Genomic DNA, 55908 nt, shown 5'->3' with positions numbered 1-55908 from the left:
AAGGTCACAGGCAGCTGGGGCAGCGGGATGTTCGTGATCGGTGCCGCGGCCGCTTGCGGCGCGGTGCTGTGGCTGTTCGTCCATCCCGAGCGCCCGTTGCTCGCCGTGGCAGCGGGCGACGAGCCACCGGCGGCAGGGGGCCGGAACACGCCGCGCCGCGATGCGCATGAAACCCGCGCCGACGCCGGGCGGGTTTCCGAGCCGGCCGACTGAGCCGTATTACGCAACGGGCCGGCAGCGCGCGACGGATTCTGCGACCATCGCCGTTGAAGTCATATCCGCCACTCGATCCGTCGCCATGTCACTCATTTCCGTTGCCTTTGCAAGCATCCGGCGCTCACGTGTGTTGCCGGCCGCCCGGACCCTGGCGTTCGCGATTCCGTTCGCGGCAGCCATCGGCGTCCTGGGTGGCGCGCGTCCGGCCGAAGCCGTCACGCCCACCCAGCGCGAACGTCTGGAAGCGCCGGTGAAGGCAGTCGCCGACCAGCGCCTGACCGTCGACACGCCGCAGGGCAGCGCGATGTTGCCCGTCTACGCCGACCATCCCGTCGACAAGGCGGCACCCGACGTCACGCGTGTGTTCATCGTGATTCACGGCACGCTGCGCAATGCCGACGCTTATTACGCATCGGGGCTCAAGGTCGTCGAGAAGGCCGGTGCGGCGGGCCAGGGCACGATGGTCGTCGCACCGCAATTCCTGACGCGCGCCGATACGCGTGCATTTTCGCTGCTCGCGCCGACGCTCGCATGGACCCAGGAAGGATGGAAGGGCGGCGAACCGGCCCGGCAGCCAGCCCCGATCAGTTCGTTCACCGCACTCGATGCACTGCTCGCGCATTTCGCCGACCGCGGCCTGTATCCCGCGTTGTCGACCGTGGTCGTGATCGGCCATTCCGCCGGCGCGCAGTTGCTGCAGCGTTACGCGGTGGCCGGCCATGAAGGCGATGCGCTGGAGCGGGCTGGCATCGCGGTGCGCTATGTGGTCGCGAACCCGTCGAGCTACCTGTATTTCGACGACGAACGGCCGGACGGCCAGGCGATCGCAGACGGAACCTGCTCGAGCGCGACCCAGTGGAAATACGGGCTGAAGTCGGCCCCGCCTTACGTTGCGTCGCAGGACGTGCGCGATCTTGAAACACGCTATGTCGCACGTCATGTCGTGTACCTGCTCGGCCAGGCCGACACGAACCCTTACACCCACTTCATCGACCGCTCATGCGCGGCCATGGCGCAAGGCCCGTACCGGCTCGCACGCGGGCTCGCGTATTTCGACTATCTGAAGAAGCGGCATCCTGACGATCTCGCGCAGCAGGTCGTCGAAGTGCCGGGCGTCGGGCATGACGGCCTCGGCATGTTCACGTCCGCCTGCGGGCTGGCCGTGCTGTTCGGGCAGGCATTGCCCCAATCGTGTCCGGTCGTTGCCGGCACGGCGTCCGACATGCGCGCGGCTACGTCGTTCGGCTCCCCGCGCCTAACGGCGTGGCGATGGCCGAGGTGAATGCGGCCGGCCGGGCCCGCCTTCAGGCCGCCGGGCGCGTGTAATCGTGCCGGTGCCGTCGGCGCGAGATCGGGGCGCCGCGCGTCATGCCGGGTCTTCCGTGATCGGCGGCCCGCTGGCGTCGAATACCGTCAGGCCTTCCGTCGGGTCCGTCGGTATCTCCCACGGACGCGCCGCGATGGCCCGTCGTGCGGCCTCGTAGCCGGCCTGCCGGCGGGCCGCGATGCCGGCTGGCGTGAAATCGATGTCCTTGAACTGATTGTCGTCGGCGAGTCGCGGCGCCGCGAGCTTGATCAGATGCATCGTGGTTTCGCATCCCCACGCGGCGAGCCGGCGCACGGCCGGCGACGCGCGTTCGGCCTCCGGCACGTACCGGGCCAGCTCGCGGATCACGTGGCGCAGCCGGTGGATCTGCTGTTGCCGCGCGATGTGGCTGTCGGTGCGGCTCGCGTACTGGATGTCCTTCTGCCGCTCCGACACCTGCCAGATGCTCTCGGGCTCGGGGCCGGCCGGGTTCCACATCTGGACCGAGAAGATGATCGAGCTGCGGCGCGGATTGTCGTCGAGCACGACCTCGACCGGCGTGTTCGAATACACGCCGCCGTCCCAGTACGGCTCGCCGTCGATCCTGATCGCCGGGAACGCGGGCGGCAGCGCGCCGGAGCTCATGATGTGCTCGAGCGCCAGTCGCGTATCGCGTGAATCGAAATAGCGCATCGTGCCCGAGCACGCATTGACCGCGCTGACGGTCAGGCGCGGGTGGCCCGCGTTCAGCAGGTCGGGATCGATCAGCGACGCCAGGGTGTCGCGCAGCGGCGCGATCCGGTAATACGACGCGCGATCGACGCCGAGGCGGACCATCGGCCCGAGCCACGAGGCCGGATTGGGCTGGAAGAATCCCGCGATGCCGCCGCCGATGATCATCAGCTCGGCCAGCGTCCGGTTCCAGCCGGGCAGCAGCGGTGCAGTGTCGAAACGGGTCCGTTCGGTCACGCGCCGCCAGAATGCCGACAGCTTCTCGTAACGCTGCGCCGGCGGGTTCCCGGCGATCAGCGCCGCGTTGATCGCGCCGATCGACGTGCCGACCACCCAGTCGGGCCGGATGCCGGCTTCGTCCATCGCCTGAAAGACGCCGAGCTGGAATGCGCCCAGTGCGCCGCCGCCCTGGAGCACGAGCACCACTTGCCCGGGAAGATCCATGGGTGCCGGCTGGCTCGCGGTCATGGCTGGCCTCGCTGCGTGTGAGGGTGGGTCGGGTTCGAACGGTTCGATCCAGTTTAGGCGATCGACGGCGCAGGGCCGCCCGCAGTGCAACGGGCGGCCCCGCTTGATTCGACGCCAGACCCTTCCGACCCTCGAGCGCGTGTCGTGACGCGCCGCGTCATTCGACCGTGATGGTCTCCTTCATGTACGGGTGAATCCCGCAGAACACCTTGTAGACGCCCGGCTTGTCGAAGCGGAACGCGTACGTTTCGTCCTGGTCGAGCGCCTTCGAATGAAAGATGCCGGCGTCGTTGACGACGGTGTGCGGCTCCGCGTCGAGGTTCTTCCACGTGATCGTCGTGCCGGCCTTGATCGTCGTCGACATCGGCGAAAACATGAAGTTGCGGATCGTCACGAGCGTGCCGTCGGGGCCCTGCGCGAACGCGGTGAGCGGGGCGGTGGCGCACAGGAGCAGCGCCGCGATGAGGCTGGATGGCTTGAAGCGGGTCATGTCGGTCTCCCTGGGGTTCGGTGCGTCATGCCAGCGTCGCATCGTGCAGCGACGACGCGACCGGATGGCCCGCGAATTCGACGGTCGTCACGCCGAGCATCGACGGCAGCCGGTCGTGCGGCACGGTGAGCGGCACGGGGCCCGGGCCGTTGCCGGCCGTCGGTTGCGGGAACGCGGTGGAGCGCGCGGTGTGGAACGTCACGTTGCCCTCGACCTTCGACACGATCTGGTGGATGTGCCCGTTCAATACGGTGACCGAGCCGAAGCGGCGCAGCAGCGCCATCGTCTGCGGCGCGTCGCCGGTGCCCCAGCCCCACGGCTCGTAGATGGTCCACATCGGCATGTGCGAGAACACGACGATCGGCGTGCTCGACGAGCGGCCCTTGAGATCCTGCGCGAGCCACGCGAGCTGGTCGTCGCCGAAGCTGCCGAGCCCGTTCGGCTTGAAGTGCATCACGTTGACGAGGCCAATGAAGTGCACGCCTGCGTGATCGAAGCTGTAATAGCCGCGATTGTCCGACGCCTTGCCGAACCGGCCGAAATATTCGGCGCCCGAACCGTCGGTGACGTCGTGCTCGCCGGGTACCGTATGCAGTTCCGGCACGCGCAGCGCGGAGAGCAGTTGCGACGCGTGGTCGAACTCCTCGGGCTTGGACAGGTGCGTGATGTCGCCGGTGTGGATGGCGAGCGCGGGCATCGCCGGCATGGCGTTGACGAGGTCGATCGTCTGCTTCAGCGTGGCCGATACGTCGGGGTTCGCGTCCTTGTTGAAGCCGATGTGCGTGTCGCTGATCTGCACGAACAGCGGGCGGCCCGCGTTGGCCGGGAGCGCGTCGCCGGTCTGCGCGAGCGCGAGGTCGAACGGCGTCAGGATGCCGCCCGACAGCGTAAACAGCGTGCCGAGGCCGCCGAAGGCCATGCATTGCAGCGCCTTGCGGCGCGACGGGTTGGTGGGGGTCGATGAAGACATGTGAGCCTCGCATTCGTATGACGAAACCGGACGGCCGGATCGTCCTGGAATAAACCGGCGCCTTCGTGTGCCATACCGCCGCAGCGGTGGATTTATTCCCGCGAGTTACAAGGTCGAACGCCCGTGTTTGCGGGTCGGCGGGCAGTGCGGGAGTTTTGAGGGATGTCCCGTCAATGTCTTGTAAGTGACACGTCACATTTGCGTCACGACCGATCGATAGCCTGCCACTCCGAGTCACCTCTCCGGAGCCCCTTCATGCCGAATCTCGCGGCAACGGAAACCAGCAGTGCGGTCAGCAGCCGCACGCGCGTCATCAGCCTCGCGCTGTTTTTTCTGATCATTGCCTGCGGCATCGTCTATGTCGGTATCCATCTGAGCGCCGATCTCGGTCCCGTCAAGGAAAGCTCGGTCCTCCCGTTCCTGCTGCTGATCGTCGCGCTGCTGATCGCGCTCGGCTTCGAGTTCGTGAACGGCTTCCACGACACCGCGAATGCGGTCGCGACCGTCATCTATACGCATTCGCTCGACCCGCACCTGGCGGTTGTCTGGTCGGGCCTCTGGAACCTGTTCGGCGTGCTCGTGTCGAGCGGCGCGGTCGCGTTCGGCATCCTGCAGTTGCTGCCGGTCGAGCTGATCCTGCAGGTCGGCAGCGGCTCGGGCTTCGCGATGGTGTTCTCGCTGCTGATCGCGGCCGTCACGTGGAACCTCGCGACCTGGTATTTCGGGTTGCCGTCGTCGAGTTCGCACACGCTCGTGGGTTCGATCATCGGCGTCGGCCTGATGAACCAGATCGTCAGCGGCCCGTCGGGCACGAGCGGTGTCGACTGGAACCAGGCGCTCGGCGTCGGCAAGGCGCTGCTGTTCTCGCCGCTGGTCGGCTTCGTGCTGTCCGCGCTCGTGCTGCTGCTGCTGAAGGCGCTCGTGCGCGTGCCGGCGCTGTACCAGGAGCCGAAGGGCAACAAGCCGCCGCCGTTCTGGATCCGCCTGCTGCTGATCCTCACGTGCACGGGCGTGTCGTTCGCGCACGGCTCGAACGATGGGCAGAAGGGCATGGGGCTGATCATGCTGATCCTGATCGGCGTGATGCCGACCGCGTATGCGTTGAACAAGGCCGTGACGCCCGATCAGACGAGCACGTTCGTCGCGGTGGCGCGCCATGCGTCGACGACGCTCGTCAAGTATGCGGACCCGGCTGCCCTGACAGCCGACCCGCGCGCCGACGTTGAGACATACGTGCGCACGCACAAGCTGACGCCGGCGACGATTCCCGCGCTGGGCAAGCTCACCGATACCATCGCCGACCAGGTCGCGCAGGCCGGCGGCATCTCGAGCGTGCCGCAGAACCTCGTCGACAACGTGCGCAACAACATGTACGTCGCGTCCGAGGCGATCCGGCTGATGGAGAAGGCGAAGGCGCCGGCGTTCTCGGTCGAGGACGCGAGCGCGCTTGAAGCGTTCAAGAAGCAGATGGACCGCGCGACGAAATTCATCCCGACCTGGGTGAAGGTCGCCGTCGCGATCGCGCTCGGCCTCGGCACGATGGTCGGCTGGAAGCGGATCGTCGTGACGGTCGGCGAGAAGATCGGCAAGTCGCACCTGACATACGGGCAGGGCGCATCGGCCGAGGCCGTCGCGATGCTGACGATCGGGATGGCAGACGCCTACGGGCTGCCGGTATCGACGACGCACGTGCTCGCGTCGGGCGTGGCCGGCACGATGACGGCGAGCGGCGCGGGCCTGCGCTGGGATACCGTGCGCAACCTCGTGCTCGCGTGGGTGCTGACGCTGCCCGCGTCGATCGCGCTGTCGGCTGTCCTGTACTGGGCGCTGCACGGGTTGTTCTGATCCGCGCCGGGAGGCGCGACGCCCGGCCGCGCGACACGCGGCCGGACCCATCGATTTTCAATTCAACACAAGACGCTACCGATGGATATCCGTTTCTTCGACCCGAACCGCACCGCGAATGCATCCGCGTGGCGCGTGCTCCCCAATCGCTGGGACGCGGTCGCGTTTCCGTTGATCATCGGCATACTCGCGATGGCGATCGTCGGCTTTCACGAGACGATGGCGCCGATCGGCGTGCTGAAGACGCAGAAGATCTCGCTCGATCCGTCGAACCTGCCCGAATACGCGTTGCGCACCACGTTGCGGATGCTCGCCGCGATGGTCGCATCGCTCACGTTTACGCTCGTCTACGGCACGCTTGCCGCGAAAAGCCGCCGCGCGGGCATGGTGCTGATCCCGATCCTCGACATCCTGCAGTCGGTGCCGGTGCTCGGCTACATTTCGTTTACCGTCACGTTCTTCCTCGCGCTGTTTCCGGGCCGCGTGCTCGGTGCGGAGCTGGCCGCGATCTTCGCGATCTTCACGAGCCAGGCGTGGAACATGACGTTCAGCTTCTACCAGTCGCTGCGCACGGTGCCGCGCGACCTGAGCGAAGTGTCGCGCGGTTTTCACCTGACGCCGTGGCAACGCTTCTGGAAGCTCGAGGTGCCGTTCTCGATGCCGGGCCTGATCTGGAACATGATGATGTCGATGTCGGGCGGCTGGTTCTTCGTCGTCGCATCGGAAGCGATCACCGTCGGCAACCAGACCATCACGCTGCCGGGCATCGGCGCCTATCTCGCGCAGGCGATCTCCGACAAGAATCTCGGCGCGGTGGGCTGGGTGATCGTCGCGATGTCGGTCGTGATCCTCGCCTATGACCAGTTCCTGTTCCGCCCGCTCGTCGCGTGGGCCGACAAGTTCCGGATGGAGAACACCGCGTCGGGCGATGCGCCGCAATCCTGGCTGCTCGACATGATGCGCCGCACGCACCTGATCCATCAGCTGCTCGTGCCGGCCGGCTGGCTGCTGTCGCAGGCCGCGCGGATTCCGCTGCGCTTTCCGTCGCAAAAAGGCACGCGTGCGCGCGGTGCATCGTCGCGCGGCACGTCGCGCATCGGCGACATCGTGTGGGGCGCGTTCGTGATCCTGCTGACGGTGTACGTCGTGTGGCGTGTCGTCACGTTCGTCGCGACCGGCGTGACGATGGGCGAAGTCGGGCACGTGCTCGTGCTCGGTCTCATCACGCTGCTGCGCGTGCTGATCCTGATCGCGATCGCATCGGTGATCTGGGTGCCGCTCGGCGTGCTGATCGGCTTGCGGCCGGCGCTGGCCGAAAAGATCCAGCCGCTCGCGCAGTTCCTCGCCGCGTTCCCGGCGAACCTGCTGTTTCCGGTGTTCGTGATCGTGATCGTCCACTTCCACCTGAACGCGGACATCTGGCTGTCGCCGCTGATCGTGCTCGGCACGCAGTGGTACATCCTCTTCAACGTGATCGCCGGCGCGATGTCCTATCCGAACGACTACAAGGAAGCGACGAAGAATTTCCGCATCCGTGGCTGGCAGTGGTGGCGGCAGGCGATCCTGCCCGGCATCTTCCCGTACTACGTGACGGGTGCCATCACCGCATCGGGCGGCGCGTGGAACGCGAGCATCGTGTCCGAGTTCGTGCAGTGGGGTGACACGAAGGTCGTCGCGCACGGCCTGGGTTCGTATATCGCGCAGACCACCGCCGCCGGCGATTTCCCGAAGATCATCCTGGGCATCGCCGTGATGTCCCTGTTCGTTACCCTGTTCAACCGTCTGCTGTGGCGTCCGATGTACGCCTATGCGGAATCCCGGCTCCGTCTCGATTGAGAGTAAGCGCGATGCAAAATTCGACCGTTGTCAACGCCCCCGCCAAGACGTCCCAGCCGCTGCAGCCGCCGCGCCTCGGCGACGAAATCCTGCGCGTCGAGCACGTGAACCGCGGCTTCAACAAGTCGCAGGGCGAATTGCTCGTGCTCGACGATGCGAACCTGTCGCTGCGCGAAGGCGAGATCGTCGGGCTGCTTGGCCGTTCCGGTTCGGGCAAGTCGACGCTGCTGCGCATCATCGCCGGGCTGATCGAGCCGACCGGCGGCGAGGTGACCTATCTCGGCCAGCCGCTGCGCGGGCCGGCCGAAGGCGTCGCGATGGTGTTCCAGACCTTCGCGCTGTTCCCGTGGCTCACCGTGCTGCAGAACGTGGAAGCGGGCCTCGAGGCGCTCGGCGTCGGCGCGCGCGAGCGGCGCGAACGCGCGCTGGCCGCGATCGACCTGATCGGCCTCGACGGCTTCGAGAACGCGTACCCGCGCGAACTGTCGGGCGGCATGCGCCAGCGCGTGGGCTTTGCGCGCGCGCTCGTCGTCGACCCGACGATCCTGCTGATGGACGAACCGTTCTCCGCACTCGACGTGCTGACGGCCGAGACGCTGCGTACCGACCTGCTCGATCTGTGGACGCAAGGCCGGATGCCGATCAAGTCGGTGCTGATCGTCACGCACAACATCGAGGAAGCGGTGTTCATGTGCGACCGGATCCTCGTGCTGTCGTCGAACCCGGGCCGCGTGATCGCCGAGATCAAGGTGCCGTTCAAGCATCCGCGCAACCGGCTCGACACCGATTTCCGCAAGCTCGTCGACGACATCTACGCGAAGATGACCGCGCGTCAGACCAACGAGGCGACGAAGAAGGGGCTGGAGCTCGGCAGCTGGCTGCCGCAGGTGTCGACCAACCTGATGGCCGGCCTGATCGAAACGCTCGCGATGGCGCCATACCATGGCCGCGCGGACATGCCGGAAATCGCGCGCACGCTGCATCTGGAAGTCGACGATCTGTTCCCGATCGCCGAAGTGCTGCAGCATCTCGGTTTCGCTGACGTGCGGGAAGGGGACGTGTTCCTGACGCCGCCTGCGCGCGTGTTCGCGGAATTCGGCACGCAGGAGCGCAAGCTGATGTTCGCGGATCATTTGCTGAAGCACGTGCCGCTTGCTGCGCGTATTCGGAAGGTGTTGAACGAGCGCCCGGGCCATCGCGCGCCGCGCGTGCGGTTCGAGCAGGAGCTGGAGGATTTCCTGTCGGACGAAGCGGCTGAGGAGACGCTCGACGCGGTGATCGACTGGGGGCGTTACGGGGAAGTGTTCTCGTATAACGACAAGACGGAGGTGTTCAGCCTCGAGGATGTCGAGAGCTGAAGCCGTCGCCCGAATGGCGAGCCATCGTCATTCGGGCAAATCGCGCTGGTTGGTGTCCTGCCCGATGCCGCCGGTGTTGAGATGTTCGATCTTCTCCATCCGCTGCCTTGCCAGCTCCGGCAGTTGATTCGTCACACCGATCACGAGCGCTTCGGCGAGCGCGAGCGCCGGGACGTTCGTCTGAAGCATCGCAAACGGCTGCCCCCGGATCCGCAGCACGATCTCGGCAAATTCGCCGATCGGCGAGTGCCATTCGTCCGTGATCAGCAGCACGCGTGTGCCGAGTTGGTGAGCGGCCTGCGCGAACCGGATGCTGTCCCGCTGATAGCGACGGAAATCGAAAATGACGAGCACGTCGCCGGGCCCCATGTCCGCCAGCGCGACCGACGCGAGGTTCACGTTCGGTTCGACATACTGAACATGGGGCCGCGCATAGGCGAGGGTGAACGAAAACAGCGACGCGAGCGGCGCCGTGTAGCGCCCGCCACCGCAGAAGACACGCACATCCGGATTCGCCAGCAGCGCCACCGCGGCGTCGAACGCCGCCGCATCGAGCCCTTCGATCGTCGTGGCCAGCGACTCGGACAGCCGCTGGAAAATCGCCGAATGACTGTCGCGCATGCCCGCGGACGAATGGAACGCATCCATCCGCGCAAGCGGCGAGTTCATCGCCGTGTCGATCTCGCCGTACAGCGCCTGCTGGAACGACGAGTAATTCGGAAAGCCGATCCGGACGACAAAGCGAAACACGGTCGGATCGCTCACTTCCGCCTGTTTGGCAAAGCTCGCAATCGGCCCGAGCCCGAGGCTCGGGTAGCGGTCCAGCAACGCCTGCGCGACCTTCTGTTCCGACGGCGTGAAGCTATCCATCTGGGATAACAGCAACGCCCTGATGCTCGTCCCCATCGGGCACTCCAACTCTCGTATCTGAATGACAAACGGCAGACGGGTGTCTGCCGGCGACTCCGTGCATGTTAGCCGATCGACGTCAGGCAGGCCGTGCACGCTCCGAAATTAGAGGGACGCATCGCTCGGTGGGCCGGCTCACTCCATGCTGTAATAAAACAAACATTGATAAATGAGCGATTCGGCGAATATTCGTTCCATGTTCAGTGATAACCCTAGGTTTTTGCGCAAAAAAGCGAGTGCTATGATCGCGGCCTCGCTGGAATGTATTGTTTATTACATGTTCGATTGACGCTTCGACACACCTCGATGCGGCGTCGCGTTCCGGCATGCCACGGTTTCATTTGTCTGGAGGATCCCGTCATGAGGCGGCTCGTAGTACTCACCCTGTTGTCGGCCATGAGCGTGTGCGCGTTCGCGGCATCGGACCCCGCGGTCGAAGCGAAGAACGGCATGGTCGTTTCGTCGCAGCATTTCGCGTCGCAAATCGGCGTCGACATCCTGAAGGCAGGCGGCAACGCGGTGGACGCCGCGGTGGCGGTCGGCTACGCGCAAGCGGTGACCAATCCGTGCTGCGGCAACATCGGCGGCGGCGGTTTCATGACCGTGCACCTGGCCGACGGCCGCGACCGCTTCATCAATTTCCGCGAAACCGCGCCGGCTGCGGCTTCCGCGAACATGTATCTCGACGCGAAGGGCAACGTCATTCCGGACGACAGCCTGTACGGCTATCGCGCGGTCGGCGTGCCGGGCACGGTTGCCGGCCTCGATCTCGCGCAGCGCAAGTACGGCAAGCTGACGCGCAAGCAGGTGATGGAGCCGGCGATCCGGCTCGCGCGCGACGGCTTCGTGCTGACGCGTGGCGATACGGACATCCTCGACACGACGATCGACCGCTTCAGGAAGGACCCGGATGCGGCCCGCATCTTCCTGCGGCCGGACGGCACGCCGCTGCAGCCGGGCGACCGCCTGGTGCAGAAGGACCTGGCCCGCACGCTCGAGCGCATCGCGGAGCAGGGGCCCGACGCGTTCTATCACGGCGAGATCCCGAAGATCGTCGAGGCGGCGGCCAAAAAGGGCGGCGGCCTGATCACGGCGGCCGATTTCGCGTCATACCGCGCGCAGGACATGGCGCCCCTGACGTGCACGTATCGCGGCTACGAGCTCGTGTCGGCCCCGCCGCCGAGCTCGGGCGGCGTGACGATGTGCGAAACGCTGAACATCCTCGAAGGGTACGACATGCGCAAGCTTGGCTACCATTCGGCCGCGGCGGTGCACTACATGACCGAAGCGATGCGCCACGCGTATGAAGATCGCAACACGCTGCTCGGCGACCCGAACTTCATCGACAACCCGGTCGCGAAGCTGACGAGCAAGGAATACGCGGCGCAGATCCGCAAGAGCATCCATTCGGATACGGCGACGCCGTCGGTCGACGTGCAGCCGGGTGTCGGCGTGCACGAGAAGCCGGAGACGACCCACTACTCGATCATCGACAAGGACGGCAACGCGGTGTCGACGACCTACACGGTCAACGGCCGCTTCGGCGCCGTGGTCATCGCGCCGGGTACGGGCTTCTTCCTGAACGACGAGATGGACGACTTCACCGTGAAGGTCGGCGCGCAGAACCTGTTCGGCCTCGTGCAGGGCACGCGCAACTCGATCGCGCCGGGCAAGCGTCCGTTGTCGTCGATGGCGCCGACCATCGTGAAGAAGGACGGCAAGGTGTTCATGGTGGTCGGTTCGCCGGGCGGCTCGCGCATCATCACGATCACGCTGCAGACGGTGCTGAACGTGATCGACTACGGGATGACGCCGCAGGACGCGGTCACCGCGCCGCGCATCCACCACCAGTGGCTGCCCGACGAGGTCTATTACGAAACCTACGGCCTGTCGCCCGACACGCTCGCGATCCTGCGCAACATGGGCTACAAGATGGTCGAGCAGACGCCGTGGGGTGCCGCCGAACTGATCATGGTCGGCCTGCCGGGCACCGAAGCGGCGAGCCGCCAGAGCTCCGGGAACGATTCGTCGGTATCCGGGAACGTGCGGGTCGGCTTCATCTACGGCTACAACGACCCGCGCCGTCCGGCCGGCTCCGCAATCGGTTACTGATCTGACCTGATCGCTTCATGCTGAATCGCTGCCCCGCAACGGCGTTCGCTCTCGCGCGAATGCCATTGCGGCGGCAGCACGTCGGTTCGCGGAGATCCGCGAGCCCGACCGGCGCCGGCGCTCGTGCCCGATACACCGGGCACGACCGGCTCGCCACGCGCGCACCCTGGCACGGCATGGGACGCGCGCCTTTCATCCGTCAACTTCTTCCCGTGCGTCGACTTCCGATATGAATAAACGAATGTCCGCGGCAGGCTGGATCCTGCTCGCAATGGCGGCCGGCATCCTGATCGGCTACATGATCTATACGCAGCTGCCGGACAAACAGTCGGCGGCGGAAATCGCCGGCTACATCTCGCTGGTGTCCGACGTGTTCCTGCGGCTGATCAAGATGGTGATCGGCCCGCTGGTGTTCTCGACGCTGGTCGTCGGCATCGCGCACATGGGCGACGCGTCGTCGGTGGGCCGCGTGTTCGTGAAGGCGCTCGGGTGGTTCGTCACCGCGTCGTTGATCTCGCTGCTGCTCGGCCTGCTGATGGCGAACCTGCTGCGTCCGGGCGAGAACCTCGGGCTGCCGCTGCCGGATATCGGCGCGTCCGCGCATCTGGCGACGTCCAAGTTCACGCTGAAGGATTTCGTCGGTCACATGGTGCCGAAGTCGATCGCGGAAGCGATGGCGAACAACGAGATCCTGCAGATCGTCGTGTTCTCGATGTTCTTCGGCGTGGCGCTCGCGTCGCTCGGCGAACGCGGCAAGATTCTCGTCGCGGCGATCGACCAGCTCGCGCACGTGATGCTGAAGATCACCGGCTACGTGATGAAGCTCGCGCCGCTCGCGGTGCTGGCGGCGATGGCGTCGACCGTCGCGATCAACGGCCTGTCGATCCTGCTGAAGTTCGCGGTGTTCATGGGCGACTTCTACCTGAGCCTGTTCCTGCTGTGGGGCACGCTCGTCGCCGCCGGCCTGCTGTTCCTCGGCCGACGCGTGTTCAAGCTGCTGGTGCTGATCAAGGAAGCGTTCATGCTGTCGTTCGCGACCGCGAGCTCGGAAGCCGCGTATCCGAAGATCCTCGATGCGCTCGACCGTTTCGGCGTGCGCCGCAAGATCTCGAGCTTCGTGATGCCGATGGGCTATTCGTTCAACCTCGACGGCTCGATGATGTACTGCACGTTCGCGTCGCTGTTCATCGCGCAGGCCTACGGCATTCACCTGTCGCTCGGCACGCAGGTCACGATGCTGCTGATCCTGATGCTGACGTCGAAAGGCATGGCCGGCGTGCCGCGCGCGTCGCTCGTCGTGATCGCCGCGACGCTGCATCAGTTCAACATCCCGGAAGCGGGGCTTTTGCTGATTCTCGGCGTCGATACGTTCCTCGACATGGGCCGTTCGGCCACGAACGCGGTGGGCAACTCGATCGCCAGCGCGGTGGTCGCGAAATGGGAAGGCGAACTGATGCCGGAAGCGGAAGCCGAAGCGAATGCGGCACGGCTGGATGCGGAAGCCGAAGCACGCATGAACGAGGCGGTTCGCGATACGGATCGCGTCACCTCTGCCTGAAGCAGGGCCCCGGGTCGAATCCCGGGCTTTCAGGCCGCCTCGGCGGGGCGGGCCGCGTCGAGGCACGCGGCCAGCACCATCGCGGCGGCGTTGCCCGGCGTCGAGCCGAGCAATTGCGGCGCATAGACGCTGTCGCCGATCTCGATCGGCTGCCCCGACAGCGCACACACGCCGCGCTTGCGCGTGGTGAACAGCCGCCACTTCTGATAACCGTAATGCCCGGTGCATGCGTCGCGCCAGGAAATCATCACCGTGTCGGCCGTGGGCCGCTCGAGCACGCTGATGGACGGCTTGCTCGTCGCGTCCCACGACGGCAGCCGGTCGCGCGTGACGCTGCGCCGCCGCGGCGCCCCCCACGAGACGGACGGCATGTCGAAGCTGCTGATCGCTGCGACGGTCATGAGCCAGGGTGCCAAACGGTTGTTCATGTCGGTTTTCCTCGAAACGTTGTGCAACACCGCCACGCGCGGCATCACGAGAGCCGGATGCGCGGCTGCACGCAGCCGTTGATCCGTTCGGCGATCCACAGCAGGGTCGCCTTGGAGAAGCCGTGCAGCGCCTGCTGGTGCCGCCGGTAAAGCATCAGGTGGCTGAACTGCGCGAAACGGCCCTGGATGAAGCCGCCGCGAAAGAACCCGAACTGCCCGAGCGTGCCGAACGCGTCGTAGTCGCTGATCGACACGAGCGCGCCGAAATCGTGGAATGCGAACGGCGGAATCGGCTGGCCGTCGAGCCACGCGGGCAGGTGCTTTGCAAGATGCTCGGCCTGCTGCGTCGCGACTTGCGCGGTGGGCGGCAGCGGCCGCTCGTGCCCGTCGGGCAGCAGGCTCGCGCAGTCGCCGATCGCGAACACGTGCTCGTCGCCGGTGGCCTGCAGCGTCGGCCCGACGACGATCTGGTTCGCGCGATTCGTGTCGAGCCCGTCGAGCGCCTGCATGAAATCGGGCGCCTTCACGCCGGCTGCCCAGACCATCAGGTCCGCTTCCGCAAACGAACCGTCGCCGTAGTGAAAGCCGTTCGCGTCGGCCGATGTGACGCGGGTGGACGTCAGCACATGAAAGCCGATCTGTTCGAGCCGCCGCTGCGCCGATGCGGAAATTCGCGGCGGAAACGCGGCGAGGATGCGTGGGCCGCTCTCGAGCAGCGTGAGCTGCAGCCGCTCGCGCACCGTCGCGTCGCCATACGCCTGTGCTACTTCCAGCAAGCGGCTCAGCTCCGCCGCGAGTTCCACGCCGGTCGCGCCGGCGCCGACGATGGCGACGCGGAACGGCTCGTCACGCGCGATGCTGCGAAATACGCGCATCCGCAATGCTTCGTTGAAGGTCTCGGCCTGCTTCTGGCTGTCGATGAAATAGCAGTGCTCGCGCACGCCCGGCACGCCGAAATCGTTGGCCTGGCTGCCGAGCGCGAGGATCAGCACGTCGTATTCGAGTTCGCGTGCCTCGAGCACGAGTTCGCCGTCCTGCGAGCGGATCTCGCCGAGCTGCACGCGGCGGCGCGCGCGATCGAGCCCCGTCAGTTCGCCGGGCTGGTACGCGTAGCCGTGATCACGTGCATGGGCGAGGAAGATCACCTGTTGCTGCTGCACGTCGCGCGTACCGGCCGCTATCGTGTGCAGCATCGGCTTCCAGATGTGGGTCGGGCTGCGGTCGACGATGGTGACCTGGGCGCGCCCGGACCGGCCGAGGCGCTCGCCCAGGCGGGTGGCGAGCTGCAGGCCGGCGATGCCGCCACCGACGATGACGATGCGTGTAGGGGTTGTCATGTATAAATCATCACGTGATGAATAAGGTATGATCCTAGCGCTTCCCGGCTTCGCGTGTCAACGGAGCGGGGCAGGTCACCCGATGTTCGGCGCCGCTCGAGCGGGGCCAGAACAGGGTTATCCGAATCATTCAAGGAGAGCAGGAAGACGTGGCTGAAGTCACTGAACGCGAGCCGGCCAAGCGCCGGATGCGAGGACGGCCGCTGGCCGGGGCGTCCGTGGGGCCGGACGTGATATTGCGGGCGGCGCGCCGAACCTTTGCGAAGCGTGGCTACGACGCGACGAGCGTGCGCGAAGTCGCGCGCGAGCTGGGGGTCGACGCGGCGCTGATCGCGCACCATTTCGGGACGAAGGAAACGCTGTGGCTGGCGGTCGTCGAGCAGATCGTCGAGCTGGCTCAACCGATGTTCGACGCGATGCGCGCGCTGCGCACGTCGTCGCTGCCGCATCGCGAGCGTGTGCGGCGCGCGATCGAGCTGTGCGTCGAGCACGAGTTCGACGAGCCCGACCTGGGCATGTTTTTCTCGACGGCGGCGACCGAGGAGGGCGGGCGGCTCGACCGGTTGCAGGAGCGGCTCGTCCGCCCGTACCGTGACGTGATGTTCCCGCTGCTGGCGGAGGCAGTGGAAGCCGGCGAGATTCGCGCGGCGGATCCCGACGTGCTGTTCTTCATGGTCGCGAGCGCGGTCGGCTCGGCCGTGTCGTACAGCCACATGATTCGCGAGTTCACGTCGCTGCCCACGCGGCAGCAGGAATTCAAGCAGGCCGTGCTCACGGTCGCGCTCAACATCCTCGGCGGCTGAGCGCCGCGCGGGCGGTCACGTCACCAGCGCGAGCCCCTGTTCGCGCACCGCGTGGCGCGTGGTGTCGCGCAGCGCGTCGACGCCCGCTCGTCCTCGAGCTTGCGTATCGCTGCGCTGAGGCGGCTGCGCCATGTGCAGCCGCTCGGCCGCGCGCCGGAAGCTGAACGTGTCGGCGACCGCGATGAACCGCCTGAACTGGCGCAGATCGATCAGCGATACCTTTCGCGTACCGCTGGATCACTGAATTCTTGTTTTACCTATCGCACTGCGCTGCCCAGAATTCCAATGTCATCGATTGTCAACTTTAGGGAGGGCGGATCCAGCGGCCTCGGGTTCGCGATTGCGCGCCGGCCGATCGAAGACGGGAACCGCGTGGCGATCGTCGCGCGCCGCGCCCGGCCCGCCGGTCATTCGATATCCGTGGGCGGCTTGTCGCCGAGCCAGCGCCGCGCGCCGGGCCCGTTGCGGCCCGCGCGGTCTTCCGGGTTCGTCAGCTTGCAGCGCTTCAGCGACAGGCAGCCGCAGCCGATGCATTCGTCGAGGTTGATGTAAAGGCGCTGCAGCTCCTCGATCCGGCTCGCGACGCGCTGCTTCCAGCCGCGCGACAGCCGCTGCCAGTCCTTGTTGCTCGGCGCGGTGTCGGCGGGCAGGCTGACGAGCTGCTCGGCGATCTCGTCGAGCGAATAGCCGATCTTCTGCGCGAACACGATGAACGCGATCAGCCGCAGCACCGCGCGCGAATAGTGACGATGGCTCGAGCCGTTGCGATGCGACTTGATCAGCCCGCGCGTTTCATAGAACCGCAGTGTCGACGCCGGCACGCCGCTGCGCGCGGCCACTTCGCGGATCGACATCAGCGGCCATTGCGGTGTTTCCTGGATACCCATGTTGCCCCTCCGGGAAAACTTGACTTGAAGTTAACTTCAACTTTTATGCTGCGCGTCAGTTTAACCCGTCGCGAGGCATCATGCTCTCCTTATCCCTACGCAGGACGTCGCCTTTGGGCGCGGCCTGTGCACTCCTGCTGGCGTTGTCGGGCTGTCACGACGGCAAAGGCGCATCGTCGGCCCAATCCCTTCCGGAAGTCGGCATCGCCACCATCGTGCCGCGCACGATCCGCCTCGCGGACGAATTCAACGGACGCGTCGAAGCCGTCGACGCGGTCGAACTGCGGCCGCGCGTGAGCGGCTATCTGCAGCGCGTCGCCTACAAGGAAGGCGACCTGGTCGCGCAGGGCGCACTGCTGTTCGAGATCGACCCGCGCCCGTACCGGATCGCGCTCGATCGCGCGAACGCGCAGCTGCAACGGGCCCGTGCGGCTGCGAGCCTCGCGAACGTGCAGCTCAAGCGCGTGCAGACGCTGATCGATGCGCATGCGACGTCGCAGGAAGAACTCGACAATGCGCGCGCCACGGCCGAGCAGGCGCGTGCGGACCTGCAGGCGGCCGACGCGGCCGTCGCCGACGCGAAGCTCAATCTCGGCTTCACCGAAGTGCGCGCGCCGATCGCGGGCCGCGTCGGCCGCGCGGTCGCCACCGTCGGCAACCTGGCGCGCGCGGACGACACGCTGCTGACGACCGTCGTGTCGCAGAACCCTGTCTACGTGTATTTCGACTGCGACGAACAGAGCTACCTGCGCTACAACGCGCGGCGCGCCGATCCGAAATATCGCGCGATCGGCGCCGATCCGGTGCGCGTGGGCCTCGCGAACGAGACGGGTTTCCCGCATGCGGGCACCGTCGATTTCCTCGACAACCGGCTCGATCCGCAGACCGGCACGATCCGCGCGCGCGTGCGGCTGCCGAATGCGGACCATACGTTTACGCCGGGACTGTATGCGCGCGTGCAACTCGTCAGCGGCCGCGACCAGGATGCGCTGCTCGTCGACGACAAGGCCGTGCTCACCGACCAGGACCGCAAGTACGTGTACGTGATCGGGCCCGGCGACAAGGCGCTGCGCCGAGACGTGACGATCGGCCGCGGGGTGGAGGGCGAGCGGATCATCGAGAAGGGGATCCAGGCGGGCGACCGCGTGGTCGTCGACGGCATCCAGCGGATCTACTATCCGGGCGCGCAGGTGAAGCCGAAGGCGCTGCCTGCGCGCGCCGACGCCGGTGCCGGCAATGGCGCGGGCACCGGCCCGGGCAACGGCACGCAGGCCGTCGCCGATGCCGGCGCGCCAGCGGCCGCGCAGTAACGGGAGACAGCCAATGGATTTCTCCCGATTCTTCATCGACCGGCCGATCTTCGCGGTCGTGCTGTCGATCGTCATCTTCGCGATCGGCCTGATCTCGATCCCGATGCTGCCCGCCGGCGAATACCCGGAAGTCGTGCCGCCGAGTGTCGTCGTGCGTGCGACGTACCCGGGCGCGAACCCGAAGGAAATCGCCGAATCGGTCGCCGAACCGCTGGAAGAGGCGATCAACGGCGTCGAAGGGATCATGTACATGAAGTCGGTCGCCGGTTCGGACGGCAGCCTGCAGGTCGTCGTCACGTTCCTGCAGGGCGTCGATCCCGACACGGCCGCCGTGCGCGTGCAGAACCGCGTGAGCCAGGCGTTGTCGCGCCTGCCCGACGAGGTGCGCCAGTACGGCGTGACCACGCAGAAGCAGTCGCCCACGCCGCTGATGTACGTGAGCCTCTATTCGCCGGACAACAGCCGCGATTCGCTGTATCTGCGCAACTACCTGACGCTGCACGTGAAGGACGAGCTGTCGCGGCTCACCGGGATCGGTGACGTCGGCGTGTATGGGTCCGGCGACTATGCGATGCGGCTGTGGCTCGACCCGAACCGGCTCGCGTCGCGCGGGCTGACCGCGAGCGACGTGATCGCCGCCGTGCGCGAGCAGAACGTGCAGGTGTCGGCCGGCCAGCTCGGCGCGGAGCCGTCGCCGAAGAAAAACGACTTCCTGCTGTCGATCAACGTGCGCGGCCGGCTGCGCACGGTGCAGGAGTTCGGCGACATCGTGCTGCGCACCGGCGACGACGGGCAGGTGGTGAAACTGTCCGACGTCGCGCGCGTCGAGCTCGGCGCGGGCGACTACACGCTGCGCTCGTACTTCAACGACAAGCCATCGGCCGTGGTCGGTATCTTCCTGTCGCCGGGCGCGAACGCGCTCGAGGTCGCGAAGGCCGTGTATGCGAAGTTCGACGAGCTGTCGAAGCGCTTCCCGCCCGGCGTCGCGTACCGGCCCGTGTGGGATCCGACGGTGTTCGTGCGCGAATCGATCCGCGCGGTGCAGCACACGCTGATCGAGGCCGTCGTGCTGGTCGTGCTCGTCGTGATCCTGTTCCTGCAGACGTGGCGCGCGTCGATCATTCCGCTCGTCGCGGTGCCCGTCTCGGTGGTCGGCACGTTCGCGTGGCTCTATCTGCTCGGCTATTCGATCAACACATTGACGCTGTTCGGGCTCGTGCTCGCGATCGGGATCGTCGTCGACGATGCGATCGTGGTCGTCGAGAACGTCGAGCGCAACATCGCGCAGGGCCTGAGCCCGCGTGATGCCGCGCATCAGGCGATGCGCGAGGTGTCGGGGCCGATCGTCGCGATCGCGCTCGTGCTGTGCGCGGTGTTCGTGCCGATGGCGTTCATGTCGGGCGTCACGGGCCAGTTCTACCGGCAGTTCGCGGTGACGATCGCGATTTCGACGGTGATCTCCGCGATCAACTCGCTGACGTTGTCGCCCGCGCTCGCGGCGAAACTGCTGCGTCCGCACGATGCGCCGAAGGATGCGCTCACGCGCGGGCTCGATCGCGCGTTCGGCTGGCTGTTCCGTCCGTTCAATCGCTTCTTCGACCGCAGTTCCGACCGCTATCACGGCTTCGTCGGCCGCACGCTGAAGCGGCGCGGCGTGGTGTTTGCGGTCTATGCCGTGCTGCTTGCGGCCACCGCGCTGCTGCTCAACGCGGTGCCGGGCGGCTTCATCCCCGTGCAGGACAAGCTGTACCTGTTCGCGGGTGCGAAGCTGCCGGAAGGCGCGTCGCTCGCGCGCACCAGCGAGGTGACCGAGCAGATGACGAAGATCGCGCTCGGCACCGACGGTGTCGAGATGGTGCCGGCGTTTGCCGGGCTGAACGCGCTGCAGGGCGTGAACACGCCGAACATCACGAACTCGTACGTAATCCTGAAGCCGTTCGACCAGCGCCACCGCAGCGCCGCGCAGATCAACGCGGACCTGAACGCGCGCTTCGCGGCCATCGGCGGCGGCATCACCTATGCGCTGATGCCGCCGCCGATCCAGGGCCTCGGCAACGGCTCGGGCTACTCGCTGTACCTTGAGGATCGCGGCGGGCTCGGCTACGGCGCGTTGCAGAACGCGCTCAGCGCGTTCCAGGCCGCGGTTGCCAAGACGCCGGGGATGAGCTACCCGGTCAGCTCGTACCAGGCGAACATCCCACAGCTCGAGGTGAAGGTCGACCGGTTGAAGGCGAAGGCGCAGGGCGTCGCGCTGACCGACCTGTTCAGCACGCTGCAGGTCTATCTCGGCTCGATGTACGTGAACGACTTCAACCTGTTCGGCCGCGTGTACCGCGTGATGGTGCAAGCGGATGCCGGCCACCGGCAGACGGCCGCCGACATCGCGAACCTGCGCACGCGCAACGCGAAGGGCGAGATGGTGCCGATCGGCTCGATGGTGACGGTGGCGCCCGCGTACGGGCCCGACCCGGTCGTTCGCTACAACGGCTATCCGGCCGCGAACCTGATCGGCGACGCCGATCCGAAGGTGATGTCGTCGTCGCAGGCGATCGGGAAGCTGCAGCAGATCGCGAAGGACGTGTTGCCGCCGGGCATCACGCTCGAATGGACCGACCTCAGCTACCAGCAGGTCACGCAGAGCAACGCGGCGATCGTCGTGTTCCCGCTTGCGGTGATGCTCGTGTTCCTCGTGCTCGCGTCGCTGTACGAGAGCTGGACGCTGCCGCTCGCGGTGATCCTGATCGTGCCCGTATGCATCTGCGCCGCGCTGTTCGGCGTGTGGCTGTCGGGCGGCGACAACAACGTGTTCGTGCAGGTCGGCCTCGTCGTGCTGATGGGGCTGGCATGCAAGAACGCGATCCTGATCGTCGAGTTCGCGCGCGAGCTCGAAATCCAGGGCAAGGGCGTGATCGAAGCCGCGCTCGAAGCGTGCAAGCTGCGGCTGCGACCGATCGTGATGACGTCGGTCGCGTTCATCGCGGGCTCGGTGCCGCTCCTGATCGGCGGCGGCGCGGGCAGCGAAGTACGCGCGGCCACCGGCATCACCGTGTTCGCGGGGATGCTGGGCGTGACGCTGTTCGGGCTGTTCCTGACGCCCGTGTTCTATGTGGCGATCCGCAAGCTCGCGGGCGGCACGCCGGCCGTGTGGAGCGAACACCACGGCACCCTCGAAGGAGAAAACCGATGAGCGCCGCTTTTCGTCTTTCCGCGCTCGCGATGTCGGTGACGCTCGCCGCGTGCGCGGTCGGCCCCGATTTCAAGCGGCCCGACACGGCCGTGGCCGCGCGGTTCGCACGCGATGCGCATCCGGCGGCGCCGTCCGGTACGACACCGGATACGCCGCCCGACGCGTCGGCCGATGCCGATGCCGCGTTCTGGCACGGCTTCGGCGATCCGGTGCTCACGCATCTGATCGACACGGCGCTCGCGGCGAACCAGGACCTGCAGGTCGCCGTGTCGCGCTACGACGCGTCGAATGCGCTGCTGTCGCAGGCCACGTTCGATCGTTACCCGACGATCACCGCGAGCGGGCAGATCGGCCATCAGCTGATGAGCAAGGACCAGGCGTTCGGTGCGCCGCGCAGCCAGCGCGACAATCCGACGTCCAGCGTCGGGATCAACGCCGCGTGGGAGCTCGACCTGTTCGGCCGCGTGCGTCGTTCGATCGAGTCGCAGCGTGCGGAAACGGCCGCCAGCGCGGCGGACGTGCGCGCGGTGCGCGTCGCGATCGCCGGCGAAGTGGCGAGCACGTACGTCGATCTGCGCGGCTCGCAGGAGCGGCTGCGGATCGCGCGCGAGAATGCCGACAACCAGAAGCAGACGCTCGCGCTGATCAATGCGCGCGTCGGTGCGGGGAGAGGGTCCGAACTCGATGCGGCGCGGGCGCGCGCGCAGTACGAATCGACGACGTCGCGGATTGCCGTGTACGAAGCGGTGATCGGCGTCGACGAGCACCGGCTCGCGGTGCTGACCGGGCAGACGCCGGACGCACTGATCGGCCGCTTCGATCTTTCGAAGGCAGCCGCGGCGGCGGGCACACCGGTGCCGCTGCCGGCGTTGGCCGCCGACATCGATCCCGGCACGCCGGGCGACCTGCTGCGGCGTCGGCCCGACGTCGCGGCCGCCGAGGCGCGGCTGCACGCGGCGACCGCACGCGTCGGCGTCGCGACGGCCGACCTGTTTCCGCGTTTCACGCTGTCAGGGCTGCTCGGCAGCGCGACGAGCAGTTACGGGTTCTTCCGCGCGGGCAGCGACACGAACCTGATTGCGCTAGGCATCGACTGGTCGTTCCTCGACGTCGGCCGCGTACGTGCGCGGATCGCCGCGAGCGATGCGGAAGCGGCCGGGCAGCTCGCGCAGTACCGGCAGACCGTGCTCGGGGCGCTGGAGGAAACGGAGAACGCGCTGCTGCGCGCTGCGCGTACGCGTGACGAGACGGGCCATCTCGTGCAGGCCGCGACCGACAGCGCGCGTGCCGCGCAACTGGCGCAGGCGCGGTTTTCGGCGGGCGCGATCGACTACTACGAAGTGCTCGACGCGCAACGCACGCTGCTCCAGGCACAGGATGCGGCGGCCGACGGGCTGATGCGCAGCGCGTCGTCGACGGTGGCGTTGTACAAGGCGCTGGCGGGCGGCTGGCCGTCGGGAACGGGGCAGGGCCGGCAGCAAAGCCCGCTCGCGCAGGCGGGGCAGTAGCGCGGGCAGGACGCTGGCGCGGCAGGCCGGGCAATCCTGCCTGCCGCGCACCGCGTGACTACACGCTGGCCGGATCGACCTTGTCGATGTCGATGCCGTAGCGCCGGATCGCTTCGCCTACCTTGGCGCGCGGTATCTCGCCGTCGTCGGCGAGCGCCTTCAGCGCCGCGATCACGATGAAGTGCCGGTCGACCTCGAAGAACGTGCGCAGCGCGTCGCGCGTATCCGAGCGGCCGAAGCCGTCGGTCCCGAGCGACACGAAGCGCCGGCCGTCGACGAACGCGCGGATCTGGTCACCGACGATCTTCATGTAGTCGGTCGCCACCACCACCGGCCCCGTGCGGCCGTCGAGGCATTGCTGCACATACGGCACGCGCGGCGCCTGCTCGGGATGCAGCAGGTTCCAGCGTTCCGCGGCGAGCCCGTCGCGGCGCAGTTCGTTCAGGCTCGTCGCGCTCCACACGTCACTCGACACACCGAAGTCCTGCGCGAGCAGGTCGCTCGCGGCGATCACTTCGCGCAGGATCGCGCCGCTGCCCATCAACTGCAGATGCGGCGCATCGGCCGTGTGTGACGTACCTTCGCGCAGTAGGTAAAGCCCCTTGAGAATGCCGGCCTCCGCGCCGTCCGGCAGCGCCGGATGCGGGTAGTTCTCGTTGAGCAGCGTGATGTAGTAGTAGACGTCCTCCTGTTCCGCGAACATCCGCCGCAGGCCGTCGCGCACGATTACGGCAAGCTCGTAGGCATAGGTCGGGTCGTACGACACGCAGTTCGGAATCACCGACGACAGCACGTGGCTGTGCCCGTCGTCGTGCTGCAACCCTTCGCCCATCAGCGTCGTGCGGCCCGACGTCGCGCCGAGCAGGAAGCCGCGCGTACGTGCGTCGCCGGCCGCCCAAGCCAGATCGCCGACGCGTTGCAGCCCGAACATCGAATAGAAGATGTAGAACGGAATCGTCGGCAATCCGTGATTGCTGTACGCCGTGCCGGCCGCGATCCACGACGCGATCGCGCCCGATTCGTTGATGCCTTCCTGCAGGATCTGTCCGTCCTTCGCTTCCTTGTAGTAGCTGAGCTGGCCGCCGTCCTGCGGCGTATAGAGCTGGCCGAGATGCGAGTGGATGCCGATCTGGCGGAACAGGCCCTCCATCCCGAACGTGCGCGACTCGTCCGGCACGATCGGCACGACGAGCTTGCCGAGTGCCGAATCCTTCAGCAGCGTGCCGAGGATGCGCACGAACGCCATCGTCGTCGACAGCCCGCGCTCGCCGCTGTCCTTGAGCTGACCGTCGAACGCAGCGAGCGGCGGTGCCGGCAGCGGCGCCACGGTACTGAAGCGGGCCGGCACGTGGCCGCCGAGTGCGGCACGGCGTTCCACGAAGTAGCGTGCCTCGGCGCTGCCCGGTTCCGGCTTCAGGTAGGGCAGTTCGTCGAGCTGCGCATCGCTGACCGGTAGCGCGAAGCGGTCGCGGAACGCACGTACGGCATCCGCGCTCATCTTCTTCAACTGGTGGTTCACGTTCTGGCCTTCGCCGGCCTCGCCCATCCCGAAGCCCTTGACCGTCTTCGCGAGCACGACGGTGGGCCGTCCGTCCGCGCGCATCGCCTGCGCATAGGCCGCATGCACCTTTTCCGGATCGTGGCCGCCGCGCGCCAGTTTCCAGATGTCGTCGTCGGACAGGTCCGCGACGAGTTCGAGCAACTCGGGATACTTGCCGAAGAAATGCTCGCGCACGTACGCGCCGCTCTGCGACTTGAAGGTCTGGTAGTCGCCGTCGACGCATTCCATCATGCGCTGGCGCAGCAAGCCCGTCGTGTCGCGTTCGAGCAGGCGATCCCAGCCGGCGCCCCAGATCACCTTGATGACGTTCCAGCCCGCCGCACGGAACGTGCCTTCGAGTTCCTGGATGACCTTGCCGTTGCCGCGCACGGGGCCGTCGAGGCGCTGCAGGTTGCAGTTGACGACGAAGATCAGGTTGTCGAGCCGTTCGCGCCCGGCGAGCGAGATCGCGGCGAGCGATTCGGGCTGGTCCATTTCACCGTCGCCGAGGAATGCCCAGACCTTGCGGCCCTGATGCGCTTTCAGCCCGCGATATTCGAGGTAGCGCATGAAGCGCGCCTGATACGCGGCCGTGAGCGGCCCGAGCCCCATCGACACGGTGGGGAATTGCCAGAAATCCGGCATCAGCCGCGGATGCGGATACGACGACAGCCCGTCGCGTCCCGCTTCGCGCCCGGTCTCGCGGCGGAAGTTGTCGAGTTGCGCGTCCGTGATGCGGCCTTCCAGGTACGCGCGGCCATAGATGCCGGGCGCCGAATGCCCCTGGATGTAGACCATGTCGCCGTCGAACGTATCGGTGCGGCCGCGGAAGAAGTGATCGAAGCCCACGTCGTACAGCACCGCGGCCGACTGGTACGTCGCGATGTGCCCGCCGACGTTCGAATGCCGGCCGGCGCGCAGCACCATCACCATCGCGTTCCAGCGGATCATCGCGTTCAGGCGTCGTTCGAGCGCGAGATCGCCCGGATAGGCCGGTTGCCGTTCACGCGGCACCGTGTTCACGTACGCGGTCGTCACGCGGCCGTGCAGGTCGCCGTGGCGTGCCGCGTCGAGGTCGGAAAGCCGGTCGAGCAGGTAGTGCGCGCGCGGGCGGCCTTCGAGTGCGATCACGGATTCGAGCGCATCGAGCCATTCGCGGGTTTCCTGCGGGTCGATGTCGGGTAGCGTGAGAGGTGCGGTCATGCAATGTCTCCAGAAGCATAAGACTGCGCGAGGCGACGATCGTGGCGCCGCGACGCGCGACGGAACGCCCGCCGATCGGCGGGCAGATGGTTGCAATTGCAATCGTATGGAGGCAATTGTTATCGAGGTAAAATTTAATTGCAACTGCAATTCAACGAGAGGAACGACCTGACATGAGCGCACCCGAACCCGATCTGTGGTTTTCGTTCGTCCGCGCACACCGGACGATGATTCGCGAGATCGAGCGCCGCCTCGCGGCGGCCGGCCTGCCGGCCTATGCGTGGTACGACGCGTTGTGGGGCCTCGAAAGCGGGCCCGACGGCACGCGCCGCATGCACGAACTCGCCGACGTGCTCGCGATCGAGCGCTACAACCTGACGCGGCTCATCGACCGGCTCGAACAGGAGGGGCTCGTCACGCGAGCCCGTTCGGCGGACGACGGCCGCGCCGCGTATGCGAGCATCACCGACAAGGGGCGGACGCTGCGCAAGAAGATGTGGAAGGTGTACCAGTCGACGGTCGCGGAACTCTTTCTCGATCAGTTCGGCGGCAAGGAACAGGCGGCGATGGCCGCCGCGCTCGACCGTGCAATCGCCGCGGCGCGTGAGGCCGGAGCCGACGCGAAGTAGCGGCAGCCGGCCCGCGCGTCAGCCGCTCGCATGACGGCGCATCGCCTGCGCGGCCCAGTCGGCCGGCACCCGGCCATCGTCGGCCAGCAGGCGAAGCGCGACCGCGGCGATCCAGCGTGCATTCGGCGCGCGCGTGCCGGCACCGGCGCCCGGGCCGGCGGAGTCCGCGCCGAGCGCCGCGAAGCGGGCCGGGACGAACGCGCCGATCTGCGCGGCGACGTGGTCGGCGTCCGCAGACGGTTCCCGTGCATCGGCACGCACGATCCATACGCGTTCCGATGTCGCGGCATCGCGTTCGAGGCAATCGGCGGCGGCGCGCATCGCGCCGAGCGGCGACACCGCGCGGCCACGCGGCGCGAGCCGTTGCGTCAGCAGTCTTTCGAGGCAGGCCGCCGCGGCGCGGCGGGTGTCGGGTGTCCGCACGGGCGGACCGGATCGCGCAGTCTGCATGTCCCTCCTCCGAGTACTGGCATGTCGCCGGGGCAATCGATTCCGGCTTAGGATTGCAATTGCAACGATTGTAGTTGCAACGACAACCGGAAAACAAGGACCGACATGATCTCGACGCATCCCCTCACGTTCCATACCGCCGACACGCCGAACGGACACAAGATCGCCATTTACCTGGAAGAGGCCGGGCTCGCCTACGACCGCGTGCACGTGAATCTGTCCGCCGGCGAACAACGCAGCCCGGCGTTCCTCGCGATCAACCCCAACGGCAAGATCCCGGCCATCGTCGACCACGACGCCGGGCTGACCGTGTTCGAATCCGGCGCGATCCTGAGCTATCTCGCCGCGAAGACGGGCGTTCTGCATCCAGACACGCTGGCCGAGCGCACGGCCGTCCAGCAATGGCTGCACTTCCAGATCGGCGGGATCGGGCCGATGCTCGGCCAGCTCTGGTGGTTCCTGCATGCATCGACGACGGTCAATGCGCAGGCGCTCGAGCGTTACCGGAACGAGGTGCGGCGCCTCTATGGCGTCGTGAACGGCCGTTTGGCGGAATCGGCGTATCTCGCGTTGCCGCGGTATTCGATCGCCGATATCGCCGCGTTTCCGTGGCTGCGCGCGGCGCCCGAACTCGATCTCGATCTGGCCGACTACCCGCATGTCGAGCGCTGGCTCGCCGGCATCGAGGCGCGGAAAGCCGTTCAGCGGGGCCTGATCGCATGCCGCGCGCCGGCGGCGGAGGGCGCGCACTGACCTCGCATCGCCCGCGCCGTACGGATGGCGCGGGCGCCGGCCGCTGGCCTGCCGGGAAACATTGTTCTCCTTCGTCGTAAACGTCTCGAATGCGTGATATTTGCGCCGCTCGATCCGGTTTAGAGTGGCCGCGAATCGATGACGATGTGTCGTATCGCCGCAGTCCCGGGCGGTACAGACGCACCAGAGGAGTGGGAGACAAATGAGTGAAGGCAGGATTACGCAGGTCGAGTCGTTCGGTTTCGAGCGCATTCCCGATGCATCGCGCTATGCGCGGCCGATCGATCTGTTCAGGTTGCTGTTCGGCGGCTGCAATACCTTTTCCACATCGGTGCTCGGCAGTTTTCCCGTGCTGGTCGGGCTGTCGTTCAAGGCGGGTGTCTGCGCGATCGTGCTCGGCGTGCTCGCCGGCACCTGCATCCTCGCGCCGATGAGCCTGTTCGGCCCGCGCAACGGCACGAGCGACCCCGTGTCGTCCGGCGCGCATTTCGGCATCCACGGCCGGATCGTCGGCTCGTTCCTCGCACTGCTCACGTCGATCGCGTTCTTCTCGCTCGCGGTGTGGAGCTCGGGTGACGCGCTCGTCGGCGGTGCGCACGACATGGTCGGCGTGCCGGTCAACGGCTTCACGCTCGGCGCAGCGTACTTGGTGTTCGCGGTGCTCGTGCTGATCGTCTGCATCTACGGCTTCCGCTTCATGCTGTGGGTCAACAAGATCGCCGTGTGGGCGGCGAGCGTACTGTTCGTCGCGGGCCTGTTCGCGTTCACCGGCCCGTTCGATATGAGCTACGCCGGCACGGTGCAGCAGGGCAGCGCGGGCTTCTGGGCCGCGTTCGTCGGCGCGGTGCTGGTGGCGCTGAGCAACCCGGTATCGTTCGCGTCGACGCTCGGCGACTGGGCGCGCTACATCCCGCGGCACACGCCGAAGCATCGCGTGATGGGCGCCGTGTTTGCCGCGCAGATCGCGACCTTCGTGCCGTTCTTCTTCGGCCTCGCGACCGCGACGATCATCGCGACGAAGGCGCCCGCGTTCATCGCGTCGAACGACTACGTCGGCGGGCTGCTCGCGATCTCGCCGCGCTGGTTCCTGCTGCCAATGTGCCTGATCGCGATCATCGGCGGGATGTCGACCGGCACGACGGCGCTGTACGGCACCGGCCTCGACGTGTCGAGCATGTTCCCGCGCCTGCTGAACCGTGTGCGTGCGACGCTGCTGATCGGCACGATCGCGATCGCGTTCATCTTCGTCGGCCGCTTCTGGTTCAACCTCGTCGAAAGCGTCGCGACGTTCTCGACGCTGATCGACACGTTCAGCTGCCCGTGGATGGCGATCATGGTGATCGGCTACGTGACGCGGCGCGGCTACTACCTTGCCGACGACCTGCAGGTGTTCAACCGCGGGCTGCGCGGCGGCCACTACTGGTTCACGCATGGGTGGAACGTGCGCGCGATGGGGGCGTGGCTGCCGGCTGCGTTCGTCGGACTGTCGTTCGTGAACCTGCCGGGGCAGTTCGTCGGGCCGCTCGGCAACCTCGCGGGCGGGCTCGATCTCAGCGTGCCGGTGTCGCTGGCGGTGGGCGGCGCGCTGTATTTCGTGCTGCTGACGCTGTATCCGGAACCGGATGGCGTGTACGGTCCGCACGGGCGACGCTTCGTGCGCGGTGGTGGGCAGGCGGCGCGCGGCAATGGCGCACCGGCGATCCAGCCGAAGGGGTAAGCGCGTGGTGCGTTGCACCGCAGACGACGATGCCGCCGCGCGGGAGAGCCGTCGGCGGCATCGTCGTTTTCGGGCGTGTGGTTGCCGGAGCGGCGGCTGTACGCGCCACGCAGTGCATCGCAAACGAATGCGCCCACCGGGCTGGTGGGCGCGTGTCGACGTGGATGCGTGTCAGTGGAACGAACTGCCTGCGAGCATCCCGCCGTCAACGATGAATTCCGACCCGGTGCAATACGCGGATTCGTCGGACGCGAGGAACAGCACGAGATTGGCCACCTCATCCGGCTTGCCGATGCGCGCGATCGGCAGGCCGCTGTAGATCGACGACGGATCGAAATCCGCGAACTCGGGCGGGCGTGCCATCACCGTATCGATGCCACCGGGGTGCACCGAGTTCACGCGAATGCCGTAGCGGCCGAATTCGAGCGCGGCGGCCTTCGTCATCCCGCGCACCGCGAACTTGCTCGAAACATATGCGCTGCCGCCCGCGACGCCTTCCATCCCGGCCGTCGACGACACGTTGACGATCGAGCCGCCACCCGCCGCCTTCAGCGCGCTCAGCGCCGACTTCATGCCGAGCCAGCAGCCGACCTGGTTCACGTCGATCACCTTGCGATAGTCGTCGAGCGCGCACGCTTCGATCGGCACGAGCTTCAGGATCGCCGCGTTGTTCACGAGGATGTCGAGCCGGCCGAACTGCGTGAGCGTTGCATCGACGGCAATCTGCCAGTCGGCTTCGCGGGTCACGTCGAGATGCTGGAAACGCGCGGCGTCGCCGAGTTCGGCCGCGACGGCTGGCCGGCTTCGTCCAGCACGTCGGCGATCACGACGCGTGCGCCTTCGGCGACGAATCTGCGCGCTTCCGCTTCGCCATGGCCGCGGGCGCCACCCGTGATCAGCGCCACCTTGCCTTCGAGTCGTTTCATGTTGCTTGCTCCTGTGAGTGAGAGGGGCGCGCGGGGCCGCTTACGCGGAGGCGGCCGCCGCGTCGATGATGCGGATCGGATCGGCGCCGTCCCATGCACGGGCCTCTGCGATGCCGCGCGCGATCATGTCGAGCATGCCGGCGCCTTCGATCACTTCGACGCGTATGCCGGGATCGTCGGGGTCGTCGAGATAGGCGACACGCGTGGCCGGGTTGCGTGCGTCGAACACGACACGCATACCGCGGGCCGTGAGCTGCGCGAGCGAGGCATCGAGATCGTCGACGACCCACGCGACGTGATGCAGCCCGACGAGCGGTTTCCCGTGCGCATCGCGGTACGGCGATGAAGTGTCGTTCGTCACGTGAATCAGTTCGATCTGCAGATTGCCGCGATACGCGAGTCCGACGTCCATCGTGACCGTCACGGGTTCGGCGAAGTGAAGGCCGTCGAGGCGCACGTTGCGGAATACGGTCCACGGGCCGACGTCGTGGCGTTCGCGCCAGCGCGCGATGCTGCGGTCGAGATCCGCGACCACGTAGCCGATCTGGTCGATGGGGCCGAGGGCAGGTTGGTTCATGGCGTCTCCGTGGCGGACACACGTGGGCGTGCCGCGCGATGAATGGTGGCCATGATCGCAACAAAGGGCGCGCGGCGTGCCGTCCAAACGGACGAGCTCGCGCGCCGCGCCGTGGCGTGGCGGGTGGGTAGGTGCGCCAGGGCGCGACGATGCAGGTGTGCGAAGTGGAACGGAGAAGGCGCGCGCTTCCCGCTGGACGATCCGCGCGTTCGGCTCCTTGACCGTCGGAGGCACACGGTTGCCAGCGCAAGCAGGTTCGGGTCGCGTTCGCGCTCCACCGGCATCGCGCTCGCCCACGACGTCGCGGTGATGATGTTCGGCGGCTTCGCGCCGTTCATCGTCACGTGGCTGACGCACGCGAGCGGGTCGCCTGTCGCGCCCGCGTGGTACGTATTGTTCGCGGCGTCGTTCGGGCTGCTCGCGAGCGTGTTCATGCACGATGGCGCGCCGTGCGTGCTCGCGCGCCGGCAGTTTCAGGGCGAGCCGTTGAGCGCCAAGTAGCGGCCGTGGCCTGCCGCCCGCTCCGGCGAGCCATCGGCGCGGGCGGCAGGCAGGGTAGCGGTCCTGCCGATGCTTAGCATCGCGGGCGGCGGCCTACCGCGGCCGCCGCCCCATCGTTACGCTTGGGCGATCATCCACTCTGTCCGGAAGGTCGCCATGTCCCGGCTCGACTACAAGTTGCTCGGCCCATGCCTGCTCGCGATCGCAATCGACGCGATGGGCTTCGGGCTCGTCTATCCGATGATGTCCGCGATCTTCAGCGATCCGCACGCGGGCATCCTGCCGGCCGGCGCCGGCGCGCATGCGCGCAATTTCTACCTCGGCCTCGGCTACGGGATCTACCCGTTGTGCATGTTCTTCGGCTCGTCGCTGATGGGTGACCTGTCCGATCGCTACGGCCGCCGCAGGATCCTGCTGCTGTGCTTGCTTGGCCTCGCGGCCGGCTACGCGATGATGGCGGCCGGTGCGTGGCACGCGAGCGTCGCGCTGCTGCTGGCCGGCCGCGGGCTCACCGGGCTCATGGCGGGCTGCCAGGGCATCGCGCAGGCGGCGATCACCGACCTGAGCACGCCGCAGAACAAGGCGTTCAACATGAGCATCATGTCGCTCGCGTTCAGTGCGGGCGTGATCGTCGGCCCCGTGCTCGGCGGCGTGACGTCCGATCGTACGATTTCGCCGCTGTTCAACTACGGCACGCCGTTCGTGCTGGTCGCCGCGCTGTCACTGGTCTGCGCGTCCTGGACCTTGGCGTCGTATCGGGATTCGGCCGCACCGCGCGGCGACACGCGCATCGATCCGCTGCTGCCGCTGCGGATCATCGGTGAGGCCGCGCGCCAGCGCAACGTCGCGTTCCTGTCTGTCGTGTTCTTCCTGATGCAGGTCGGCTACGGACTCTATCTGCAGACCATCATGCTGTTGCTGCAGGCGAAATTCGGCTACACGAGTGCGCGGCTGGGGCTGTTCAGCGGCGTGATCGGCCTTTGCTTCGTGTTCGGGCTGTTGTTCGTCGTGCGGCGGATGCTGCGCGTGTGGCGCGTGGTCGATATCGCGAAGACGGGCCTGCTCGTCGCGGGCGTCGGCCAGGTCCTGTCCGCGCTGTTCCCGCACGAGCCGGTGCTGTGGGCGCTCGCGATGGTCGTCGGCTGCTTCGACATGGTTGCGTACACGACGATGTATACGGCGTTCTCCGACGCGGTCAGCGAGGATCGGCAAGGTTGGGCGCTCGGCGTCGCGGGCTCGGTGATGGCCGTCGCGTGGGTCGTCACGGGCGCGCTCACGAACCTGCTGCCCGTGTTCGGCGAGATCGGCCTGCTGCTGGTCGGCGGTGCGGGCTTCCTGCTCAGCTTCGCGATGATGGTCGCGTATGGCCGCACGCAGCCGGGTGCGCGAACGGCCGCGCTGTCGTAGGCGCTTTGCACGTTGGCCCGATCCTGTCGGACGTTGTCCCGCGCACCGCTGTCGCGCCGGGGCGTGTGGCACGACACTGGCGCCTCGCGTCCCGGGAGCATCCGGGCCGCGTCCGGCGGCGCCGGCTGGCCCGGCGCGCCGTTCCTTCGACATGCCAACCGAGAGAGCGACCCATGCAACATCCGACCATCCGTACCTTGGCGGGCGCGAGCGCGCCGACATCGATCGACGCTGCCCGCACCGCGCTGCTGGTGATCGACTTCCAGAATGAATATTTCAGCGGCCGCCTGCCGATTCCGGAGGGACCGCGCGCACTGGGCAACGCGCAGCGCGTGATCGCGTTCGCCGATCGTGCGGGCATTCCGGTGTTTCACGTCCAGCACGTCGATGCGGCCGACGGCCCGATCTTCGCCGACGGCAGCGACGGCTTCCGCTTTCACGCGGACCTGCAGCCGGCGGCGCATCACACGGTGGTGAAGAAGACGTCGGTGAGCGTGTTCCCGACGACGGACATCGATGCGCGCCTGAAGGCGGCCGGTGTCGACACGCTGATCGTCACGGGCCTGATGACGCATGCATGCGTCGCCGGCGCGGCACGCGATGCGGTGCCGCTCGGCTACGCGGTGATCGTCGTCGACGACGCATGCGCGACGCGCGACCTCGACATCGCGGGCGGCGGCACGGTATCGCACCGCGATCTCCATCGCGCGACGCTGGCCGCGCTGTCGGACACGTTCGGCGACGTGTTGACGACCGAGCAGGTGCTGGCGCTTGCCGTCGCCTGACGGCCGCACGGATGCGTGCTTCAGTCGGCCCAGCCCGGCGCGGCGTATACGACTTCGCCGCGGAAGCACGTCTCGATCACACGAGTTTGCGCGAACGTCTCGACCGGATGCGCGAACGGATTGCGGTCGAGGATCGCGAAGCTCGCGTCCTTGCCCGCTTCGAGCGAACCCGTGCAGTCGTCGAAGCGCAACGCATACGCGGTGTTTGCCGTATAGGCCTCGCGCATCGTGAGCAGGTCGAGGCGTTCGTGCGGATTCCACGGCGGGCTGTCGGGCTGGTCGATCAGCAGGTGCGTGATGCCAGTCTGGATGATCTGCATCGGGTCCATCGTGCTGACCGACCAGTCGGAGCCGGCCGCGAGCATCGCGCCTGCGTTGCGAAGGCTGCGGAACGGATAGTTGCGCGCGGTGCGTTCCGCGCCGAGCAGGTCGCGGTAGAGCTGCTGCTCCTCGCGCGCGGCCGTCCACAGCGTCTGCACGCTGGCGATCGCGCCGAGCCGGTTGAAGCGGCTCATGTCGGCCGGATCGACGAGCTGCAGGTGGGCGAGCTGCGCGCGGCGGTCTCGCCTGCCGTTGCGGATCTGGACATATTCGAGCGCGTCGAGTGTCATGCGCACCGCACGGTCGGCGAGCGTGTGGAAATGCAGGTCGAAGCCGGCCGTATCGGCGAGCAGGCAGATCTCGTTCAGCGCGTCCTGGCTCCACAGCGCGAGGCCGCAGTCGTCGGTGCCGGCGTATGGATCGAGCAGCGCGGCGGTTCCTCTTCGGTCACGCCACGCGAACAGCCCGGCCCGGTTCGCCAGGCCGAGCTTCACGAGCGCGCGCCCGAGATAGGTACGTACGCTGCTCGGCTTGAGCGCGAGCGTGTCGGCGATCTGCGGGACGGGCCGGCCTTGCAGCACCGCGCGGCACACGAGCCGCTCGCGCTGCGACAGCGCCGCGCCGCTGGCCGACAGGCGCTGTTCGAACCGCTGCAGCAGCGCGCCGTCGTCCGAGCGCGGCGTCAGGCGGGCGAGCCGTGCATGCTGGATCAGAAGCGGCAGCACGAAATCGCCGAGCTGCCGCAGCAGCGCCAGCTCGGCCAGCGTATAGGACGGCTGGCCGCGCCGGCGGAACAGCGAGAACGCATAGACATAGTCGCGCTCGCTGCCGAGCAGCGTGCAGTCTTCGCCGAGATCGCCGAGCGCGAAATGGCGGCCGTATTCGGTTGCCGTATCGATGTCCTCGTTGCACGAGAACACGAGCTGCGAATCCGTGGCGCGCTCGATATGCGGGAGCTGCGTGTCGGTGCGCCAGTCGCCCTGGGTATACAGATCGAGCGCGTGGCGTGTGCCGTCGGGATCGTCGCCGCCCGCGAAGAACAGCACGTCGACGCTGTCGACCGACTGCGACGGTGCATCGCGACGGTAGCGTGTCGCGACGCTGTAATGGGACTGCGGGTCGACGGTTTCGCGCAGCCACGCCCAGAGCCGGGCGGGAAACTGCGGACTGCCGAGGCTGGCGACCAGGTCGCCGGCATTGCTGAGGGAAATATGCGCGGGGCTCATCGTTGACACCGTCTTCGCGAACGGCAGCCCGTGCCGGCGCGTTTCGCTTGCGACGGCACGCCGGCGGCGCGGCGGCGGGCGGTGCGGTCATGCGGGCCGGAGGCCGGTGCGGCGGCGAAGCTCGATTGTTGGGGACTTCGCCGGTGAGGGGCATCCGCGCTTGCCGGACGGACGGGCGGTCGTCCGTCGACGGATGGTGCGCATCGTGGCGCACCACGTGCCGGCCGCGCGCGTCAGAACATCGTGTTCGCGTTCGCGGACTTTTCCGGTACCGACTGGACCACGTCCCAGTGTTCGACGATCTTGCCGTCCTTTACGCGGAAGATGTCGACGACCGCTTCGCCGCGGTCGCCCGGGCGCTCCGTTGCATGCACGTGCAGGTAGACGAGGTCGCCGTCGGTTGCGCTGCGCACGATGCGTGCGCGCGAAGCCGGGTTCTTCTGGAACGCGCCGACGAAGTACGACACGAACGGCTTCTTGCCGTCCGGCACGTGCGGGTTGTGCTGCTTGTAGTCGTCCGCGACGACGGCGGCGGCTTCGACGGCTTCGTGCTTGTTGAAGAAGCGGTCGTAGAACGTCAGCACGAGCTGGCGGTTGGCTTCCTCGGCGGCCAGGTCGCGCGTGGCCGGGCCGGCGGCCAGCGCGGCCGTCGACGCGGCCAGCAGGACGAGCGCGGCAACGGCGCGAACGGGGGAGCGGAGCGATGACATGTTGCGGGTTCCTTGTCTGACGAAGCGTGGGTGGGGGCGCGATGCGTGACGGCGGGTCGAGCCTGCCGCGGCGATCGGCGTGCGACGGCGCATGGTTGCGGATACACGAGCCTTGTCGATGCGAAGGATTCACAGCTGGGTGCGAATCGTCACGATGCAGGCCGGGCGAGGCCGCACGCCGTCATCATGCTTCGTTGAACTGGCGAATCCGCGCGGCCGTCGGGTCGTTCGAATGGTACAGTTGCCGCGAATCCGTCACAAGAAGTCAGCGCGGTGTGAACAGGTCACACCGCGCTGACCATGCGTTGCCCTTGAAAGAGAATCCCGTCATGTCGTTTCCGCCCGCCGATGAACCCGTCGAACTCGATCAGCCGTGCCCGATCCGCGATGTGCTCGACCGCATCGGCGACCAGTGGAGCCTGCTCGTACTCGAAGCGCTGTCCGGCGGGACGATGCGTTTCAACGAACTCGGCCGTACGATCGGCGATGTGTCGAACCAGATGCTGTCGCGCACGCTCAAGCGGCTCGAGCAGGACGGCTTCGTCAGTCGCACGTTGCACGCAGAAGTGCCGCCGCGTGTCGAATATGCGCTGACCGATCTCGGGCGTTCGTTCCTGACGCCGATGCAGGCAATGATCCGGTGGGCCGACGAACATCATCGATCGATCTGCGTTGCGCGACGGCGTGCACGGGAGCTGGAGGGCGGCGGGCGCTGAGCGGGGCGCTTGCGCCGTCTTGTCGCAGGGTGTTGTGCCGCGGATCGGTTGTGATCCATCCGGCGACGCGTGGCTTGATTGCCGGTGTATCGCCATTGCATGATTTCGTTATCCGAATGGTCTCGTCGGGTTGAGCGAGGGCGCCGACGCTACGGTGTGTTTCATTCGGCCCGAATGCGGCAATGCGCTGGCGGTGCTCCGCTTGCAAGGGCAGGTGCGGGGCGACCGCGACAGCGGACTTTCTCCGCCTGGCGTACGAAGGGTGCGGCAGGGTCCGGTCGAGGCGGGATGGTGCGCCGTAGATCGGCGAGCATGTCGATGGTCGAGGTTGCGTGACCGGAAGCGTCGACGCCGGTTTGCGCAACGGCATTGGGGCGGGGGCTGGATTCGCGGGGGTGCCTGCCGGGCATCATGATTGTCGGGGCCGAACGGCACGGATTCGCCCGCACCGGCCCGCCCCGGGCCTGCCACCGGCCGGGCGCCGGATGGCTGCCTATCGCCACGTACCGTCGACGTAGATCCACACCTGTCCCTGGCGGCGCCAGTAGCCGGGCACCCATCGGCGCCCGGGACGCCGTGCGACCCAGCGCCCCGACACCCATATATAGCGGCCACGCTGCCAGCGCCAGTAGCCGTCCGTCCATATATAGCCGTGCGGCCGTGGCGGCGGCGGGCGGCGGTCGTGCCGGGCGGCCGGCGGTGCGAAGCCCGGGCGGTCCGGATAGGGCGGGCCGCCCGGCACGCGATTCGGGCCGGCCGGCCGGTAGACGGGCGGAGCGGGCTGGGCCGAGGCGGCGCGGAGCCAGCCACCGGTGCCCGCGAAGGCGGCGGTCAATCCGATGGCGCGTAACAACGAGCGTCGATTCATGGCGTGTCCTGTTCTGTATTCGAGGCTGCCTTACATTAGCCTGCCAGTCGGCCGGCCGGGTTACGCGAGCGGTTAAGGCTGTTACCGCATGTCACGGCAGGTGGGCGAACCCCGGCAGGTGGACGCCGGCTCTTCTATATGGATGGCCACGGGTGGATGTGACCCGCTGAACGAATGTCGTGCCCTGTTTGCTGGCCGACGGATGTGTTTTAGGTGTCCCGATCCTGAAATTCGAGATCGGATTGGGTAAAATTTGCCGATTCCGGGGTGTCGCGCCGAATCCGTTTGTTGTTTCTATGCAACCGTCAAGACGATGACATGAAAGAATGGTGCGATGAAAGGCTCCAAAAAGCCCCCGTCAAGAAGTCAAAAACAAACGTCAAAACAAATACTTATAACTCGGCCCCACTTTCATTATTTCTAGTTCTGGAAAAGCTTATTTCTTTATTTGCAGATCGCTCCCCTAGGGTACACCCCTAAACTCACGGTTCCCAAACGGGCAACTATCCGGGCGCCGCCAGCAGGATCGATGGCGCTCCCGGGCGGTTGCAGACCGTTTATGAACAAGGTCGCGAGACCTGCCTCTTTTTAGAAGGGAGCTCCACGAATGAACAAGACTCTGATCGTTGCAGCAGCTGCAGCATCGTTCGCAACCGTCGCTCACGCGCAAAGCAGCGTCACGCTGTACGGCGTGCTGGACGCAGGCATCACCTACACGAGCAACGTCCAGCCGGCACTCGGCCAAGCTGGCAAGTCGCGTTGGGCGATGGGTTCGGGCATTGACCAGAGCCGTTTCGGCCTGCGTGGCTCGGAAGACCTGGGTGGCGGCCTGAAGGCAATCTTCACGTTGGAAAGCGGCTTCGGTATCGGTGACGGCAAGCTGGGCAACAACGGCGGCATGTTCAACCGTCAAGCTTTCGTCGGCCTGTCGAGCCAGTACGGCACGGTCACGCTGGGTAAGCAATATGACGCAACGCAAGACTACCTGGCGCCGCTGACGGCAACGGGTTCGTGGGGCGGCACGTACTTCGCGCACCCGCTGAACCTCGACCGTCTGAGCACGACCGGTGATGTCGCTCAGAACAACACGATCAAGTTCACGAGCGCGAACTACGCTGGCCTGCAATTCGGCGGCACGTACTCGTTCTCGAACAACACGAACTTCGGCAACAACCGTGCGTACAGCGCAGGCGTTGCATACCAGTTCCAAGGCCTGAAGCTGGCTGGTGCATACTCGCAAGCGAACCTGGGTGACGGCACGAACGCAAACGGCGCAACGTCGTCGGCGATCGGTGGCATCGCTAGCCAAGGCCGCGTCCGCACGTACGGTGCTGCTGCTGGTTACGCATTCGGCCCGGCGCAAGTCGGCGCTGCATGGACGCAAGCGCGTCTCGACAACAATGCTGTCGGTCTGGGCACGCTGCGCACCGACAACTACGAAGTCAACGCCAAGTACAACCTGACGCCGGCTCTCGGCCTGGGCGCTGCGTACACGTACACGAACGCGAAGATCAACAACGGCAGCACGCACTGGAACCAGTTCGGCCTGCAAGCTGACTACGCACTGTCGAAGCGCACGGACGTCTACGCACAAGCTGTGTACCAGCGTGCAGCGAAGAACGGCATCGGCGCGTCGATCTACAACGGCAACAACTTCAGCGACAACCTGCCGAGCTCGTCGATCAACCAAACCGCAGCAACGGTTGGTCTGCGTCACCGCTTCTAAGCGTGACGGCGGGGTAACCCGCTTCGCAGCATCGAAAAAGGCGCCTTCGGGCGCCTTTTTTTTCGTCTGCGGAATGCGACGGCGACGATTCGGATCGCCGGAATGCAAAAAAGCGAGGCATTGGCCTCGCTTTTTGCATTCTGCGCCGGTGTCGAGCTCGGCAGCCGGCTGCCGATGGCGTCAGCGCGTGTATTCGCCGTTGGCTTCCGGCTGGAACACGATCGCGGAGACCTTCATCAGCTTTTCGGCACCGCTCGGCTGCATCACCTTGACCATCTGGCCACGCTGGGTGCCCAGCAGTGCCATGCCGACGGGCGAGAAGACGTTCAGGCGGCCGAGTTCGAGATTGGCGGCATCCGGATAAACAATCGTCCAGGTGGCCTGTTCCTGGGTCGCCTCGTCGAGCAGCGTGATCTGCGAGTTCATCGTGACGACATTGGCCTTGATGGCGTCGGGCTGGACGATGTCGGCACGCTCCAGCAGCGTGTCGAGCATGGTCTGGAAGCGCGGGTTATGTTCGGCGTGCTTTTCGAGGCGAGCAACGTCGAGTTCGGTCAACTGGTAAAGGCGTTGTTTCATGGGAGTTCTCCAAATGATCGGCAAGGGCAGGCGTGGCGTGCCTATGGGGATCGCCCGGAGCCTGTCTGACCTGGCTCCGGGAGGAGACCGAGCCGTCAGATCAGGCGCCGGGCAGGGGCGAGCGGCGCCTGGGTCGTGCGTCGAGCGAGGGGATGCACCGGATGGCCGGCGCGCGCGCGCACGCCGGACGGGCCGGACGGCGAAACCGTAAGGAGCGTGAGCGCGAACATGGTGGATGGAAGATCGACTGACGAATATAACCTTACGATTCTACAACACAACCTTCGGGATATGTGATTTGGCTGTCGGCATTTCGTCAGCGATTGTTGTGTGGATGAAGCAAGTTACGACGATGTCACTCGGGATGCGCCGGCGATTTTTGTCAAAATCGCAACGCTGTATGTTCAAACTAAGGGTTTCCCCTTGGATGAGCGACAACTAAACTGGATTCCATCGCTTCAGACAGTTCTGCCGAGGCGACGCCAAAAGAGAACATATACCGGAGGTAAATCATGAAGTCGATCATCTACGCAGCCATCGCCGCATCCGTCCTTGCCGCACCGATCGCATCGTTTGCACAGTCCGAACAGGGGCTGACGCGCGACCAGGTCAAGGCCGAACTCGTGCAACTCGAACAGAACGGCTACAAGCCGCTCGCGAGCGATTCGCAGTACCCGAACGACATCCAGGCAGCCGAACAACGGATCCAGCCGAACCAGCCGACGCTTGCTCAGGCCGACACGAGCGGCTATGGCGCCGTGGCGACGGGTGCCGGCCAGGCAGGCCGCCGCATCACGCGTGACGCGCCGAACCCCGTGAACTCGGTCTACTTCGGCAACTAATCGAACGTCCCCGGTCTGCCCGAGCGCAGGATTCAATCGACGAGACGCGCGGCATGAGCCCGCGTCGTTCGCCCGCAGGAGCAGAACCTCCGTCGCCGCATGCCGGCGGCTTTCCGCCCAGACGCTGACGCGTTTGGGCCTTTTTCGCTGGGGCGAATCAGGTGGAAGCGACCGGAGTGCCGTGAATGTAGTGTTCGAGTTGGCTGATCGTGAACTGCTGATCGGCAATCACGCTCTTCACGAGGTCGCCGATCGAGATGAGCCCGACCAGCTTGCCGCCGTCGAGAACGGGCAGGTGGCGCATGCGATGTTCGGTCATCAGCGCCATGCACTCGTCGGTGGATTGCGAGGGTTCGACGTAGCGCACCTTCGCCGTCATGATTTCCTCGACGCGGGTGGCTTTCGATGAGCGGTCCTGCAGGACGACCTTGCGCGCATAATCGCGCTCGGTGACGATGCCCGCGATGTCGTCGCCGTCCACCACCAGCAACGCGCCGATCCCCTTTTCCGCCATCAGCTTGATGGCGTCGTAGACGAGATCGGTCTTCGTGACGGTGTAGATCGTGCGGCCCGAATCCGGCTTGGCCTTGAGAATCTGCGCGACAGTCGTGCTCATTCGCTTTCTCCGTGTGCAGGTCGATACAGGGAAGGCAGGGCGTTGGTGCGCGACACCCGATAAGCCCAGTATAGCCGGGCAGCCAGTGGCAGTCGCGTGACGTTTCCAGATTAGCGGTAAACTCCGGTCACGCACTATCCACACAACTCCTACATTCCTGAACGTTTCGATTGAATTCATGATGTCTTCGCGTCCCCAATCGCCCACGCAGGGCAATGACCAGGCCGACGAGTGCGTGACACTCGTCGCCACCGCGTCGCTGCCTACGCGCTACGGTACGTTCAAGTCATACGCGTTTCGCGTATCGGGCAGCGATGCCGAACATCTCGCGCTCGTGATGGGCGACGTCGCCGGCGAGCAGTCCGTGCTGACGCGCCTTCATTCCGAATGCCTGACCGGCGATGTATTCGGCTCGTACCGCTGCGACTGCGGCGAGCAGCTCGATCTCGCATTGCGCTACATCGCGGCGGAAGACCGCGGCGTGCTGCTGTACCTGCGCGGCCATGAAGGGCGCGGGATCGGCCTGAGCAACAAGATTCGCGCTTACGCGCTGCAGGAGCAGGGGCGCGACACCGTCGAGGCGAACCTCGACCTCGGCCTGCCCGACGACGCCCGCGAATACGATTCGGCCGCCGCGATTCTCCGGATCCTCGGCGTGACGTCGGTGCGGCTGATGAGCAACAACCCGGCTAAGTTCGATACGCTCGCGAAGCACGGCATCCCCGTCTGCGAACGCGTGGCGCTTGCAGTGCCCGTGCGCGAGGAAAACGAGCGTTATATCCGCACGAAGCAGACGAAGTTTGGGCACTACTTCGAAGAAAACGAGTAATAGCCGCGGGCGCACCAGCGCCCGTATCTCGTCATTCGTTCACTGGATCGTCGCCGACAAAGGCGACGATTTCCATCTCTCCTCCATCCGTTCCGCTTTCAGGTTTGTGACGGCACTTGCGTTATTCCGCCTGAACGATCCGTCTCCCCTATGTCCACACCGTCTAAGATCGAAACCGAGCGCCTGACGCTGCGTCGCTGGCGGCCGGCGGACGTGGACGCGTTGTCGGCGATGCATGAGGATCCGGACGTGACCGCATGGCTCGCGCGCGGCCCGATGTCAGTTGACGAGTCGAGCGACGCCATCGCGCGCTTCGACGCGCATTTCGACGCACACGGTTTCGGCCCGTGGGCCGTCGAGCGCCGCGCCGACGCGATGCTGATCGGTGTGTGCGGCCTGTCGCACGTAGCGCGTGCCACGCATCCGATGGCGCCGTGCGTCGAGATCATATGGCGGCAGGCGCGTCACGCGTGGGGTCACGGCTATGCTGTCGAAGCCGCTGCCGCCGCACTGGCCGACGGGGTCGACCGGATCGGGCTCGGCGAGATATTTGCGTGGACGGCCGACACCAACCTGCGATCACGGCACGTGATGCAGCGGCTCGGCATGCAGCGTCAGCCCGCGCGCGATTTCGACCATCCGGCGTTGCCGGAAGGACACGCGCTGCGTCGGCACGTCGTGTATGCCGCTCGCGCCGCCGGCCACGCCGGCGCGTAACGGCTCACGCGTGATCACGCTGTCAGCGCCACGTGCCGTTCTGCAGCACGATCCGGTAGCCGTCGGCATCCTCGAAAGTCTGGCCGGATATTTCCCAGAACGGATTGAACGACGTCACCGGCATGAAGCCATGTTCCGTGGCGCGCGCGCAGGCGGCTTCCCATTCCGGCCGATCGGGCAGGTAGAACACGATCAGGTCTTCGGGCGTCGGTGACGGCGCGATCGGGTGGTCAGGGCAGTGCGTGAATTCGAAGTGATAGTCGAGGCCGTCGCGCCCGAGCATCACGCCGGAAAACCCGTCGTGATCTTCAAAGCGCGCGAGAACGGACAACTCGAGGGCGTCGCGATACATGCGCTCGGTACGGGCGAGGTTGCTGACTGGGCGGGCAATGCGCAGATGGGCGTGCAAGATGGCCTCGGAGGCGAGTGGCGGGCCGGTCAATGATAAGCCTGCCGATCCGGATTGCGTGTGGCGAACGGAGCGCGTGTCCGCGCGGGCCCATCGTATCGAACGATATGGGCACCTTCCGGCCAAACGAATCGAACCGTCGAACCTCGTCTCATGAAAGGAAAAACATGACGCTCCCGATCAAATGCGCACACCCCATTGCAGCCGGTGCTTGTCAGGACAACCTTCGGCGTCCTGTTTTAGCCTCAGTCTGTCGATCGATGGGCCGACGTGCGGATCCCGGGCGAGTGCGTGCGAATGGGTAAGCCCGATCTCCGTCGGCCGGTTACCGGCCCTTATCGCCAGTCGCGATGGGCGAGCGTGCTGGAGGTTGCCTTTGGATGGGTGGCCAAGGGGACGATGGTACTGGTCGGACTCGGCATGGTCGCATTAGCGGCCCTGACGGGCGACGTGGGTGCACTGGCGGACCTGCCAACGACCAAAAAGGGTTGGTTGACCCTGCTGCTGGTCGTGTTCGCGTTGGTCGTGCTGATTTTTGCGGTGCACCACTACTGGCCGTGGCCGCCTGGTGCGCGCCCGGCAGGTTAGGCGGGGGAGGAGGGGGATGTGTCCCCGCAATTCGAGCGGGCAAGAAAAAGCCCGCTTCATTGAGCGGGCTGAATCCATGTTTGGAGACATGGAGGAGACAGACGTAAATTTAAGGGAAAACCCGAGGCATGGCAAGCCCTAGTTGTATCGATACAACTTCTTGTTGCGCCGCACTCACATGCCGCCTGCCCGGGCGTGCGCCGCAAACGCGCTGAACCGCTCCTGCGCGATCGGTAATGCGTACTTGTCGCGCATCTCCGTTTCGATCCATGCACAGGCCTCGCGCGCGCAGTCGGTCAGCGCATGCCGCGTAGCATGGCCATCGATGTCGTAGACGAAGCGCACGCCAACCTCGTCGTCGGCCACCTGCCGCTCGAGCTGGTTGAGCTGCAACTGCGGCCCATGCTGTTGCGACAGCGCACGCAATTCATCGAAGTGATATTCGAGCCAGTCGGCGAAGAACAGCGCGTCGCTGTGGCACGGCAGCCGGAAGGCCGCGCTGCGCGACGGGCGCGGCCCGGGTTCGCCGGCCGACGCGCGCGGTTCGCCGTCGGTGGCGATGGACGCGTCGACGGGCGCGAGCGGCTGCTGAATCTGTCGGTAGGGCTCGCGATCGCGCAACGCATGCCACAGCAATTCGTCGCCGGCGGCGCCGGAAGGCTGCATCGTCAGGTCATGCCGGCCTTCGCCGGCCGGCGCGATGTCGCGGATCACGAGGCGCAGCGAGCAGAGCGGCTCGTCCGCGACCAGCAGCGTCGCCGCGCGCGGCAGCCCGCAGACGAGCGGCGCGGCGCCGGCCGCACGGAACACGAGCCCGCGACGGTCGAGCCGCACGAGCGGCAGCGGCCGGGGAAACGACGGGTAGACAACCGCGATGCGGGCGCCGTTGGCGCTCGTCAACCCGGGCATCATCGCGCGAAAGACCTGAGACTGGTCCACGTTGATTCTCCTTCGTTACGATGCGGCCCGGACAGAAACGCGCGTTCCGGTTCAGGCGGCGATGGCTTGCCGGGCAGCCTGCCCCGGCTCGATTCCCAGTGCTGCAAACGTTTGCGGATCGATGTCGATCCAACATGCGACCACCAGACGTCCGTCTACCTGCCTCGGCGGGCCTGCGCGGTGCGCGTGTATGCCGATCCGGCGGAACAGCCGCTCCATGCTCGCGAACGTCACGCCGATCAGCTGCCGCGCGCCAAGCTGCGCCGCGCATTCGACGACGGCTGCGAGCATCGGGCGCACGGCCCATTCGGCATTGCCCGGCCCGCCTTCGTCGTCGGTTGCCGCAAACCGGGACAACTCCCAGACGGCGGCCGATTGCGGCAGCGGCATGTCTTCGGCGATCAGGTCGGCGAACAGCGACTTCAGCAGATACGGGCGCGTCGTCGGCAGCAGGCGCGCACATCCGCACATGTCGCCGCCGGCGTTCCGCGCGAACACGTACACGGTATCGTCGCGATCGAACTGGTCGCGCTCGAAGCTTTCGTTCGCCGACGGGAGTGCCCAGCCCAGCTGCTCGACGAACACACGGCGCCGATAGCGCCCGAGATCCGCCGCAAGTTCGTGTGGCAACCGCCCTTCCTCGTGAACGAAGGTCCGCATGGTGTCCTCGGATCTGTGCTTTTGTATGCGTGCATTACATCGCGCAGCACGAGGGGGCTGTAACTGGTAACTCTTACAGGGTGACGCCGGAAAGACGCCGTTTAGGACGTGGTAACGGTTTCTTGATCAACGGGATTGAAAACCGTGGCGCTTTTGCTTATAAAGAGCGCCAGCATCATGAAATTGTCAGAGGAATAGAGGCGCAGCCAGTTGTCACTGGAGCGTCGGACCGGCATGATAGGCGTCGTTGTGCCCGAGCAGTGCCGACGCGACCGCGGCAGCCCAGTCGATGCACGCGAGCCGTGCAGCGAGCGCGGCGGCGGTGCGGAACATGCCGATGTCGGCACCCGTGGCGTCGGTGACCATCACGTTGCTGCGGACGTCGCCGCCCGCGAGCACGAACGTGCCGGTCGCGCGTTCGAGGTACCAGTCCCAGCCGATCGTCACGTAAGCGACGCCGGCACTGGCCGGGCGATGCCATTCGGTGTAGCCGGCGAGGCGTGCGTCGATGGCGCTGTCGCGCAATTCCTCGAGCAGCGATGCGTCGAGGCCGCTTGCGACATGGTCGAGCGCAAGCACGGCCAGTGCGCCTTCTGACAGGCGTACGTAGCCGTCCGGGGACGGGCCGGGGACCGAGTGCAGCAAAGGTGAAGTCATGCGCGGAATGTATCAGCCTCGAACGGGTGCTGGAACCTGACAAGTATGACAGCGTGACGTTGTCGGAGAATGAATGGAACTGCGCTGGCAGGATGCCTATCAACAATTCAGCGCCGCGGAAGACGAGCAGCAGCTCTTCCAGCGGATTGCCGCCTATTCCAAACGGCTGGGATTCGAATATTGCTGTTACGGCATTCGCGTCCCGCTGCCCGTATCGAAGCCCGCGGTCGCGATCTTCGATACCTATCCGGACGGCTGGATGGCGCACTACCAGGCGCAGAACTACATCGAGATCGACTCGACGGTTCGCGACGGCGCGCTCAGCACCAACATGATCGTCTGGCCGGACGTCGACCGGATCGAACCGTGCCCGCTGTGGCAGGACGCACGTGATTTCGGGTTGTCGGTGGGCGTCGCGCAGTCGAGCTGGGCACCCCGCGGCGCGTTCGGCCTGCTGAGTATCGCCCGCCGTGCCGACCGGCTGACGCCGGCCGAGATCAACATGCTGACGTTGCAGACCAACTGGCTCGCGAACCTGTCGCATTCGCTGATGAGCCGCTTCATGGTGCCGAAGCTGGCGCCGGCGGCGGGCGTCACGCTGACCGCGCGCGAGCGCGAGGTGCTGTGCTGGACGGCCGAGGGCAAGACCGCGTGCGAAATCGGCCAGATCCTCAGCATCTCGGAGCGGACGGTCAACTTCCACGTCAACAACATCCTCGAGAAGCTGGGCGCGACGAACAAGGTCCAGGCGGTCGTCAAGGCGATCTCGGCCGGGCTGATCGAGACACCCTGACAGGAGGGCGTGAAGGCGGCAGCGCGACATGCGGCTGCCGCCACGCCGCTCACTCCATCATCGGCTCCGCTTCCTTCGCGGTCCAGCTCACGCTGGAAATGCTCTTCTCCATGCTCATCCGGCTCGCAATCTGCTCGAGCTTCTGCTGATCCTTCGGATGCAGCTTCAGTGTCGCGGTGACCTTCAGCCGGTCCGGCTGGTCGGGCACGTCCTCGCTCGTGAGGCTCTGGAACGACAGCGGCTTCGCATACATCGAGTTCGACAGCAGCGTGCGGATATGCACTTCGTCGGAGGCCAGGCAGATCACGGTGATCTGGTATTCGCGCACGAGATCTGCGTTCGATACCGGCGTCGCGTTGATCGCCTGGCTGACGCTGCGCAACAGCGTATTGGTGAGCAGCACGACGCCGGTGCCGGCGAGCGCCGGCACGTAATGACCGGAACCGGACAGCACGCCGACGGCGGCCGAGCACCACAGCGTCGCGGCGGTGTTGATGCCCTGGATCGAGCCCTTGTCGCGCATGATCACGCCGCCGCCGAGGAAGCCGACGCCCGACACGACGTAGGCGGCGATCTGCGTGACGCCCGCGACGCCGTTGCCGGTCAGCACGCCGAGCGTGACGAAGAGGCACGCGCCGCTCGCGACGAGCGTGATCGTGCGCAGGCCGGCCGTGCGCTGGCGCATCTGGCGTTCGATGCCGATGGCGACGCCGCAGGCGAACGCGGTGAAAAGACGGAGTGCGAAATCGAAAGTCATGGGTGTCCTGCCGTGCAAGAAGCGCGTGCCGTTTCGCGTCGCTGCGGCAAGGCCGAAGGCGACACGAAGATAGCCGTCATCGCGCGGTACTGTACCGCGCGAATGCGTCATTCAGTGTGAAACGGGTGGCGTGCGGCTCGCGGAACGCGAGCCGGGCAGGAGAACTGCGTCGGACAGGCGTTCAGGCGGCAAGCGGCGCACGCAACGGAGTGCTGCAACTGTCCACGATGGTTCCTGAAGGAAGAATGGGCGGCATTCTAGTGGGCGGCGAGCGCATGCGTCAACCGCCTCGCGGCGGCTGCGCTACTGCGCCGAGCCGATCGTCCCGGTCGCAAGCGCGAGCGCGGCAGCGGCCGACAACGCCCCGGCATAGCTGTCGACCTCCGCGTTGCGGGCGGCGAGCAACTGGCTTTGCGCGATCGTCGCGTCGGTGACCGACCCGACGCCGTTCCGGTACGCGGTCAGCGCCGCGTCGTAACTCGTTTGCGCGGCGTCTACGAGCGCCTTCGCGGCGTCGTGCGACGCCAGGCTCGTCTGTACCGCGTTTTGCGCGGCGACGACCTGGCGGACCGCTTCCTCCTTGGTCCGCGTGAGGCGCGCGGAGGCGCTTTCCGCGTCGTTGCGCGCCTGCATCAGCACCGCCGAGCGCAGGCCGCCGTCGTACAGCGGAATCGTCACGCCGAGGAACACGCCGCCGCCGTAGCGGCTGCCGTTCAGGTTGACGGTCGGCGCCTGGTCGCCGATCGCGGGCAGCGCGGAGATGGACGTGCCGCCGCTCGCGTACGACGTCGACGCGGACAGGAAAATCTTCGGCATGAACGCGGCTTCCGCGGCCTTGATCTTCGCGCGGTCGGCCTTTTCGAGCGCGAACGCGCCCTGCAGGTCGGGGCGGCGCGCGATCGCATCCGACACGATCGCGTCGACCGACGAGCCGAGCGAGGGCGGCAGCGGTCGCTTCGGCAGCGCGGCGACGGTCGGCTTCGACAGCGGCGAGATGCCGAGCGCGGAGACGAGGGCGAGGTAGCCGTCGCTCTCCGCGCCGTTCGCCTGCACGAGCGCGAGGTTGGCCTGCGCGCGGTTCTGCGTCGCCTGCGCGAGTTCGACGACCGTGCCGACACCGTGCTTGAGCCGCGCGCGGGAGGCCGCGAGGATCGCGTCCGCGTTCGCAAGGCCCTGCCGGGCGCTGAGCGCGCGCGAGCGTGCGGCTTCGTAGCGGTAATACGCGACGGTCACGTCGTGGATCACCTGCTGGTGTACGGCCGTGAACGCGACATTCGACGCGATCGACGCCTGTTCGGCCGCTTCGACGCGCGCGGCGCGGCCGCCGAAATCGAACAGCAGCCATTGCAGCGACAGCGCCGAGATGGCGCCGTGCACGGTGGAGTTGCTCGACGAGTCGCCGAGGAACGACGACGTCGACCCGTGGTTTGCCTGGTACCCGCCCATGGCCGTCGCGGACAGCTTCGGCAGGTAGGCGGTCTTGGCCAGGCCGACCGCGAGCGCCGCGTTACGCGCGTCGTTCCATGCGATGCGGGTCAGCGGGTTCGTCGATTCGGCGAGATCGATCAGCTCGGGGAGCGTGTACGCGTGCGCGGCATCGAGCGCGGCCGGCGGCGAGACGGACGCGAGCGCCGGCGACGCAGGCAGCGTGTAGTCGTGCGAACCTGGCGCGGACGCGCGCGGCGGGCCCGGCACGATGTCGCCTGCGGCGGACGTTTGCGGCTGCCACGGGCGGTCGGACGCCTCCGGCGCCAGATCGATCGACGACGTCGCGCAGCCGGCCAGCGCGACGGCGGTCGCGAGGGCGGCGGCGGCGATCGAGGCGGCCGGCGGTTCAGGTACGCGCATGGGGGGCAGGCTCCTTCGGTGTGGCTTGACGGGCGGCATCGGCGATGTGCGCGAGCCGCATGTCGATCAGGTTCAGCAGCGCGTCGCGTGCGGGGTCGGTGGGGGCTGCGCGCGGTGGGGTAGCCGGCGGCGCGGAGGGTTCTCGATGGGGCGCGGTATCGTCATCGCGCGGTTCGGTCACGCGAGCAAGCTGCGCGCCGATGGCCGCGTCGCCGGGCTTGCGTTCAGCGAGCAGGAACAGCGGCCCTTCGAGCGCGCCGAGTTCCGCGAGCGCGCGCCGCCGCGTGGCGAGCCACGAAGCGGCCGGCCTCACCCACGACGGTTCGTAGTGGACCAGCCCGAGCTCCTGCGTGATCGCGCCGTGGCGGGCAAACGCCTCAGCCGCGAGCGCGCGCCGCTCGGCCGGCTGCGCGACCTGCACGAGGCGCCGCCACTGGTCGATCAGCGCGGCGAGCCCGGCGTCGATCTGCTTGCCGATGCTGACGGGCCAGATGCGCGTGAACACGAGATACACGACGACGTTGCCGAGCAGGATGCCGATCGTGCGATCGCGCGCGATCGTCAGGTCGAAGCCGGGGCCGGCGCCCTGGATCACGCACAGGAAAAACGCGAACGCGATCTGGAAGCCGGCATACGCGATGCGTGGCGAGCCGAACGCGACCCACGCGGCGAGCCACCCGCCGGCGAACACCAGCGCCATCAGGTGCCCGACCGACGATAGCGACGGCACGACGAAGACCAGTGCCGCCGTGCCGAGCAGCGCGCCGACGATGCAGCCGAAGATCCGCAGCGTGAGCTTCTCGACCGTCTCGGCCGTCGAGCCGAGCGACACGATGTAGCAGGTGACGACGCAGGTATGGATGCCCGACCAGTCGAGCTGCGAATACAGCAGGTAGCAGAAGATCGCCGCGGCGGTCGTCTTCAGCGCGTAGCGTATGTGGTCGGGATTGGTGCGCGCGTCGGGCAGGAAGAAGCCGCCGCGCGGTGCGGGAGGCGGGGCAGTTGCCGAAGCCGTCGAAGCCGTCGAAGCCGTCGAAGCCGTCGAAGCCGACGAAGCCGACGAAGCCGACGAAGCCGACGAAGCCGACGAAGCCGACGAAGCCGACGAAGCCGACGAAGCCGACGAAGCCGACGAAGCCGACGAAGCCGACGAAGCGACATCGGTCGTTGCGGCTGGTTCCGCGAAATGCGTGATCGCCGCATGGAGATCCGTCGCAGCAACGCGCGCGAGCGGCAGCAGCGTGTGGGTCGGCGGCAGCGCGAGCGTCACGTCGACCGGGTAGCCGCCCTGGTCGAGGATGTCGGCCATCTCGTCGAGCGTCGCGGCGATCGGCATGGTGTACGCGTCGGGCAGCCGCGCGCCTGGTTCGCGATCGGCCAGTGCGACGCCGACGAGCAGCGCGGTGCTCGAAGCCACGGCCTGCCGCAACGCCGCGAAGTCGGCGGCGGACGACGAGCCTTCGAGTTTCGACAGCTTGAGCCACGTGAGCAGCTGCTTGTCGCCTTCGTGCAGGCTGGCGTTGAATGCGTCGCGCACCGCATCGTCACCGCGCAGCCGCTGCGCGGCGAGCCGCAAGCGCTTCGCGAGTTGCGCGTGCGCGAGTTTGCGCGGCGACGGCGCGATCAGCAGGTTGACGACGATCGCGACGCCGACCGGGATCGCGATCGTCAGCCAGATGTACAGCAGCGCGCGCGTTGCAGCTTCGCCGAACGGCGCGAGGCCGAGCTGGTCGAGCCCGAAGCCGACGATCATCGCGAGGATCGCGCCCACCGGGCGCAGCTTGCTGGCCGACGTCAGATAGAGGAGGCCGACCGACAGCACGGCCATGCACGTGACCCGCAGGATCGAATAGTCGATGCTGAAGATCGCGATGCCGAGCACGAGCCCGATCACGATCGTGACGATCACCAGCAGCGCGGCCGCGAGCACGACGCTCGTCACGCGGTCGGCGCGGATCATGAAGAACACGACGTACGCGGACAGCGCGGCTTCGGGCGTGCCGTAGGTGGCCGTCACGAGCGCGGTCAGCGCGCAGATCAGCGCGACCCGCACGGCAATCGACATGCGCCCCGGAAACGGCGCGAGCAGTCGCAGGACTTCGCGCGGGCCCGGCGAGCGAACCTCAGCGGCAGGCAGTGCCATGCCGGACCTCGACGATCGCGCTGGCGCCGACGCGCACGAGCTTGCCGTCGGGTTCGTCGAGCTTCACGCGCACCGGGAAGCGCTGCGCGACGTGCACCCAGTTCACCGAGTTCTGCACGATCGGCAGCGTGCGCGGCAGGTTGATGCGGGCGCTGTCGGCGATGCCTGCGCCGACGCCGACGACCTTGCCGGTCAACGGGCGGCTGCGGTCGATCATCGAATAGACGGTCGCGCAGTCGCCGACCTCGATGCGGCTCAGCGACGTCTCGCGGAAGTTGCCGACGGCGAACCATTCGCTCGCGTCGATCAGCGTGAAGATCGACTGGTTCGGCGCAAGGGTTTCGCCGGCGAGCACGCTCAGGCCCGTGACGAGGCCGTCGTGCGGCGCGCGCACGACGGTGTCTTCGAGCGCGTGCTGCGCGCGGGCCAGCGCGGCTTCGCGCGCATGCAGCGTCGCGATCGCGTCGGCTTCGTCGCCGATCGTCTGTGAGGACGCGCGCTGCTGTTCCTGCGCCTGCGTGAGCGACACGGCCGCGTCGCGCTGGCGGACCTTCGCCTGGTCGAACTGCTGCGCGCTGACGTAGCCTTGCGCGGCGAGCGGCGCGAGCCGGTTCACGTCGCGGGTCGCGAGGTCGGCGTTTTGCGTCGCGCGCTTGACCTGCTCGGCGGCCACGGCCGCGTTCGAGCGCTCGCCGATCAGCGAACGGCGGCGCGTGTCGAGCGATGCGCGCGCGAGTTCGAGGTCGGCCTGTGCCTGCGCAACCGTCAGCCGGTACGGCACGGGATCGATGACGTACAGCAGGTCGCCCTTGGCGACGCGCTGGTTTTCATGCACCGCGAGCTGCACGATGCGGCCGCCGACCGGCGACGCGACGTGCACGACGTCCGCGTCGATCGACGCGTCGTCGGTGGACGGGTAGGCCGTCGTGCGGTAGTACGCGTACACGAGTGCCGCGATGCCGAGCGCGACGATCGACAGTGCGATCACGCGGCCTTTGATGGAGGGGCGGGCGATACCGGCGGCCTTCATGCGAACGGCCCCGTGCCGGTGAGCCATACGATCACCGCGACCACGAGCCCGATCGCCGTGCAGACGGCCAACTGGTAGGGGACCGTCGTGGACCAGCCGGTCGCGACGAATACGCGGTGCGCGACGATCGCGCCGACGACGCCGACGATCGCGCTGACGAGCCAAAGCGGGAAATATGCGCCGAACAGGACGTACGATGGGGCGCCGCGCGATGCGCAGCCCGCGAGCGGCAGGGCTGGCGCCATGACGGCGGCGACGCGCAAGGGCGCGCGCGGCGTTGTTGTTCTCATGGTGTGACGAGCTCGACGTTGGGGGTGGATGCCGGGCGCGGCGCAATGTGGATCGTCGCGACCGGCCGGGCCGCGACGACGATTCCGGGATACGGAGCCGATAATAAATCAGCGCGATGCGGACCGCCAGCCACCCGCCCTGTACACCGTGGGGGGGATTGCTTGTCGGGGGGGGCGTGTCCGCACGGCCGGCACGGCGTTTCTGCAATGATGGTCGGACCGTCGCGATTCTGCCAGCGCAAGCTCACGTAGGGTTGCTAACGGACTGTAAAGGATCGTCAGACGAACGACGGGCGGCGGATTTGTCCCGTCGACAGCACGGAATCGGGCCGGAAACGGCCGATTGCCGTTCGAACGCAGGGGAATAAGGGGCGATCCGGCGGATCGGGGGCGATGTTGAAGAGTGGGCCGACCGGATTGCGTGTGAAGCGCGGCAGCGTGTCGCGATCGGTGACGCAGATCCGCGACGGGCGCTCGGCCTGAGTGGTCTGCTCGTTTGCTCGCCCGCGAGCGCGACGACGCACGGCGCCTTCGGGCAAGACGCAGACGTTCCCATCGATCATTCGGCCGCCGTTCTCGAAGCGGCTGACCTGGACGTGCAAGCGCAGCGTGCGCTGCATGTCGGTAAGGAGGCGTTTCAGGAAAGCATCAACGGCGCTCGTGTCGGACGGGTCGATGAAGCCGCGGTCGGGCGTTGCGCCGGGCGGCGTCGAAGCCCGGCCGGCGACCGGTCGTCACAGCCGCGATCTGTGTACCATCGTACGTATGGCGCGACGCGCGGCACGGAGCCTCACGGCCTCGTGCAACACGCAACGCGGACGCGGTATCGGTATCGCAACGAAGGTGAGTGTTCCATGCGAAGTTTCTTTGTCCGGTTCATTGCAATCGGCGTGCTGTTCCATCTGTACGTCGGGATTCGAATCATTCCCGATGCATTCACGTCGCCGGTCGCGCGGACGATCGCGGCGCTCGTGCTGGCGAGCTTCGTCGTGCTGATCCCGGTCGGCATGTTCTCGCGCCGCTTCGACGAAGGCTGGGCCGCGACGCTCGCCGGCTGGGCCGGCTCGCTCGTGATGGGCTTCTTCTCGTCGCTGCTCCTGCTGACGTTCCTCCGCGAATTCGTGCTGCTCGGCGTGTCCGGATGGCGGCATCTCGGGCACGACGGTGCGTGGCCCGGCGCGGTGACCGACACGGCGATCGGCGTGCTGGCCGGTGCGGTGTTCGTCACCGTGATCGGGTTCGTCGGTGCGCGCCGCACGGCGGCGGTCAAGCGCGTGTCGATCCCGGTCGCGGAGCTGCCGGCCGGGCTCGACGGGTTGACGATCGTGCAACTGTCCGACATCCACGTCGGGCCGACGATCAAGCGGCCGTACGTCGAACGGATCGTGCGCGCGGTCAACGCGCTCGATGCCGACCTCGTCGTCGTGACGGGCGACGTGGTCGACGGCTCGGTCAAGCGCCTGCGCGACCACACGGCGCCGCTCGGCCGCATGCAGTCGCGGCACGGCAGCTTCCTGGTGACGGGCAACCACGAGTATTACGCGGGCGCGGATGCGTGGATCGACGAGTTCCGGCGCATCGGGCTGACGGTGCTGCTCAACGAACACGTGCTCATCGAACATGACGGTGCGCACGCGGTGCTCGCGGGCGTCACCGATTTCACGGCGGGCGGGTTCGATCCCGCCCATCGCAGCGACCCCGTGCAGGCGCTGGCAGGGGCGCCGCGCGACGTCGGCACGAAGATCCTGCTCGCGCACCAGCCGCGCAGCGCGGAAGCAGCGAACCGCGCCGGCTTTACCGTGCAGTTGTCGGGGCATACGCACGGCGGCCAGTTCCTGCCATGGCCACCGTTCGTGCGGCTGCAGCAGCCGGTGATCGGCGGGCTGAGCCGCATCGGCAATCTGTGGCTCTATACGAGCCGCGGCACCGGCTACTGGGGGCCGCCGAACCGCTTCGGCGTGCCGTCCGAGATCACGCTGATCCGGCTGACGCGCGGCGGGTAGCGCACGTTCCCCCCGTTTGAGAAAGGCCGGCGCCGGCCCGTCATTGGCGGCACCGGCCCTGGTCCGCGGCCATCACTCGATGCGGGCGATGTCGTCGAAATCGAAGCGCGGGCCGAGCGGGAATAGGCCGGCCGGATCGCCGTGGCCGAGATTCACGAGGAAGTTGCTCTTGATCGCGGTGCCGGCGAAGAACGCGGCGTCGACCTTCGCGCCGTCGAAGCCGGACATCGGGCCCGCGTCGAGGCCGGGTGCGCGCGGCTACCTCTCATCCGCGAATGACAGCGCATGGCAGTGTGCGACGCCGTTGGCTAGTATGCAGGCATGCCCCCCGTTCGCTCCGTTCATCGCCCGTTGCTCCCGACATGTCGACACCCGATCTCTTCGCTGACACGCCCGCACCCGATGTGGACTGGTACCCGGACTGGCTGGCGCCGTCCGATGCCGATCGCGTGCTGGCCGCGTTGATCGGGGAAGTCGCGTGGCAGCAGGACACGATCCGCACGCCGCGCGGGCGCATTCCGTTGCCGCGGCTGACCGCATGGCAGGGCGAGCCGGATGCCGTCTACGTGTATTCGGGGATCCGCAACGTGCCGGCGCCGTGGACGCCGGCCGTGCTCGACTTGAAACGCGCGGTCGAGGCGACGTCCGGCGCGCGTTTCAACAGCGTGTTGCTCAATCGCTACCGCAACGGGCAGGACAGCCTCGGCTGGCATGCGGACAACGAGCCCGAGCTGGGCGATGCGCCGGTGATCGCGTCGGTGAGCCTCGGCGCGATGCGCGTGTTCGACCTTCGCCATCGCCAGACCGGTGTCACGCATGCGTATCGCCTCGGGCATGGCAGCCTGCTCGTGATGCGGGGCCGCACGCAGGCCGAATGGCAGCATCGCGTGCCG

At 66.9% G+C, this 55908-nt stretch carries 50 protein-coding genes and 4 pseudogenes (2 of these 54 cut by a window edge); 26 read left to right on the top strand and 28 right to left on the bottom strand.

Features of this window, described 5'->3' with window-relative positions; all coding sequences use genetic code 11:
- Together C5O79_RS27085 and C5O79_RS27080 are read left to right on the top strand one after the other, a co-directional pair.
- A protein-coding gene (locus tag C5O79_RS27085) for an MFS transporter (RefSeq protein WP_205746237.1) crosses the window boundary here: on the top strand, positions 1–213 show its final stretch. Its footprint begins 1140 nt before the window's first position; only the last 213 of its 1353 coding nucleotides appear in the window; its start codon lies beyond the left edge, outside the window; the stop codon is at positions 211–213.
- 85 nt (positions 214–298) lie between these two features.
- Positions 299–1498, top strand: a complete 1200-nt coding sequence (locus tag C5O79_RS27080; RefSeq protein WP_131931896.1) for an alpha/beta fold hydrolase — start codon at positions 299–301, stop codon at positions 1496–1498.
- Between the two features lie 84 nt (positions 1499–1582).
- Here the strand turns inward: C5O79_RS27080 and C5O79_RS27075 are convergent, their stop codons facing one another.
- From C5O79_RS27075 to C5O79_RS27065, 3 genes are all read right to left on the bottom strand, one after another.
- Complete coding sequence (locus tag C5O79_RS27075) at positions 1583–2722, bottom strand: patatin-like phospholipase family protein (protein WP_122476299.1); 1140 nt, start codon at positions 2720–2722, stop codon at positions 1583–1585.
- A 157-nt stretch (positions 2723–2879) separates the two neighbouring features.
- Positions 2880–3212 carry a cupredoxin family copper-binding protein gene (locus tag C5O79_RS27070; protein WP_039343940.1) on the bottom strand — a complete coding sequence of 111 codons (333 nt, stop codon included), beginning with the start codon at positions 3210–3212 and terminating at the stop codon, positions 2880–2882.
- Positions 3213–3237: 25 nt separating this feature from the next.
- The gene (locus C5O79_RS27065) at positions 3238–4182 is read right to left on the bottom strand and encodes a metallophosphoesterase (protein WP_047849695.1); all 945 of its coding nucleotides are present in this window, start codon (positions 4180–4182) and stop codon (positions 3238–3240) included.
- Between the two features lie 255 nt (positions 4183–4437).
- Here C5O79_RS27065 and C5O79_RS27060 point away from each other — a divergent pair, with 255 nt between their 5' ends.
- The 3 genes from C5O79_RS27060 to C5O79_RS27050 all read left to right on the top strand — a co-directional run bounded on the left by C5O79_RS27060 (position 4438) and on the right by C5O79_RS27050 (position 9221).
- Positions 4438–6027: an inorganic phosphate transporter gene (locus C5O79_RS27060; RefSeq protein ID WP_122476297.1), complete on the top strand. Its 1590-nt coding sequence runs from the start codon at positions 4438–4440 to the stop codon at positions 6025–6027.
- An 81-nt stretch (positions 6028–6108) separates the two neighbouring features.
- Positions 6109–7863, top strand: a complete 1755-nt coding sequence (locus C5O79_RS27055; RefSeq protein WP_122476295.1) for an ABC transporter permease subunit — start codon at positions 6109–6111, stop codon at positions 7861–7863.
- 11 nt (positions 7864–7874) lie between these two features.
- Positions 7875–9221 carry a nitrate/sulfonate/bicarbonate ABC transporter ATP-binding protein gene (locus C5O79_RS27050; protein ID WP_122476293.1) on the top strand — a complete coding sequence of 449 codons (1347 nt, stop codon included), beginning with the start codon at positions 7875–7877 and terminating at the stop codon, positions 9219–9221.
- Between the two features lie 27 nt (positions 9222–9248).
- Here the strand turns inward: C5O79_RS27050 and C5O79_RS27045 are convergent, their stop codons facing one another.
- A complete protein-coding gene (locus C5O79_RS27045) occupies positions 9249–10127 on the bottom strand; it encodes a MurR/RpiR family transcriptional regulator (protein ID WP_122476291.1) in 879 nt (292 codons plus the stop codon).
- A 363-nt stretch (positions 10128–10490) separates the two neighbouring features.
- Between C5O79_RS27045 and ggt the strand changes: the two genes are divergently transcribed.
- Together ggt and C5O79_RS27035 are read left to right on the top strand one after the other, a co-directional pair.
- Positions 10491–12242, top strand: a complete 1752-nt coding sequence (gene ggt, locus C5O79_RS27040; protein ID WP_122476289.1) for a gamma-glutamyltransferase — start codon at positions 10491–10493, stop codon at positions 12240–12242.
- Between the two features lie 229 nt (positions 12243–12471).
- Positions 12472–13800, top strand: a complete 1329-nt coding sequence (locus C5O79_RS27035; protein WP_046548237.1) for a dicarboxylate/amino acid:cation symporter — start codon at positions 12472–12474, stop codon at positions 13798–13800.
- Positions 13801–13829: 29 nt separating this feature from the next.
- On the opposite strand, the gene C5O79_RS27030 is transcribed toward C5O79_RS27035, so the two are convergent.
- Both C5O79_RS27030 and C5O79_RS27025 read right to left on the bottom strand, forming a co-directional pair.
- Positions 13830–14228, bottom strand: a complete 399-nt coding sequence (locus C5O79_RS27030; RefSeq protein ID WP_046548583.1) for a DUF3331 domain-containing protein — start codon at positions 14226–14228, stop codon at positions 13830–13832.
- Between the two features lie 44 nt (positions 14229–14272).
- Positions 14273–15565 carry an NAD(P)/FAD-dependent oxidoreductase gene (locus C5O79_RS27025; RefSeq protein ID WP_046548236.1) on the bottom strand — a complete coding sequence of 431 codons (1293 nt, stop codon included), beginning with the start codon at positions 15563–15565 and terminating at the stop codon, positions 14273–14275.
- A 149-nt stretch (positions 15566–15714) separates the two neighbouring features.
- Here C5O79_RS27025 and C5O79_RS27020 point away from each other — a divergent pair, with 149 nt between their 5' ends.
- Positions 15715–16368 carry a TetR/AcrR family transcriptional regulator gene (locus C5O79_RS27020; protein WP_047849702.1) on the top strand — a complete coding sequence of 218 codons (654 nt, stop codon included), beginning with the start codon at positions 15715–15717 and terminating at the stop codon, positions 16366–16368.
- Positions 16369–16454: 86 nt separating this feature from the next.
- On the opposite strand, the pseudogene C5O79_RS27015 reads toward C5O79_RS27020, so the two are convergent.
- Both C5O79_RS27015 and soxR read right to left on the bottom strand, forming a co-directional pair.
- Positions 16455–16581, bottom strand: a pseudogene (locus C5O79_RS27015) (LysR family transcriptional regulator); the annotation flags it as partial.
- A gap of 194 nt (positions 16582–16775) precedes the next feature.
- Complete coding sequence (gene soxR, locus C5O79_RS27005) at positions 16776–17255, bottom strand: redox-sensitive transcriptional activator SoxR (RefSeq protein ID WP_046548233.1); 480 nt, start codon at positions 17253–17255, stop codon at positions 16776–16778.
- Positions 17256–17335: 80 nt separating this feature from the next.
- Here soxR and C5O79_RS27000 point away from each other — a divergent pair, with 80 nt between their 5' ends.
- The 3 genes from C5O79_RS27000 to C5O79_RS26990 are packed head-to-tail and all read left to right on the top strand — an operon-like array spanning position 17336 to position 23260.
- Entirely contained in the window at positions 17336–18565 is a 1230-nt protein-coding gene (locus C5O79_RS27000; RefSeq protein ID WP_122476288.1) for an efflux RND transporter periplasmic adaptor subunit, read from the top strand.
- 13 nt (positions 18566–18578) lie between these two features.
- Positions 18579–21752, top strand: coding sequence for a multidrug efflux RND transporter permease subunit (locus C5O79_RS26995; protein WP_122476286.1), 3174 nt, complete (start codon positions 18579–18581; stop codon positions 21750–21752).
- Positions 21749–23260 (top strand): efflux transporter outer membrane subunit, encoded by a 1512-nt coding sequence (locus C5O79_RS26990; protein ID WP_122476283.1) that lies wholly within the window; start codon positions 21749–21751, stop codon positions 23258–23260. The genes C5O79_RS26995 and C5O79_RS26990 overlap by 4 nt, the downstream gene beginning before the upstream one ends.
- Before the next feature lie 58 nt (positions 23261–23318).
- Here the strand turns inward: C5O79_RS26990 and aceE are convergent, their stop codons facing one another.
- Positions 23319–26003 (bottom strand): pyruvate dehydrogenase (acetyl-transferring), homodimeric type, encoded by a 2685-nt coding sequence (gene aceE, locus C5O79_RS26985; protein WP_122476281.1) that lies wholly within the window; start codon positions 26001–26003, stop codon positions 23319–23321.
- Positions 26004–26176: 173 nt separating this feature from the next.
- Here aceE and C5O79_RS26980 point away from each other — a divergent pair, with 173 nt between their 5' ends.
- Positions 26177–26632, top strand: coding sequence for a MarR family transcriptional regulator (locus tag C5O79_RS26980; RefSeq protein WP_047849707.1), 456 nt, complete (start codon positions 26177–26179; stop codon positions 26630–26632).
- Between the two features lie 18 nt (positions 26633–26650).
- Here the strand turns inward: C5O79_RS26980 and C5O79_RS26975 are convergent, their stop codons facing one another.
- Positions 26651–27082 (bottom strand): hypothetical protein, encoded by a 432-nt coding sequence (locus tag C5O79_RS26975; protein WP_122476279.1) that lies wholly within the window; start codon positions 27080–27082, stop codon positions 26651–26653.
- 105 nt (positions 27083–27187) lie between these two features.
- Between C5O79_RS26975 and C5O79_RS26970 the strand changes: the two genes are divergently transcribed.
- On the top strand, positions 27188–27835 hold the full coding sequence (locus C5O79_RS26970) for a glutathione binding-like protein (RefSeq protein ID WP_122476277.1): 648 nt from the start codon (positions 27188–27190) through the stop codon (positions 27833–27835).
- A 202-nt stretch (positions 27836–28037) separates the two neighbouring features.
- Entirely contained in the window at positions 28038–29552 is a 1515-nt protein-coding gene (locus tag C5O79_RS26965) for a cytosine permease (RefSeq protein ID WP_122476275.1), read from the top strand.
- 171 nt (positions 29553–29723) lie between these two features.
- Here C5O79_RS26965 and C5O79_RS26960 read toward each other — a convergent pair.
- Both C5O79_RS26960 and C5O79_RS26955 read right to left on the bottom strand, forming a co-directional pair.
- Positions 29724–30478, bottom strand: a pseudogene (locus C5O79_RS26960) (glucose 1-dehydrogenase).
- A gap of 40 nt (positions 30479–30518) precedes the next feature.
- Entirely contained in the window at positions 30519–31055 is a 537-nt protein-coding gene (locus tag C5O79_RS26955; RefSeq protein ID WP_122476273.1) for a VOC family protein, read from the bottom strand.
- A gap of 252 nt (positions 31056–31307) precedes the next feature.
- On the opposite strand from C5O79_RS26955, the pseudogene C5O79_RS26950 reads away from it, so the two are divergent.
- The 3 genes and pseudogenes from C5O79_RS26950 to C5O79_RS26940 all read left to right on the top strand — a co-directional run.
- Positions 31308–31556: pseudogene (locus C5O79_RS26950) on the top strand (MFS transporter); the annotation flags it as partial.
- A gap of 156 nt (positions 31557–31712) precedes the next feature.
- The gene (locus tag C5O79_RS26945; RefSeq protein WP_122476271.1) at positions 31713–32963 is read left to right on the top strand and encodes an MFS transporter; all 1251 of its coding nucleotides are present in this window, start codon (positions 31713–31715) and stop codon (positions 32961–32963) included.
- A gap of 173 nt (positions 32964–33136) precedes the next feature.
- Positions 33137–33748, top strand: a complete 612-nt coding sequence (locus tag C5O79_RS26940) for a cysteine hydrolase family protein (RefSeq protein ID WP_122476269.1) — start codon at positions 33137–33139, stop codon at positions 33746–33748.
- A 20-nt stretch (positions 33749–33768) separates the two neighbouring features.
- Here the strand turns inward: C5O79_RS26940 and C5O79_RS38675 are convergent, their stop codons facing one another.
- Positions 33769–35295 (bottom strand): amidohydrolase family protein, encoded by a 1527-nt coding sequence (locus C5O79_RS38675; RefSeq protein WP_236862335.1) that lies wholly within the window; start codon positions 35293–35295, stop codon positions 33769–33771.
- A 233-nt stretch (positions 35296–35528) separates the two neighbouring features.
- A complete protein-coding gene (locus tag C5O79_RS26930) occupies positions 35529–36005 on the bottom strand; it encodes a nuclear transport factor 2 family protein (RefSeq protein ID WP_122476265.1) in 477 nt (158 codons plus the stop codon).
- A gap of 329 nt (positions 36006–36334) precedes the next feature.
- On the opposite strand from C5O79_RS26930, the gene C5O79_RS26925 reads away from it, so the two are divergent.
- Positions 36335–36721 carry a helix-turn-helix domain-containing protein gene (locus C5O79_RS26925; RefSeq protein ID WP_046548219.1) on the top strand — a complete coding sequence of 129 codons (387 nt, stop codon included), beginning with the start codon at positions 36335–36337 and terminating at the stop codon, positions 36719–36721.
- A 493-nt stretch (positions 36722–37214) separates the two neighbouring features.
- On the opposite strand, the gene C5O79_RS26920 is transcribed toward C5O79_RS26925, so the two are convergent.
- Positions 37215–37589, bottom strand: a complete 375-nt coding sequence (locus tag C5O79_RS26920; protein WP_122476263.1) for a YXWGXW repeat-containing protein — start codon at positions 37587–37589, stop codon at positions 37215–37217.
- Between the two features lie 607 nt (positions 37590–38196).
- On the opposite strand from C5O79_RS26920, the gene C5O79_RS26910 reads away from it, so the two are divergent.
- Positions 38197–39315 carry a porin gene (locus C5O79_RS26910; RefSeq protein ID WP_046548217.1) on the top strand — a complete coding sequence of 373 codons (1119 nt, stop codon included), beginning with the start codon at positions 38197–38199 and terminating at the stop codon, positions 39313–39315.
- 180 nt (positions 39316–39495) lie between these two features.
- On the opposite strand, the gene C5O79_RS26905 is transcribed toward C5O79_RS26910, so the two are convergent.
- Complete coding sequence (locus tag C5O79_RS26905) at positions 39496–39894, bottom strand: GreA/GreB family elongation factor (protein ID WP_039343999.1); 399 nt, start codon at positions 39892–39894, stop codon at positions 39496–39498.
- 512 nt (positions 39895–40406) lie between these two features.
- On the opposite strand from C5O79_RS26905, the gene C5O79_RS26900 reads away from it, so the two are divergent.
- Positions 40407–40736, top strand: a complete 330-nt coding sequence (locus tag C5O79_RS26900; protein WP_046548216.1) for a DUF4148 domain-containing protein — start codon at positions 40407–40409, stop codon at positions 40734–40736.
- A 157-nt stretch (positions 40737–40893) separates the two neighbouring features.
- Here C5O79_RS26900 and C5O79_RS26895 read toward each other — a convergent pair whose 3' ends face one another.
- Positions 40894–41352 carry a CBS domain-containing protein gene (locus tag C5O79_RS26895; RefSeq protein WP_039344004.1) on the bottom strand — a complete coding sequence of 153 codons (459 nt, stop codon included), beginning with the start codon at positions 41350–41352 and terminating at the stop codon, positions 40894–40896.
- A 178-nt stretch (positions 41353–41530) separates the two neighbouring features.
- Here C5O79_RS26895 and ribA point away from each other — a divergent pair, with 178 nt between their 5' ends.
- Both ribA and C5O79_RS26885 read left to right on the top strand, forming a co-directional pair.
- Positions 41531–42181: a GTP cyclohydrolase II gene (gene ribA, locus C5O79_RS26890; protein WP_039344006.1), complete on the top strand. Its 651-nt coding sequence runs from the start codon at positions 41531–41533 to the stop codon at positions 42179–42181.
- A 150-nt stretch (positions 42182–42331) separates the two neighbouring features.
- Complete coding sequence (locus tag C5O79_RS26885; protein WP_047849716.1) at positions 42332–42898, top strand: GNAT family N-acetyltransferase; 567 nt, start codon at positions 42332–42334, stop codon at positions 42896–42898.
- Between the two features lie 22 nt (positions 42899–42920).
- Here the strand turns inward: C5O79_RS26885 and C5O79_RS26880 are convergent, their stop codons facing one another.
- On the bottom strand, positions 42921–43307 hold the full coding sequence (locus C5O79_RS26880) for a VOC family protein (protein WP_039344010.1): 387 nt from the start codon (positions 43305–43307) through the stop codon (positions 42921–42923).
- 297 nt (positions 43308–43604) lie between these two features.
- On the opposite strand from C5O79_RS26880, the gene C5O79_RS26875 reads away from it, so the two are divergent.
- A complete protein-coding gene (locus C5O79_RS26875; RefSeq protein ID WP_046548573.1) occupies positions 43605–43895 on the top strand; it encodes a hypothetical protein in 291 nt (96 codons plus the stop codon).
- A 174-nt stretch (positions 43896–44069) separates the two neighbouring features.
- Here C5O79_RS26875 and C5O79_RS26870 read toward each other — a convergent pair whose 3' ends face one another.
- The 3 genes from C5O79_RS26870 to C5O79_RS26860 form a co-directional block, all read right to left on the bottom strand.
- On the bottom strand, positions 44070–44834 hold the full coding sequence (locus C5O79_RS26870) for a hypothetical protein (protein ID WP_047849717.1): 765 nt from the start codon (positions 44832–44834) through the stop codon (positions 44070–44072).
- A 51-nt stretch (positions 44835–44885) separates the two neighbouring features.
- A complete protein-coding gene (locus C5O79_RS26865) occupies positions 44886–45494 on the bottom strand; it encodes an acyl-homoserine-lactone synthase (RefSeq protein WP_047849718.1) in 609 nt (202 codons plus the stop codon).
- 213 nt (positions 45495–45707) lie between these two features.
- The gene (locus C5O79_RS26860) at positions 45708–46151 is read right to left on the bottom strand and encodes a DUF4902 domain-containing protein (RefSeq protein WP_047849719.1); all 444 of its coding nucleotides are present in this window, start codon (positions 46149–46151) and stop codon (positions 45708–45710) included.
- Positions 46152–46224: 73 nt separating this feature from the next.
- Here C5O79_RS26860 and C5O79_RS26855 point away from each other — a divergent pair, with 73 nt between their 5' ends.
- Positions 46225–46944 carry an autoinducer binding domain-containing protein gene (locus tag C5O79_RS26855; protein ID WP_039344021.1) on the top strand — a complete coding sequence of 240 codons (720 nt, stop codon included), beginning with the start codon at positions 46225–46227 and terminating at the stop codon, positions 46942–46944.
- A 49-nt stretch (positions 46945–46993) separates the two neighbouring features.
- Here C5O79_RS26855 and C5O79_RS26850 read toward each other — a convergent pair whose 3' ends face one another.
- The 6 genes from C5O79_RS26850 to C5O79_RS26820 form a co-directional block, all read right to left on the bottom strand.
- Entirely contained in the window at positions 46994–47701 is a 708-nt protein-coding gene (locus C5O79_RS26850) for an MgtC/SapB family protein (protein WP_011354660.1), read from the bottom strand.
- Between the two features lie 303 nt (positions 47702–48004).
- On the bottom strand, positions 48005–49549 hold the full coding sequence (locus tag C5O79_RS26840; protein WP_122476259.1) for a TolC family protein: 1545 nt from the start codon (positions 49547–49549) through the stop codon (positions 48005–48007).
- Complete coding sequence (locus C5O79_RS26835) at positions 49536–51692, bottom strand: FUSC family protein (protein ID WP_131931894.1); 2157 nt, start codon at positions 51690–51692, stop codon at positions 49536–49538. The genes C5O79_RS26840 and C5O79_RS26835 overlap by 14 nt, the downstream gene beginning before the upstream one ends.
- A complete protein-coding gene (gene mdtN, locus C5O79_RS26830; protein WP_046548156.1) occupies positions 51673–52722 on the bottom strand; it encodes a multidrug transporter subunit MdtN in 1050 nt (349 codons plus the stop codon). Before mdtN ends, C5O79_RS26835 begins: the two co-directional genes overlap by 20 nt.
- Positions 52719–53012, bottom strand: a complete 294-nt coding sequence (locus C5O79_RS26825) for a hypothetical protein (protein ID WP_047849722.1) — start codon at positions 53010–53012, stop codon at positions 52719–52721. The genes mdtN and C5O79_RS26825 overlap by 4 nt, the downstream gene beginning before the upstream one ends.
- Before the next feature lie 278 nt (positions 53013–53290).
- Complete coding sequence (locus C5O79_RS26820; protein ID WP_052759323.1) at positions 53291–53632, bottom strand: hypothetical protein; 342 nt, start codon at positions 53630–53632, stop codon at positions 53291–53293.
- Between the two features lie 234 nt (positions 53633–53866).
- Between C5O79_RS26820 and C5O79_RS26815 the strand changes: the two genes are divergently transcribed.
- On the top strand, positions 53867–55015 hold the full coding sequence (locus C5O79_RS26815; protein WP_122476255.1) for a metallophosphoesterase: 1149 nt from the start codon (positions 53867–53869) through the stop codon (positions 55013–55015).
- A gap of 72 nt (positions 55016–55087) precedes the next feature.
- Here C5O79_RS26815 and C5O79_RS26810 read toward each other — a convergent pair.
- Positions 55088–55270 (bottom strand): annotated as a pseudogene (locus tag C5O79_RS26810) (nitroreductase family protein); the annotation flags it as partial.
- A gap of 107 nt (positions 55271–55377) precedes the next feature.
- Here C5O79_RS26810 and C5O79_RS26805 point away from each other — a divergent pair.
- Positions 55378–55908 carry the 5' portion of an alpha-ketoglutarate-dependent dioxygenase AlkB gene (locus C5O79_RS26805; RefSeq protein ID WP_122476253.1) on the top strand. The gene runs 75 nt beyond the window's last position, so the window shows 531 of its 606 coding nt (coding positions 1–531); its start codon is at positions 55378–55380; the stop codon falls past the right edge of the window.

Source organism: Burkholderia sp. SRS-25, assembly GCF_004343765.1.
GTDB lineage: Bacteria > Pseudomonadota > Gammaproteobacteria > Burkholderiales > Burkholderiaceae > Burkholderia > Burkholderia contaminans.
This window is presented reverse-complemented; position numbering and strand designations above follow the sequence as displayed.

Excerpts from the sequence above, each read along its gene's own strand:
- C5O79_RS27080 (WP_131931896.1), top strand. The coding sequence starts at position 299 with ATGTCACTCATTTCCGTTGCCTTTGCAAGCATCCGGCGCTCACGTGTG.
- C5O79_RS27075 (WP_122476299.1), bottom strand. The coding sequence starts at position 2,722 with ATGACCGCGAGCCAGCCGGCACCCATGGATCTTCCCGGGCAAGTGGTG.
- C5O79_RS27070 (WP_039343940.1), bottom strand. The coding sequence starts at position 3,212 with ATGACCCGCTTCAAGCCATCCAGCCTCATCGCGGCGCTGCTCCTGTGC.
- C5O79_RS27065 (WP_047849695.1), bottom strand. The coding sequence starts at position 4,182 with ATGTCTTCATCGACCCCCACCAACCCGTCGCGCCGCAAGGCGCTGCAA.
- C5O79_RS27060 (WP_122476297.1), top strand. The coding sequence starts at position 4,438 with ATGCCGAATCTCGCGGCAACGGAAACCAGCAGTGCGGTCAGCAGCCGC.
- C5O79_RS27055 (WP_122476295.1), top strand. The coding sequence starts at position 6,109 with ATGGATATCCGTTTCTTCGACCCGAACCGCACCGCGAATGCATCCGCG.
- C5O79_RS27050 (WP_122476293.1), top strand. The coding sequence starts at position 7,875 with ATGCAAAATTCGACCGTTGTCAACGCCCCCGCCAAGACGTCCCAGCCG.
- C5O79_RS27045 (WP_122476291.1), bottom strand. The coding sequence starts at position 10,127 with ATGGGGACGAGCATCAGGGCGTTGCTGTTATCCCAGATGGATAGCTTC.
- ggt (WP_122476289.1), top strand. The coding sequence starts at position 10,491 with ATGAGGCGGCTCGTAGTACTCACCCTGTTGTCGGCCATGAGCGTGTGC.
- C5O79_RS27035 (WP_046548237.1), top strand. The coding sequence starts at position 12,472 with ATGAATAAACGAATGTCCGCGGCAGGCTGGATCCTGCTCGCAATGGCG.
- C5O79_RS27030 (WP_046548583.1), bottom strand. The coding sequence starts at position 14,228 with ATGAACAACCGTTTGGCACCCTGGCTCATGACCGTCGCAGCGATCAGC.
- C5O79_RS27025 (WP_046548236.1), bottom strand. The coding sequence starts at position 15,565 with ATGACAACCCCTACACGCATCGTCATCGTCGGTGGCGGCATCGCCGGC.
- soxR (WP_046548233.1), bottom strand. The coding sequence starts at position 17,255 with ATGGGTATCCAGGAAACACCGCAATGGCCGCTGATGTCGATCCGCGAA.
- C5O79_RS27000 (WP_122476288.1), top strand. The coding sequence starts at position 17,336 with ATGCTCTCCTTATCCCTACGCAGGACGTCGCCTTTGGGCGCGGCCTGT.
- C5O79_RS26995 (WP_122476286.1), top strand. The coding sequence starts at position 18,579 with ATGGATTTCTCCCGATTCTTCATCGACCGGCCGATCTTCGCGGTCGTG.
- C5O79_RS26990 (WP_122476283.1), top strand. The coding sequence starts at position 21,749 with ATGAGCGCCGCTTTTCGTCTTTCCGCGCTCGCGATGTCGGTGACGCTC.
- aceE (WP_122476281.1), bottom strand. The coding sequence starts at position 26,003 with ATGACCGCACCTCTCACGCTACCCGACATCGACCCGCAGGAAACCCGC.
- C5O79_RS26980 (WP_047849707.1), top strand. The coding sequence starts at position 26,177 with ATGAGCGCACCCGAACCCGATCTGTGGTTTTCGTTCGTCCGCGCACAC.
- C5O79_RS26975 (WP_122476279.1), bottom strand. The coding sequence starts at position 27,082 with ATGCAGACTGCGCGATCCGGTCCGCCCGTGCGGACACCCGACACCCGC.
- C5O79_RS26970 (WP_122476277.1), top strand. The coding sequence starts at position 27,188 with ATGATCTCGACGCATCCCCTCACGTTCCATACCGCCGACACGCCGAAC.
- C5O79_RS26965 (WP_122476275.1), top strand. The coding sequence starts at position 28,038 with ATGAGTGAAGGCAGGATTACGCAGGTCGAGTCGTTCGGTTTCGAGCGC.
- C5O79_RS26955 (WP_122476273.1), bottom strand. The coding sequence starts at position 31,055 with ATGAACCAACCTGCCCTCGGCCCCATCGACCAGATCGGCTACGTGGTC.
- C5O79_RS26945 (WP_122476271.1), top strand. The coding sequence starts at position 31,713 with ATGTCCCGGCTCGACTACAAGTTGCTCGGCCCATGCCTGCTCGCGATC.
- C5O79_RS26940 (WP_122476269.1), top strand. The coding sequence starts at position 33,137 with ATGCAACATCCGACCATCCGTACCTTGGCGGGCGCGAGCGCGCCGACA.
- C5O79_RS38675 (WP_236862335.1), bottom strand. The coding sequence starts at position 35,295 with ATGAGCCCCGCGCATATTTCCCTCAGCAATGCCGGCGACCTGGTCGCC.
- C5O79_RS26930 (WP_122476265.1), bottom strand. The coding sequence starts at position 36,005 with ATGTCATCGCTCCGCTCCCCCGTTCGCGCCGTTGCCGCGCTCGTCCTG.
- C5O79_RS26925 (WP_046548219.1), top strand. The coding sequence starts at position 36,335 with ATGTCGTTTCCGCCCGCCGATGAACCCGTCGAACTCGATCAGCCGTGC.
- C5O79_RS26920 (WP_122476263.1), bottom strand. The coding sequence starts at position 37,589 with ATGAATCGACGCTCGTTGTTACGCGCCATCGGATTGACCGCCGCCTTC.
- C5O79_RS26910 (WP_046548217.1), top strand. The coding sequence starts at position 38,197 with ATGAACAAGACTCTGATCGTTGCAGCAGCTGCAGCATCGTTCGCAACC.
- C5O79_RS26905 (WP_039343999.1), bottom strand. The coding sequence starts at position 39,894 with ATGAAACAACGCCTTTACCAGTTGACCGAACTCGACGTTGCTCGCCTC.
- C5O79_RS26900 (WP_046548216.1), top strand. The coding sequence starts at position 40,407 with ATGAAGTCGATCATCTACGCAGCCATCGCCGCATCCGTCCTTGCCGCA.
- C5O79_RS26895 (WP_039344004.1), bottom strand. The coding sequence starts at position 41,352 with ATGAGCACGACTGTCGCGCAGATTCTCAAGGCCAAGCCGGATTCGGGC.
- ribA (WP_039344006.1), top strand. The coding sequence starts at position 41,531 with ATGATGTCTTCGCGTCCCCAATCGCCCACGCAGGGCAATGACCAGGCC.
- C5O79_RS26885 (WP_047849716.1), top strand. The coding sequence starts at position 42,332 with ATGTCCACACCGTCTAAGATCGAAACCGAGCGCCTGACGCTGCGTCGC.
- C5O79_RS26875 (WP_046548573.1), top strand. The coding sequence starts at position 43,605 with ATGGGTAAGCCCGATCTCCGTCGGCCGGTTACCGGCCCTTATCGCCAG.
- C5O79_RS26865 (WP_047849718.1), bottom strand. The coding sequence starts at position 45,494 with ATGCGGACCTTCGTTCACGAGGAAGGGCGGTTGCCACACGAACTTGCG.
- C5O79_RS26860 (WP_047849719.1), bottom strand. The coding sequence starts at position 46,151 with ATGACTTCACCTTTGCTGCACTCGGTCCCCGGCCCGTCCCCGGACGGC.
- C5O79_RS26855 (WP_039344021.1), top strand. The coding sequence starts at position 46,225 with ATGGAACTGCGCTGGCAGGATGCCTATCAACAATTCAGCGCCGCGGAA.
- C5O79_RS26850 (WP_011354660.1), bottom strand. The coding sequence starts at position 47,701 with ATGACTTTCGATTTCGCACTCCGTCTTTTCACCGCGTTCGCCTGCGGC.
- C5O79_RS26840 (WP_122476259.1), bottom strand. The coding sequence starts at position 49,549 with ATGCGCGTACCTGAACCGCCGGCCGCCTCGATCGCCGCCGCCGCCCTC.
- C5O79_RS26835 (WP_131931894.1), bottom strand. The coding sequence starts at position 51,692 with ATGGCACTGCCTGCCGCTGAGGTTCGCTCGCCGGGCCCGCGCGAAGTC.
- mdtN (WP_046548156.1), bottom strand. The coding sequence starts at position 52,722 with ATGAAGGCCGCCGGTATCGCCCGCCCCTCCATCAAAGGCCGCGTGATC.
- C5O79_RS26825 (WP_047849722.1), bottom strand. The coding sequence starts at position 53,012 with ATGAGAACAACAACGCCGCGCGCGCCCTTGCGCGTCGCCGCCGTCATG.
- C5O79_RS26820 (WP_052759323.1), bottom strand. The coding sequence starts at position 53,632 with ATGCAGCGCACGCTGCGCTTGCACGTCCAGGTCAGCCGCTTCGAGAAC.
- C5O79_RS26815 (WP_122476255.1), top strand. The coding sequence starts at position 53,867 with ATGCGAAGTTTCTTTGTCCGGTTCATTGCAATCGGCGTGCTGTTCCAT.